45 protein-coding genes (1 of these 45 running past the window's edge) are annotated in these 57,671 nt (G+C 53.2%); 43 read left to right on the top strand and 2 right to left on the bottom strand.

Annotated elements, in window-relative coordinates:
* The 9 genes from LIZ87_RS13570 to LIZ87_RS13530 all read left to right on the top strand — a co-directional run.
* Nucleotides 1-605 carry the 3' portion of a DUF362 domain-containing protein gene (locus tag LIZ87_RS13570; protein ID WP_227147807.1) on the top strand. It extends 499 nt beyond the left edge of the window, so 605 of the gene's 1,104 nt are visible here — the last part of the coding sequence; the start codon falls outside the window, past its left edge; its stop codon occupies nt 603-605.
* 32 nt (nt 606-637) lie between these two features.
* Nucleotides 638-1,915: an O-acetylhomoserine aminocarboxypropyltransferase/cysteine synthase family protein gene (locus LIZ87_RS13565; protein ID WP_178317398.1), complete on the top strand. Its 1,278-nt coding sequence runs from the start codon at nt 638-640 to the stop codon at nt 1,913-1,915.
* 527 nt (nt 1,916-2,442) lie between these two features.
* A complete protein-coding gene (locus LIZ87_RS13560) occupies nt 2,443-3,843 on the top strand; it encodes a redoxin family protein (protein ID WP_227147804.1) in 1,401 nt (466 codons plus the stop codon).
* 84 nt (nt 3,844-3,927) lie between these two features.
* Entirely contained in the window at nt 3,928-5,472 is a 1,545-nt protein-coding gene (cls, locus tag LIZ87_RS13555) for a cardiolipin synthase (protein WP_227147801.1), read from the top strand.
* 51 nt (nt 5,473-5,523) lie between these two features.
* Nucleotides 5,524-6,396 carry a patatin-like phospholipase family protein gene (locus LIZ87_RS13550; RefSeq protein ID WP_319638586.1) on the top strand — a complete coding sequence of 291 codons (873 nt, stop codon included), beginning with the start codon at nt 5,524-5,526 and terminating at the stop codon, nt 6,394-6,396.
* 338 nt (nt 6,397-6,734) lie between these two features.
* On the top strand, nt 6,735-7,904 hold the full coding sequence (locus LIZ87_RS13545; protein ID WP_227147798.1) for an S-layer homology domain-containing protein: 1,170 nt from the start codon (nt 6,735-6,737) through the stop codon (nt 7,902-7,904).
* Nucleotides 7,905-8,104: 200 nt separating this feature from the next.
* Nucleotides 8,105-9,964 (top strand): efflux RND transporter periplasmic adaptor subunit, encoded by a 1,860-nt coding sequence (locus LIZ87_RS13540; protein WP_227147795.1) that lies wholly within the window; start codon nt 8,105-8,107, stop codon nt 9,962-9,964.
* A gap of 211 nt (nt 9,965-10,175) precedes the next feature.
* A complete protein-coding gene (locus LIZ87_RS13535) occupies nt 10,176-10,886 on the top strand; it encodes an ABC transporter ATP-binding protein (RefSeq protein WP_319638587.1) in 711 nt (236 codons plus the stop codon).
* On the top strand, nt 10,858-12,036 hold the full coding sequence (locus LIZ87_RS13530) for an ABC transporter permease (protein WP_227147793.1): 1,179 nt from the start codon (nt 10,858-10,860) through the stop codon (nt 12,034-12,036). Before LIZ87_RS13535 ends, LIZ87_RS13530 begins: the two co-directional genes overlap by 29 nt.
* Here the strand turns inward: LIZ87_RS13530 and LIZ87_RS13525 are convergent.
* A complete protein-coding gene (locus tag LIZ87_RS13525; protein WP_227147790.1) occupies nt 12,023-12,916 on the bottom strand; it encodes a LysR family transcriptional regulator in 894 nt (297 codons plus the stop codon). The two genes, LIZ87_RS13530 and LIZ87_RS13525, sit on opposite strands and share 14 nt — an antisense overlap.
* 375 nt (nt 12,917-13,291) lie before the next feature.
* Here LIZ87_RS13525 and LIZ87_RS13520 point away from each other — a divergent pair, with 375 nt between their 5' ends.
* From LIZ87_RS13520 to LIZ87_RS13510, 3 genes are all read left to right on the top strand, one after another.
* Nucleotides 13,292-14,248, top strand: a complete 957-nt coding sequence (locus LIZ87_RS13520; RefSeq protein ID WP_227147787.1) for an L-lactate dehydrogenase — start codon at nt 13,292-13,294, stop codon at nt 14,246-14,248.
* Nucleotides 14,245-15,630: an alanine/glycine:cation symporter family protein gene (locus tag LIZ87_RS13515; RefSeq protein ID WP_227147784.1), complete on the top strand. Its 1,386-nt coding sequence runs from the start codon at nt 14,245-14,247 to the stop codon at nt 15,628-15,630. Before LIZ87_RS13520 ends, LIZ87_RS13515 begins: the two co-directional genes overlap by 4 nt.
* Before the next feature lie 176 nt (nt 15,631-15,806).
* Nucleotides 15,807-16,442: a DUF4317 family protein gene (locus LIZ87_RS13510; protein ID WP_178313482.1), complete on the top strand. Its 636-nt coding sequence runs from the start codon at nt 15,807-15,809 to the stop codon at nt 16,440-16,442.
* Here LIZ87_RS13510 and LIZ87_RS13505 read toward each other — a convergent pair.
* Nucleotides 16,413-17,867: a DUF1576 domain-containing protein gene (locus LIZ87_RS13505; RefSeq protein WP_227147848.1), complete on the bottom strand. Its 1,455-nt coding sequence runs from the start codon at nt 17,865-17,867 to the stop codon at nt 16,413-16,415. The two genes, LIZ87_RS13510 and LIZ87_RS13505, sit on opposite strands and share 30 nt — an antisense overlap.
* Before the next feature lie 248 nt (nt 17,868-18,115).
* Here LIZ87_RS13505 and LIZ87_RS13500 point away from each other — a divergent pair, with 248 nt between their 5' ends.
* From LIZ87_RS13500 to LIZ87_RS13350, 31 genes are all read left to right on the top strand, one after another.
* Nucleotides 18,116-19,114 (top strand): dipeptidase, encoded by a 999-nt coding sequence (locus LIZ87_RS13500; RefSeq protein ID WP_227147781.1) that lies wholly within the window; start codon nt 18,116-18,118, stop codon nt 19,112-19,114.
* Between the two features lie 407 nt (nt 19,115-19,521).
* On the top strand, nt 19,522-20,208 hold the full coding sequence (locus LIZ87_RS13495) for a response regulator transcription factor (protein ID WP_227147778.1): 687 nt from the start codon (nt 19,522-19,524) through the stop codon (nt 20,206-20,208).
* A 52-nt stretch (nt 20,209-20,260) separates the two neighbouring features.
* Nucleotides 20,261-21,652 (top strand): sensor histidine kinase, encoded by a 1,392-nt coding sequence (locus LIZ87_RS13490; protein WP_227147776.1) that lies wholly within the window; start codon nt 20,261-20,263, stop codon nt 21,650-21,652.
* A 139-nt stretch (nt 21,653-21,791) separates the two neighbouring features.
* Entirely contained in the window at nt 21,792-22,850 is a 1,059-nt protein-coding gene (locus LIZ87_RS13485; RefSeq protein WP_178317334.1) for an ABC transporter substrate-binding protein, read from the top strand.
* Nucleotides 22,851-22,973: 123 nt separating this feature from the next.
* Entirely contained in the window at nt 22,974-23,885 is a 912-nt protein-coding gene (locus LIZ87_RS13480) for an ABC transporter permease (protein ID WP_178317335.1), read from the top strand.
* 5 nt (nt 23,886-23,890) lie between these two features.
* Nucleotides 23,891-24,688, top strand: coding sequence for an ABC transporter ATP-binding protein (locus LIZ87_RS13475; protein WP_227147773.1), 798 nt, complete (start codon nt 23,891-23,893; stop codon nt 24,686-24,688).
* Nucleotides 24,689-24,864: 176 nt separating this feature from the next.
* Complete coding sequence (locus LIZ87_RS13470; protein WP_178316907.1) at nt 24,865-26,487, top strand: C40 family peptidase; 1,623 nt, start codon at nt 24,865-24,867, stop codon at nt 26,485-26,487.
* A gap of 141 nt (nt 26,488-26,628) precedes the next feature.
* Entirely contained in the window at nt 26,629-27,396 is a 768-nt protein-coding gene (locus LIZ87_RS13465) for a ClpP family protease (RefSeq protein WP_227147770.1), read from the top strand.
* A gap of 106 nt (nt 27,397-27,502) precedes the next feature.
* Nucleotides 27,503-30,616 (top strand): FtsK/SpoIIIE family DNA translocase, encoded by a 3,114-nt coding sequence (locus LIZ87_RS13460; RefSeq protein ID WP_227147767.1) that lies wholly within the window; start codon nt 27,503-27,505, stop codon nt 30,614-30,616.
* A 65-nt stretch (nt 30,617-30,681) separates the two neighbouring features.
* Nucleotides 30,682-32,352, top strand: coding sequence for a formate--tetrahydrofolate ligase (locus LIZ87_RS13455; RefSeq protein ID WP_227147765.1), 1,671 nt, complete (start codon nt 30,682-30,684; stop codon nt 32,350-32,352).
* 140 nt (nt 32,353-32,492) lie between these two features.
* Complete coding sequence (locus LIZ87_RS13450) at nt 32,493-34,037, top strand: UDP-N-acetylmuramoyl-L-alanyl-D-glutamate--2,6-diaminopimelate ligase (RefSeq protein ID WP_227147847.1); 1,545 nt, start codon at nt 32,493-32,495, stop codon at nt 34,035-34,037.
* Nucleotide 34,038: 1 nt separating this feature from the next.
* On the top strand, nt 34,039-35,469 hold the full coding sequence (locus LIZ87_RS13445) for a UDP-N-acetylmuramoyl-tripeptide--D-alanyl-D-alanine ligase (RefSeq protein WP_227147762.1): 1,431 nt from the start codon (nt 34,039-34,041) through the stop codon (nt 35,467-35,469).
* A 528-nt stretch (nt 35,470-35,997) separates the two neighbouring features.
* Nucleotides 35,998-37,410 carry an APC family permease gene (locus LIZ87_RS13440; protein ID WP_227147759.1) on the top strand — a complete coding sequence of 471 codons (1,413 nt, stop codon included), beginning with the start codon at nt 35,998-36,000 and terminating at the stop codon, nt 37,408-37,410.
* Nucleotides 37,411-37,508: 98 nt separating this feature from the next.
* On the top strand, nt 37,509-38,843 hold the full coding sequence (locus LIZ87_RS13435) for a M18 family aminopeptidase (protein WP_178316459.1): 1,335 nt from the start codon (nt 37,509-37,511) through the stop codon (nt 38,841-38,843).
* Nucleotides 38,844-38,916: 73 nt separating this feature from the next.
* Nucleotides 38,917-40,239, top strand: coding sequence for an MATE family efflux transporter (locus LIZ87_RS13430; protein ID WP_227147846.1), 1,323 nt, complete (start codon nt 38,917-38,919; stop codon nt 40,237-40,239).
* A 122-nt stretch (nt 40,240-40,361) separates the two neighbouring features.
* Nucleotides 40,362-42,602 (top strand): replication restart helicase PriA, encoded by a 2,241-nt coding sequence (gene priA, locus LIZ87_RS13425; protein WP_227147756.1) that lies wholly within the window; start codon nt 40,362-40,364, stop codon nt 42,600-42,602.
* A 41-nt stretch (nt 42,603-42,643) separates the two neighbouring features.
* Nucleotides 42,644-43,132 carry a peptide deformylase gene (gene def / locus LIZ87_RS13420; protein ID WP_178314428.1) on the top strand — a complete coding sequence of 163 codons (489 nt, stop codon included), beginning with the start codon at nt 42,644-42,646 and terminating at the stop codon, nt 43,130-43,132.
* 66 nt (nt 43,133-43,198) lie between these two features.
* On the top strand, nt 43,199-44,143 hold the full coding sequence (gene fmt / locus LIZ87_RS13415) for a methionyl-tRNA formyltransferase (protein WP_227147753.1): 945 nt from the start codon (nt 43,199-43,201) through the stop codon (nt 44,141-44,143).
* Between the two features lie 195 nt (nt 44,144-44,338).
* A complete protein-coding gene (locus LIZ87_RS13410) occupies nt 44,339-45,037 on the top strand; it encodes a zinc metallopeptidase (protein WP_227147751.1) in 699 nt (232 codons plus the stop codon).
* Between the two features lie 48 nt (nt 45,038-45,085).
* Entirely contained in the window at nt 45,086-46,438 is a 1,353-nt protein-coding gene (gene rsmB / locus LIZ87_RS13405) for a 16S rRNA (cytosine(967)-C(5))-methyltransferase RsmB (RefSeq protein WP_178313197.1), read from the top strand.
* A 46-nt stretch (nt 46,439-46,484) separates the two neighbouring features.
* Nucleotides 46,485-47,546 (top strand): 23S rRNA (adenine(2503)-C(2))-methyltransferase RlmN, encoded by a 1,062-nt coding sequence (gene rlmN / locus LIZ87_RS13400; RefSeq protein ID WP_178313198.1) that lies wholly within the window; start codon nt 46,485-46,487, stop codon nt 47,544-47,546.
* Between the two features lies 1 nt (nt 47,547).
* Entirely contained in the window at nt 47,548-48,294 is a 747-nt protein-coding gene (locus tag LIZ87_RS13395) for a Stp1/IreP family PP2C-type Ser/Thr phosphatase (RefSeq protein ID WP_227147748.1), read from the top strand.
* Nucleotides 48,288-50,456, top strand: coding sequence for a Stk1 family PASTA domain-containing Ser/Thr kinase (gene pknB, locus LIZ87_RS13390; protein ID WP_227147746.1), 2,169 nt, complete (start codon nt 48,288-48,290; stop codon nt 50,454-50,456). The genes LIZ87_RS13395 and pknB overlap by 7 nt, the downstream gene beginning before the upstream one ends.
* 9 nt (nt 50,457-50,465) lie before the next feature.
* On the top strand, nt 50,466-51,344 hold the full coding sequence (gene rsgA / locus LIZ87_RS13385; protein WP_178315471.1) for a ribosome small subunit-dependent GTPase A: 879 nt from the start codon (nt 50,466-50,468) through the stop codon (nt 51,342-51,344).
* 1 nt (nt 51,345) lies between these two features.
* Nucleotides 51,346-52,011, top strand: a complete 666-nt coding sequence (gene rpe, locus LIZ87_RS13380; protein WP_227147743.1) for a ribulose-phosphate 3-epimerase — start codon at nt 51,346-51,348, stop codon at nt 52,009-52,011.
* A complete protein-coding gene (locus tag LIZ87_RS13375; RefSeq protein WP_178315945.1) occupies nt 52,008-52,658 on the top strand; it encodes a thiamine diphosphokinase in 651 nt (216 codons plus the stop codon). The genes rpe and LIZ87_RS13375 overlap by 4 nt, the downstream gene beginning before the upstream one ends.
* A gap of 276 nt (nt 52,659-52,934) precedes the next feature.
* Nucleotides 52,935-53,555, top strand: a complete 621-nt coding sequence (locus tag LIZ87_RS13370; RefSeq protein ID WP_227147740.1) for an ECF transporter S component — start codon at nt 52,935-52,937, stop codon at nt 53,553-53,555.
* Between the two features lie 204 nt (nt 53,556-53,759).
* On the top strand, nt 53,760-54,608 hold the full coding sequence (locus LIZ87_RS13365; protein WP_227147737.1) for a pyridoxamine kinase: 849 nt from the start codon (nt 53,760-53,762) through the stop codon (nt 54,606-54,608).
* Between the two features lie 306 nt (nt 54,609-54,914).
* Entirely contained in the window at nt 54,915-56,204 is a 1,290-nt protein-coding gene (gene serS, locus LIZ87_RS13360) for a serine--tRNA ligase (protein ID WP_227147734.1), read from the top strand.
* Nucleotides 56,205-56,383: 179 nt separating this feature from the next.
* A complete protein-coding gene (locus LIZ87_RS13355; protein ID WP_178316356.1) occupies nt 56,384-56,752 on the top strand; it encodes a VOC family protein in 369 nt (122 codons plus the stop codon).
* Between the two features lie 6 nt (nt 56,753-56,758).
* On the top strand, nt 56,759-57,631 hold the full coding sequence (locus tag LIZ87_RS13350; RefSeq protein WP_227147731.1) for a DMT family transporter: 873 nt from the start codon (nt 56,759-56,761) through the stop codon (nt 57,629-57,631).
* Nucleotides 57,632-57,671 lie beyond the last annotated feature (40 nt).

Raw genomic sequence — 57,671 nt, 5'->3', positions numbered from 1 at the left:
TAAAGAACATCGGTATGGGAGGCGGCTCCAGGGCAGGCAAGATGGAAATGCACAATTCCGGCAAGCCCTTTGTAGTCCGGGAGACCTGCGTTGGCTGCGGCTCCTGCCAGAGGAACTGCGCCCACAGCGCCATCACCATCACAGACCGCAAGGCCTCCATTGATACGAACAAATGTGTTGGCTGCGGCCGCTGTATCGGTGCCTGTCCTGTGGATGCGGTAAACACCCTGTATGATGAGGCAAATGATATCTTAAATAAGAAGATCGCAGAGTACACCCTGGCAATCCTGAAGGGACGCCCCAGCTTCCACGTAAGCCTTGTGGTGGACGTGTCCCCGAACTGTGACTGCCATGCGGAAAATGATGCGCCCATTGTGCCGAATGTGGGCATGTTCGCATCCTTTGACCCGGTTGCCCTGGATATGGCCTGTGTGGACGCAGTAAACCGCCAGCCGGTGATGGCGGGAAGCTTTCTCTCCGAGCAGGAGCACTGCCACCACGATCATTTCACGGATACGCACCCGGATACCAACTGGGAAAGCTGCATTGACCATGCAGTAAAGCTGGGGCTGGGCAATAAGGAATATCATCTGATCACCATCTGATTGAAAAACATTACAAGGAGGACATAAGCAACATGACAAAGAAACGTTCATTGGACACAATCTGTATCCAGGGAGGCTGGGAGCCGAAAAACGGCGAGCCGCGCCAGCTTCCGATCTATCAGAGCACAACCTTCAAATACACTACCAGCGAGCAGATGGGCCGTCTGTTTGATCTGGAGGAAAGCGGTTACTTCTACACAAGGCTTGCCAATCCGACGAATGACGCTGTGGCAGCGAAGATCTGTGAGCTGGAGGGCGGCGTAGGGGCTATGCTCACCTCCTCCGGTCAGGCAGCTACCTTTTATGCCATTCTCAATATCTGTCAGGCAGGAGACCACATTGTCAGTTCTTCCACCATTTACGGCGGAACCAGCAACCTGTTTACCGTGACCTTCCCGAAAATGGGGGTGGAGTGCACTCTGGTGAACCCGGATGCAGATGAGGAGGAGCTTGCAAAGGCCTTCCGTCCCAACACAAAGGCCGTGTTTGCTGAGTCCATTGCCAATCCGGCTCTGACTGTGCTGGATTTTGAAAAGTTTGCAAGGCTGGCCCACAGCCATGGTGTTCCCCTGATTGTAGACAATACCTTTGCGACACCGATCAACTGCCGTCCCATCGAGTGGGGCGCTGACATTGTCATCCACAGTACCACAAAGTACATAGACGGGCATGCCATGACAGTGGGCGGCGTGATCGTGGACAGCGGCAATTTTGACTGGGAGGCTCATCATGACAAGTTCAAGGGCCTTACAGAGCCGGATGAGTCCTACCATGGCATCATCTATACCCAGAAGTTTGGAAAGCTGGCCTATATCACAAAGGCGACCTCCCAGCTCATGAGAGACTTAGGCTCCATCCAGTCCCCGCAGAATGCTTTCCTGATCAACGTAGGTCTGGAGACCCTCCACCTGCGCGTTCCGAGGCATTGCGAAAATGCCCTGAGAGTGGCAGAATATTTAAAATCCAGAGAGGATGTGGCCTGGGTGAATTATCCGGGGCTTCCAGGGGATAAATATTATGAGCTGGCCCGGAAATACATGCCAAATGGTACCTGCGGCGTGATCTCCTTTGGCTTAAAGAGCGGGCGTAAGGGGGCAGCTGAGTTCATGGATAAGCTGAAGCTCTGTTCCATTGAGACCCATGTGGCAGATTCCAGGACAGCAGTCCTTCACCCGGCCAGCCATACCCACAGGCAGCTGACAGATGAGCAGCTGGTGGAGGCAGGAGTAGATCCCTCCATGATCCGTTTCAGCGTGGGCATCGAGGATGTGGAGGACATCATCGAGGATATCCGCCAGGCACTGGAGTAAGAGATCGTTTGGGGAACATGTGATAGAAAATGGGTGCAGAGGCAGGAGCAGCCGTCTCTTTGGAGGGCGATTGTTCCTGCCTGCCTTTTTTGAGCGGCAGTTTCTTGCGTTTCTGCATCTTGCACCGCGGCTGCCGGGAGAACGTCTGGCGCTCCGGTTTCGGACATAAGAAGCACTAAGACAGCTGATTTTTCCTAAGAGCCAGAGCAGCATCAATGCAACTCGCTGCGCTCAAACAATCATTGATGCTGCTCTGAACGGAAAAACCAGCTGCCCAAATGCTTCTAATGTCCTGCAAAGTCGCTTCAGCCGTCCTCCCGGCAGCCGCGGTGCAAGATGCAAAAACGCAAGGTCTGTTTTATTTGACATGTCCGGCGGAAGCTGTTATAGTTACAAATACTATGATTTTGTTAAATCTTCATGCGCCCGGCTGGCGAATGCGCCGCCACACCATGAAAATTTGGCAGGCGTATTTGAATACATGCCGCCTATTTGGCGGCAGAACTTTTAGAGTAAAGGAGAGTACGATGGGATTTTCACTGGATGTCAGCGTCCCTGTGCTGACAGTATTTGTTCAGGGGCTTTTAAGCTTCTTTTCGCCCTGCGTTCTTCCACTTATTCCTCTGTATGTCGGCTATTTATCAGGCGGTACGGGCAAGAAGGGGGAGGATGGGCGTATCCACTATGACCAGAGAAGGGTGATGCTCCACACGGTCTGCTTTGTGGCGGGCGTCAGCTTTGCTTTTTTCCTGCTGGGGCTGGGAGCCTCGGCACTGGGGACTTTCTTTCAGTCCAGGCAGCGCCTCTTTGCCAGCATTGGAGGGATCCTGGTGATGGGATTTGGCTTATATCAGCTGGGGATTTTTGGAAAATCTAATGTGCTGGGGCGGGAGCGAAGGCTGCCTTTCAAGCTTGACGCCCTTGCAATGTCGCCGCTTACAGCCCTTATCATGGGCTTTACCTTCAGCTTTGCCTGGACGCCCTGTGTGGGACCGGCTATGACAAGCGTTCTGCTCATGGCAGCCTCCTCGGCTACAAAGACCATGGCCTTTGGACTGATCGGTGTATATACGCTGGGCTTTGTGCTGCCGTTTCTGGCAGTGGGATTTTTTACCACATCGCTGCTGGAGTTTTTTAAGACCCATATGAATGTGGTGAATTATACGGTGAAGATCGGCGGGGTCCTTATGATCCTCATGGGTGTTTTGATGTTTACCGGGAAAATGAATGCATTCACCGGGTATCTTTCTAAAATTTCCCAGAATGAAGCCTTTATGGGGACGACAGAAGGAGCTGCAGAGGAATCCGGGACAGAAGAAAACAAGGTCGGTCAGGCAGGAGACGAAGCCGGTCAGGCAGAAGGCAAAGCCAGTCAGGGAGAAAATGAAGCTGTTCAGCCGGAAAGCAAAGATTCACAGGCAGAAGATGGAGCCGTCCAGGCAGAGACCGGAGAGGAGAAGTCTGTAAAGCCTCCCGCAATACCGGCTCCTGATTTTGAGCTTACGGATCAGTTCGGCAATACACATACTCTGGAGGACTACAGGGGGAAGACGATTTTCCTGAACTTCTGGGCCACCTGGTGTCCGCCATGCAGGGCGGAGATGCCTGATATCCAGAAGCTTTATGAAGAATACTCCACAGAGGGGGAAGAGGCCCTTATCATCCTGGGGGTAGCTACACCCGGAATCGGAAATGAGACAACGGAGGAAGGCGTAGCCCAGTTCATGGAAGAAAACGGCTATACCTATCCCGTTCTCATGGACGCCTCAGGGGAGCTTACCATGAAATACGGCATATCCGCCTACCCAACCACCTTCATGATCGACCGTGAAGGAAATGTATTCGGATATATCAGCGGACAGCTGAGCGAAGACATGATGCGCAGCATTATTAAACAGACAATGGATGGAAAGCTGAATCAATCTTAAGCTGCTGCCTTTGGCTCTGCAGCTGTATGAGAGCATGCAGTGCGCCAAATAGTTTTTAACCATGAAAGGAAGTACAACGATCAGATGAAGAAACTAAGAGGACTATTCCGGCTCATTTTCGGCAGGACGGCATTTGTCATCCTGTTCCTGGCGATCCAGATAGGAATACTTTTCAGCGCCTTCCGGTGGCTGGATATGCATACGATGTATGTGGTATTTATCCTTCTGAGTGCATTTGCCATCATCTATATATTTAATGAGCCGATTAATTCCAGTTTCAAGCTGGCCTGGATCGTGCCTGTTCTTGTGATACCTGTTTTTGGTGTCCTGCTCTACATTTTTGTCCAGCTGCAGCCTCAGACAAAGCTGCTGACAAAACGGCTTAAGAAGACCATAGGGGAGACCGCTCCCTATCTGGAGCAGGAGAAGCCGGTGAAAGAGAAACTGGCAGCTGGCAGTATGGCAGGCAGCCGCCTGGCAGACTACATGAGAAATTATGCAGGCTTCCCTGTTTACGGCAATACTTATGTGGAATATTTCCCTTTAGGAGAAGACAAATTTCAGGCTCTTCTGAGGGAGCTTGAAAAAGCAGAGCATTTTATATTCCTGGAATACTTTATCGTAGAACGCGGATACATGTGGGACAGTATTTTGAACGTGCTGGAGAAAAAGGCAAGGCAGGGAGTAGAGGTCAGGGTCATGTACGATGGTATGTGCTGCCTGATGCTCCTTCCCTATCATTACCCCAGAGAACTTGAAAAGCGGGGGATCCGCTGTAAAATGTTCTCCCCCATAAAGCCCACCTTATCCACCCACCAGAACAACAGAGACCACAGGAAGATCGTGGTGATCGACGGCCATACGGCGTTTACCGGAGGCGTTAACCTGGCGGATGAGTATATTAACAGGAAGGAGCGCTTCGGCCACTGGAAGGACACGGCCATTATGCTCAAGGGAGACGGCGTTAAGAGCTTTACCATGATGTTTTTGCAGATGTGGAATGTGACAGAGCGGAAGAAGGAGGACTATGCTGCCTATCTTCCGGCGGAAGCATACAGGTTTGCCCCTGGGGAGGAGCCATCCGGCTTTGTGCTTCCCTACGGAGACAGCCCGATGGACAGGGAGCAGGTGGGAAAGCAGGTGTATCTGGATATATTGGACAGGGCTGAAAATTACGTTCACATCATGACGCCCTATCTGATACTGGATGACGAGATGGAAAATGCCCTCTGCTATGCAGCCAAACGGGGAGTTGACGTCAGGATCATCATGCCCCATATACCAGATAAAAAGTACGCTTACCTGCTGGCGCGCACCTATTATCCGGAGCTTATCGCAGCAGGAGTGAAAATATACGAATATACACCGGGCTTTGTCCATGCAAAGGTGTTTGTAAGCGATGATGAGAAGGCGGTAGTGGGTACCATTAACCTGGATTTCAGAAGCCTGTACCTTCATTTTGAATGTGCGGCCTATATGTACAGAAACCGGGTGGTAAAGGATATTGAAAGAGATTACGAGGAGACTCTGGAGAAATGCAGCCTTATCACCATGGAAAGCTGCAGAAAATACAACTGGGCAGGGCGGGCAGCCGGAAGGATGCTGAGGCTGATCGCACCCCTTATGTAGCGGAGAAAACCGGCGGAGGAGATTTTTAGGAAGAAAGGAAGTCAGATAGAATTGGAGAAAAATGGCATGACAGAAGGCGCTTTGGTACTGGAGGGAGGCTCTTTGCGGTGCCTGTTCACCAGCGGCGTGCTGGATGTATTCATGGAGCAGGGGTTACGATTTTCCTATGTGAATGGCGTGTCTGCAGGTTCTATGTGCGGCATGAGCTATGTCAGCGGACAGATCGGACGGACACGTGATATCAATCTGAACTATGTCCATGACAAGCGGTATATCAGCCTGGGGAATATGTTCAGGAAGAGAGCGCTGTTTGACTTTGATTTTATTTTTGGGGAGCTGAGCGATGACCTGGTTCCCTTTGATAAGGAGGCCTTTGAGGCATCCGGGCAGCGTTTCCTGGCAACGGCCACCAGATGCCGGACAGGAAAGCCGGAGTACTTTGAAAAGGGCGTGTGCAGTGATATGATGGCGGCGGTATCTGCCTCCTGCAGCCTGCCCATTGTATCCCATATGATAACGGTGGAGGGGAAGAAGTATCTGGACGGAGGCCTTTCCATGCCTATTCCCTACAAAAAGGCCATGGAGGATGGATATGAGAAGGTAGTCCTTGTTCTCACAAGGCACCATGGCTACCGGAAGGGGCCCATGAAGGATGTGAAGAGGAAAATCTATGAGAAATATCTGGGACCTCTTCCTGAGCTTTTGGAGGCCGTGAAGGAGATTCCGGACCGTTACAACAGGATGCAGGAGGAGATCGATGAGCTGGAGGCAGCTGGAAAGCTCTTTGTCATCCGTCCTCCGGTTCCCGTTACCGTATCGCGGTTTGAGCGTGACCGTGGGAAGCTTATGGCCCTTTATGAGGAGGGCAGGCAGACGGCAGTGGATATGCTGCCGAAGCTGACAGCCTATCTGAACCACTCTTAAAGAGAATACATGGCTCCGCCTTTCAGGCGGGGCTATTTTTGCGGAAAAATCACAGCATGAACACAAAATGAACACATTCCGCTGATATAGTTATTCACAGTTAACCTACCAAGCCGCCTATCCGGCGGCGGCATTACCAATCATGAAAGTCAGCTGCTCCGCGCTTTGCACTCCCGCAGCTGCCGCCAGTATTCGGAATCCGGCCGATCGGCCTACTTCCTCATACCGGCTTGATTGCCAAATGTCTGTACGTCCTTGCGTGCTCGCACGCAGTCCGCACAGCTGCTCGGCAATACTTTCATAGTAATTCCTATAGACAGTGAGAGGAGCCCTAAGATATGAAAAGAGTAAATTCCGCCTGCCGTTACCTCTTCGGTTCCCTGGCAGCCGTGACGGCTGTATCGTCAGCTGCCCCGATGACCGTACTGGCAAATGTGTCTTCCGCAAATTTTGATATGAGGCAGCAGGTTGTGAAGCTGACCGGGATCATGGAGGTGACCAGCTTCCGCGAAGAGGTCACAAGAGGAGATTTTGCAAAAATGCTGGTAAATGCCTCCAGCTTCCGGGAAAATCTTCCCACCTCCAGCGTTTCCGTTTTTGCCGATGTGCCGGCCGCTCATCCAAATGCCGTCTATATCAGGATCGCGGCCTCTCAGGGCTGGATGACGGGATTTCTGGGCGGAGTGTTTAAGCCGGATGAGCCTGTGACCTACCGGGACGGGGTGAAGGCGGTCCTCACAATGCTGGGATATACGGACGGGGATTTCACCGGGGACCTGACTTCCTCACGGATATCCAAATTTAATTACCTTGAGCTGAATGAAAATATGACCTGCGGTATTGCAGATAATCTGAACCAGACAGACTGCATGAATCTGTTCTATAACCTGCTGAAGGCAAATCCAAAGGACAGCAATACCATTTACGGAGCTGTCCTTGACTGTGAACTCAACTCTGACGGCGAGATCAATCCTGTCAGCATTCTGGAGGATGAGAGAAAAGGACCGATCCTGGTGCACAAGAGCTTCAGCGTGATCGATTCCGTGCCCTTTAGCTCGGATGATGCCAATGTATTCTTAAACGGCGTGGCCAGCACTCTGGAGGCTGTAAAGCTCTCTCAGAAGGCTTCCGGCTTTGCCGTGATCTACTACAACGTAAAGTCAAAGACTATCTGGGCCTATACCACCACTGGCTGGGATACGGATGATCATTCGGGCACCAGTACATATGTTCTCCTGAAGGGTGAGATCAAAAATATCTATTATAAATCCTCTGATGTGATAACGCCCACCTCTGTCCGCCTGGAGATCGACACCACCAATTCAGACGATGATTTTTATGAAAATGCAGAGCTGGACGATGAGGGCTATCTGACCATCGGGCTGGATTCCTCGGAGCTGCAGTATCTGTTCTCCATCTACGGCACCTTGGAGGTGGGAGACGAGGTGGTGCTTGTGTGCAATTACAGCAGCGGCACCTATACGGCGATTGATGCCATTGAATATTAGAAGAAATCGTAACTGTGAGGGCACTGAACAGTTAAAGCTTTTATGAAGCGAGGGGACGAGCGTAATAAAAAATAGTTGAGCGCCGGAGCGCGAAACTATTTGCTGCGCAAACGAAGCGAAGCGGAGTTCGCGGTTCCCGTATGTTTTTTATGAAGCGAGGGACGAGCGTAATAAAAAATCATTGCAGGCAGAGGTGACGTATGGAAGAGCAGAAAAAGATTTCCGGGGGAATATTCGCGCTTAGAAAGAATAGAAAGGAAGAGGCGGCAAAGGACAGCGGCGGTACCTTAGAGGCACCGGGCAACGGGGCAAAGAAAAAGAAAAGGAAAAGCTCCCCTCTCTGGAAGCGCATTACAGCAGTCCTCCTGGTGATCGCCATTGCACTTGTGGCAATCCTTACCTACCGGAACAAAAAGGCAAAGGAGGCGGCTGCCAGGGCTGCCACCATCAACACGGCCACTGTAACCAGAAGGGATATTTCCTCGGAGCTAAGCTCCACCGGGACTCTGGCGGCCAAGGATACCTACAGCATCTCCTCACTGGTGGAGGGCGATGTGATCGCTGCTGATTTTGAGGAGGGGGATGAGGTGGAAAAGGGCCAGGTCCTCTATGAGATCGACAGGAGCAGCATGGAATCCTCCTTAACAAGCGCTGTCAATTCCCTGTCCAGGGCCCAGACCACCTATGATGACGCGGCAGAGGACTATAATCAGGCCTTAAGCGACTACAGCGGCAATGTCTATAGGGCCACGGAGACAGGCTATATCAATGAATTAAAGATCAGCGCCGGAGACCGGGTCAGCAACGGGACCAATATCGCAAGCCTTTATAGTGATGATGTGATGAAAATACGGATCCCCTTCCTGTCCGGCGAGGCGGCGGCCATCGGAGCGGGCATGGGAGTTGTCCTGACTCTGACGGATACGGCAGAGCAGATAGCTGGCATAGTGACAGCGGTGGCTGCTCAGGAGGTGACTTTGACCGGAGGCCGTATTGTGCGCTATGTAACCATTGAGGTGGCCAATCCGGGCGGTCTTACCACCTCCACTGCAGCTACGGCCCAGATCGGGGAGTTTGTGGGCAGTGAAGACGGCGTTTTTGCGGCAACCATTGATAAGACCATGAGCGCTGAGCTGGCAGTGGGTGTGGAGGTGGCAAGCCTCCTGGTGCACGAAGGCGATTACGTCACAAAGGGAACGCCGGTGTTTGCAATGACCACGGACACGGCGGAGGACCTGATCAAGAATTACAAGGATTCCATGGACAATGCCCAGGAGAGGCTGGAATCCGCCCAGAACAGCCTGGATACCACCCAGGATAATTACGACAACTACACCATCACGGCTCCCATCTCAGGCCAGGTGATCACAAAGAATTATAAGGTGGGAGATACCATTGAGCGGAACAGCAACAGCAGCACCACCGTTGCTACCATCTATGACCTCTCGGAGCTGACCTTTGAAATGTCCATTGATGAGCTGGATATTCTGTCGGTCCAGGTGGGGCAGAAGGTGAAGGTGACGGCCGATGCCCTGGAGGGCCAGACCTTTACGGGCAAGGTGACGAAGATCAGCCTGGAGAGCAGCTATTCCAACGGCGTAACCACCTATCCCGTCACAGTAACCATGGATGAGGTGGGTGATCTGCTTCCCGGCATGAATGTGGACGGCGTGATCACTCTGGAGGAGGCTGCAGATGCCCTGGCAGTTCCATCCGATGCCCTGATGAGAGGCAGCCAGGTCTATGTGAAGGATGATACGGTGACAGAGCAGAAGGGCGCAGTGCCTGCAGGCTTCAGAGCTGTGGAGGTTGAGACCGGCGTAGTCAGCGATTCCTATGTGGAGATCAGGAGCGGCCTGTCGGAGGGCGATGAGGTCTATGTAGCAGCCTCCTCTGTGAACACAGGTATGAACATGATGGGCGGCATGATGCCAGGAGGTATGGGTCAGACTTCCGGAGGAGGAATGCCAGGCGGAGGTCCCGGCGGCGGAGGCGGCCAGGGCGGAGGAAACCGTGGAGGCAGCCAAGGCGGAGGAAACCGCGGAGGCGGTCAAAGATAGGCGGCTGACCGCGGCCAAGCCCCCAAAATATTCGTTCGGAGAAAAAAGCCGGAAGATTGATTACGATTTGTGCCGTCTGATGGGCGGCGGAACGGAGATTTCTATGAGATGGCTGCATTGGAAAGCAAACAACGTTTCGGAGACTGTGGCAGAGACAGCCGCAGAGGCGGATTCCCGTCCTCCCGTTGCCGTAGAGGCGAAGCAGGGCCGGGTGCTGATCGAGCTAAAGCACATTTACAAGATCTACCGCCTGGGAGGTGAAGAGGTCAGGGCCAACGATGATGTGAGCCTGACCATCTGCCGCGGGGAGTTCGTAGCCATTGTGGGAAAATCGGGAAGCGGAAAGTCCACCCTTATGAACATTATCGGAGCTCTGGATGTACCCACAGAAGGAGAATATTACCTGGGGGGCGAGGATGTCAGCGATATGCCGGATAAGCAGCTGGCAGCAGTGAGAAACCGCATGATCGGCTTCATTTTCCAGCAGTATAACCTCCTGCCCAAGCTGAATATCCTGGAAAATGTGGAGCTTCCCCTCCTTTATGCCGGGACCGGCAGCGCAGAACGCCGGGAACGGGCTATGGCCTCCTTAGAAAAGGTGGGTTTGAAGGATAAATGGAGAAATTTTCCAAATCAGCTCTCCGGCGGCCAGCAGCAGAGAGTGTCCATCGCCAGGGCATTGGCAGGCTCCCCCTCCCTGATCCTGGCAGATGAGCCAACGGGAGCCCTGGATTCCAGAACCAGCCGTGATGTGCTGAATTTCCTAAAGCAGCTGAACGAGGAGGGCAACACCATTGTCATGATTACCCACGACAATTCCATTGCTGTGGAGGCAAAGCGTGTGGTGCGTATCGCAGACGGGAAAATAAATTTTGACGGAGATGTAAAAGACTATGCTGCAATCATTCAAGCTCGCCCTTAAAAGCATTTGGGGCAACAAGATGCGCTCCTTTCTGACCATGCTGGGTATTATCATAGGCGTTGCGGCTGTGATCATCCTGGTGAGCATTGTGAACGGATATATGGGAAGCATGGTGGAAAATTTTACCAGTATGGGCGTAAACCGGATCACGGTAAATGTCACCAACCTGGCCTCCCGTTCCCTGGATGTGGATGATATGTACGCATTTTATGAGGAGAACAGCGCTCTCTTTGCCCAGATGAGCCCTACGGTCAATGTCTCCACCTCTGTCAAGAATGGGACGGATGAGATGGATTCCACCACGGTGGCGGGCTACGGTGAGGAGTATCTGGAGCTTATGAGCTATGAGCTGGAGGCAGGAAGGAATCTCTCCTATGCGGATATCATGTCCAGGCAAAAGGTCTGCATCATCGGCGCCTACGTAGCCCAGGAGCTTTACGGCAGCACTGCCTCTGCCTTAAACCAGACCATCAAGATCGGCGGCTATTCCTTCAAGGTGGTGGGGATCGTAGAAGCCCAGGATGAGAGTGATTTTGACGATGGAGGCACAGACGATTTTGTGTGGCTGCCCTACAGTGTGGCGGTGAAAATGTCCAGAAATGCCGTGATCAGCAGCTATACCTTTGCCTCCAGGGATACGGACCTGACAGAGGACTGCACCCAGGCCATCAAGGATTTTCTCTATGAGACCTTCAAGAGCGATGACTACTACCGGGTGACGGCCATGAGCTCCCTTTTGGATTCCTTAAACGAACAGATCGCTATGATGAGCGCCATGCTGGGTGGAATCGCAGGGATCTCCCTTCTGGTGGCGGGCGTGGGCGTCATGAACATCATGCTGGTGTCTGTCACGGAGCGAACCAGAGAGATCGGTATCCGAAAGTCCCTGGGAGCAAATAAGGGCGTTATCATGCAGCAGTTTGTCATAGAGGCGGCCGTGACCAGCTCGTTGGGCGGGATCATCGGCATCATCATAGGCGGGGCGGCCACCGCAGCGGTGGGAGCCGCCATGGGGATCACAGCCACGCCGACACCCGTTGCAGTGATCGTGTCCTTCAGCGTTTCAGTGGGGATCGGCCTGATCTTCGGCTATATGCCGGCTAACCGGGCGGCGAATCTGAATCCCATCGATGCCCTCAGGAGCGATTGAATACCTTCCCGGCACAATAGTCCAGTACGGAATCCATTTGCCGGGATACCCATTTATCCCTGTGATACAGAAGCTGCTTCCAGATCCCGATCTCAAAGTCCTTTATCTGCAGGCGTACCATGGTCCCGGCCTTTACCTTGCTTTCCGTCACATAGTCGGGCAGGAAGGAGACCCCGGTTCCCTGCTCTACCAGAGAGGCGATCAGGTCTGCGCTTCCGATTTCCAGGACGGGCTTGATCTCCAGGGACAGCTCCGCCAGCCGTTCATCCATAAGCCGCCGGTAGCTCATTCCTTTTTCCGTCAGGATAAAGGGATGGCAGGCCAGTTTCTGTATGGAAAGCTCTCCGGTCTGTCCTAAAGGGGAAGCTGCCCCAGCCACAAAGTGGACCCCCACCTTTTCCTCGCGGACGATCACGTAATCCGTATTATAAAAATGATGATCTAAGGTCAGTATGGCATCGGCCTCATTGTGATTCAGCAGCCGGAACATTTCCTCTGTTCCGGCTGCAATGATCTTTAAGGTAATGCCGGGATACTGTTTCCTGAAGTCTGCAAAATTTTCCCCCAACAATACCGGGCACAGGGAATCAGCCATTGCAAGGCGGATATGTCCCTGTATGTTTTTTTCCTTCTGCATGGAATCCTTAAGCTCTGTGGTGAGCTTGCTGATCTGATGGGCATAGCCCAGAAGCTCCCTGCCATCCTCTGTCAGGGCAATGGTGTGATTGATCCTCTCAAAGAGCTGGGAATCCAGCTCACCCTCCAGCTGCTTGATCTGGAAGGACACCGTTGACTGGGAATACCCCAGCTTTTCAGCCGCCCTGGTGAAGCTGTTCAGCTCTGCTACCTGTATAAAGGTCATCAGATTTCTGATATCCATTCTATTTCCTCCATCGAAAAATTAGATTAAAAACATTATAACCATCAATTAGACAGATTGTACATTCTATTATATACTGGATATTATAAAAATCAAAGAAATATCTTGAGTTTCCACATGCTGCGCCGCGGCTGCCGGGAGGACGGCTATCGCTCCGGTTTCGGACATAAGAAGCTCTAAGACACTTGATTTTTCCTAAGAACCAGAGCAGCATCAATGCAACTCGCTGCGCTCAAACAATCATTGATGCTGCTCTGAACGGAAAAACCAATTGCCTAAGTGCTTCTAATGTCCTGCAAAGTCGCTCCAGCCGTCCTCCCGGCAGCCGCGGTGCAGCATGTGGAAATTCAAGATAGGAATATGCGAGGCAAGTATATGGCGATTGGAAAAACAAAGGTGGCTGTGATCGGATGCGGTCTTGTGGGTTCTACGCTCAGCTATTATCTGGCAAGCAACCGCATCTGCAATAAGCTGCTCCTCATTGATCTGAATGAAAAAAAGGCCTGGGCCGAGGCAACGGACCTCAGGCATTCCCTGGGCTACAGCAACAGCAAGGTGCAGATCGAGAGCGGCAGCTATGGGGACTGCGGTGACGCAGATGTGGTGATTCTGGCAGTGGCAGCGCCCTACAGGGACGGCATGACGCGGCTGGATATGTATGAAAAGGCCTGCAGTATTATGGATTCCATCATCCCGCCTGTGATGGAGAGCGGCTTTGAGGGTATTTTTCTGGTGATCACAAACCCGGTGGATCTGATCACACAGTATGTGCAGAAGCTTTCCGGCCTTCCGGACCGCAAGGTGATCGGCACCGGGACCTCCCTGGATTCCGCCCGTTTGAGAATGTATCTGGCCGACCTTATGGACGTGGATCCCAGAAGTGTGGACGCCCTGTGCATGGGAGAGCACGGAGACTCCCAGATGATCCCATGGAGCCAGGTGACAGTGGGAGGAAAATCCTTTCACCATATTTTAAAGGATGATCCAAACCGGCTGGGAGGTCTGTCTCTCGATGACGTGTTAAAAGAGATCACGGGCATTGCCTACGAGGTGGTGCGGTCAAAGGGCGCCACCTGCTACGGCATTGCGTCTGTTTCGGGACAGATCGTCCGGGCGATCCTGTTTGATGAAAATAAGGTGATCCCTGTTTCCTGTATGCTTCACGGCGAATATGGTTTTGAGGGAATCTATGCAGGCATTCCTGCGGTGTTAAACAGCCAGGGAGTGAAGGAGCTTGTGACCTACCACCTGACAGAGGAGGAGACAGCCAGGCTCAACCGCTCTCTTGGGATCCTGGAAGGCTGCAGGAGAAAGGGGAGTGAAAAAGAATGATAGGAGTGATCCAGACGGTATACCAGTTTTTGTGGGGAGATCTGATCACAGTGCCATTGCCCGGAGGAAGCTCTGCCGGGCTTTCTCTGCTGGTATTGATCCTGATCCCCTCAGGTATTTATTTTACCCTGCGCACCCGCTTCCTGCCCTTTCGGCTGTTCCCGGAAATGCTCCGTGTGGTGACGGAAAGACAGGAGTCGGCCAGAAGGGATTCCATATCCGGCATCCAGGCCCTGATCGTGTCCACGGCTACCAGGGTAGGCATGGGAAATTTGGTTGGCGTTGTGGCAGCGATCTCTGCGGGAGGGGCAGGAGCTGTTTTCTGGATGTGGGCCATTGCCCTTTTGGGCTCCTCCACAGCCTTTGCAGAGGCGACTCTGGCCCAGCTTTATAAGGAGAGGGATCCTCTTTACGGCGGCTGGCGGGGAGGTCCGGCGTACTATATCCATCACTTTTTTGTGAAGAAGGGAGACAACCGCAGGTATTCTGTGGTCGCGGTTTTGTTTGCCTTATCAGGGCTGCTGTGCTGGTGCGGCATCAGCCAGGTGATCGGAAATTCCGTGTCCTCTGCCTTTCAGAACGCCTTTCATATACCGCCTATTTATACGACAATCGTCCTGGTCCTGGTGGCAGCGGTGATCGTGCTTCGGAAAAATGCTACTGTGAAGGTGCTGGATGTGATCGTGCCGTTTATGGCGGGGATTTATTTTCTGCTCACGATCTTTATTATTGTGAAAAATGCGGGGCAGCTGCCGGGAGTGTTCGCCAGGATATTTTCAGAGGCCTTTGGACTGCGGCAGGCTGTGGCAGGCGGCTTCGGGGCAGTGCTGATGAACGGTGCGAAAAGAGGTTTGTTTTCTAATGAGGCTGGCTCCGGCTCGGCTCCCTGCGCGGCAGCGGCAGCGGATGTGAGCCATCCGGCGAAGGCAGGGCTTTTGCAGGCAGTGGGCGTGTTTATTGACACGATCGTGATATGCAGCTGCTCTGCTATGATCATGCTTTTGGCACCGGAGGACATGCTTTCGGGGCTTGAGGGCATGGATCTGCTGCAGACGGCGATGGAGTTTCATTTTGGGAGCTTTGGAACGGTATTTGTTGCTGTGATCCTGTGGCTGTTCAGTTTTTCTACGTTTATTGGAATTTTATTTTATGCACGCTCTAATGTGGCGTATTTGTTTGGTGATAACTGGGTTTCGCAGACGGTTTATAAGATCCTTGATCTGGTGATGCTTTTTATCGGAGGATTGGCGGCTTATACGTTTGTGTGGGATCTGGGGGATATTGGCGTGGGGCTGATGACGATCTTTAATATGATCGCGCTGATTCCGATGTCGGGTGAGGCTGTGGCGGCGCTTAGGGAGTATGAAGAGAATATGAAGTAATTTTTTTGCAGGCGGTGTGTTCCGGAAGGCGGGGCGTGCCGCCTGCTTGCGCAAGCTCCCGCCCCGGCCGCAGCCCGGTATGAGGGAGCTTAAGCGGGTTGATGTGGACAGCAGAGTGAATTGTATGATAGAATGCCGTTAAAATAGTGAAAATGACAGAAAGGCAATGACAGAATATGATAAACAGAGAGGATATGCTGGAGCTGACCAGGCGGATGACACTGACTCGGAATTCGATCGCCAGGATCGCTGGGTGTTATGTTGATAGGGATGGAGATTTTGAGGGGAGCTTTAATACGAATTTCTTGAAGCTGTCTGTGCAGGAGAGAACGAAGAAGCTGAAGCTGGCAAAGGTGATCCCTTTTTCGGATACGAATGTGAATCTGAAAGGGTATGAATTTCCAGCGGATAAGCGGAAGGCCGGAAGCATGTGGCAGCTGCTTATGGCTATGAATGAGTGCGGCCTGAAGAACGATGCTCTGATGGATACGTTTTATGATGTTATGATGGAAACATGCGGGCTGGATTCGGAGTATGCGATCCTGGTCTTCCATGGACGCTATGATGTTCCGGCGAAGGCCTCTGACAATGAAAGGCTGTGGGAGTCGGAGGAGGTTTATGAATATATGATCTGTGCGCTCTGCCCTCTGTTGGGAGAGTATGAGCCTGGGGATCCGGTGTGCGGGTTTTTGTTTCCTGCATTTACGGACAGGAGCAGCGACCTGACCCATGTTGCGGTGTTCCAGGCGGATGCGGACAGGCCGCGCCGGGAAATATTGGAGCTATTGGGAGTGATTTCTGCTGTTGGATGAGATCGTCTCCACCAGGGAGATCATGTCCTGCATGTTGATGGTCAGGCGCTTGATCTCGGTTCTTGTGACTGGGCAGTAGTGCTCCAGGATGGGCAGGAGGATTATGGCGGTGATGCCTGTGGTGAAGCCGCCGTTGTAGAGCACAAAGCCGCCGTGGAGGGCGCTGGTGGCTGTACACATGGAGGCGCACATGAAACCGGCGGCCAGCCCGGCGCGGACACCGTAGCGTCCTACGATAGGGCACAGGCCTGTGGCAAAGGCTACGCCGTTGATATAGCCCTGGGTGGAGATGGACCAGGTCAGCTCACGGCCGTTGGCATGGCAGAAGAAGATAGTGACAAAGTAGAGGAGCTGATAGCCTACAAGGATGGGCCAGATGTTCTTTGGATGCTGGCCCATGGCAGTGAAGGTGAGAGCGGCCAGGATCACTCCCATGGTAGGTCCTGTAAAGCCGGCTCCCTCCGTAAAGTAGATGATCAGGTGAAGGTAGGACAGAAACAGGAGGCCGCAGCAGCCTGTGTTGACGAGGCAGAGGGGCATTCCGTATTTTTCTGCGAAATTGCTGGCATAGCCGGTGTCCTTTAACAGGCGGTGGTAGCCGTCAAAGGTTTTGCCGTTAAGGAGATAGCCTGTAAGGATGCAGGCGAGAAAGATGGCAAGGAAGAACAAGGTGGCGTACAGGCGGTAGGAATGGCCGAACTGGACATAGATATGGTTGTCAAGGGCCAGGCCGCCGGGGGATTCTATGCCCATGGTCTTGTACATGAAGTTGTAGACGAAAAAGCCGAAGAGCCCGAAGGCCAGACCGCCGTTGTACAGGTTATAGCCCTTGTGCCAGGCCTTTGCTCCCGGCAAAATGGCTGGGATCACATAGCCCAGCATGAGGCTGAAGAGGAAGGCCAGGGCCACGCCGGAACGCGTCAGGTTTGCCTGTCCGAAGATAAAGTGGCTGCGCTGGGTGTAGCGGAAGAGAAATTCACTGATAAAGGGGGCAAAGGAGGTAGCAAACATACAGACATGGAGGTTGCTCTTAAAATCAAGCCTTTTGTGGTGCAGATAGATGAAAGGAGCAAGGAGGCAGGGCCACATATTGAAGAAATTCAGGCCATAGAAGCAGTGGGCCACTACCAGAAAGTAACCGGCCATGGTATTTGCATGGGATTCTCCTTTTAGACAGACCATGAAAAGGAAGCAGGTCATGCCGCAGGCTCCCGCGTTGAGCAGGGCGCTGGCCAGGCCGCCCACAGCGAAGTAGTCTGTTACCAGCGGACAGGGAGAGATCATGATCAGATACCAGTTGTAAAAGACATAACCCCATTCTCCGGTATAGTGGGCTGCCACAAAGGCGGAAAATAAAAAGAAAACGGAAAAGCAGAGAGCTATCCCGTTGATGATCTGACTGTTGCTGTAGCGCTGTGTTTTCATATGTACCAATCCCCAATCCCCTGTGTTAAAAAAACGATAAAAACTATAAACAAGTATACCATCCGTTATCTGTGCTTTCAAGAAAATTCCAATTATTGTTAAAACATTGTCGTTCCAAAATGTCCTTTTATTGACAGAATCCGTGAATCATTATAGACTGGAGAAGGACATCATAGATTTCATTTTTATGGAATAGAGTGTTACTACAGAGGATGCGCCGGAAAAGGCGCGGAAAGACGAGGATAGCAATGAAGGTTGCTGATATGCACTGCGATACGATTTCGGAATTATATAAGAACCGCATAAAAGGTATGGAAGGGACCATACTGGAGAATGGCTTGATGGTGGATCTGAAAAAGATGGCTGCCGGAGATTATCTGCTTCAGAATTTTGCGCTGTATGTGAATCTGGAGAGGGACGGAGACAGGCCTTTTGAGTATTGCATGGAGCTTCTGGATACCTTTTACCAGGAACTGGAGGCTCATAAGGATATGATCGGCATTGTTACCTCCTATCATGATATTGAGGAGAACAGGAAGGCCGGGAGGATGTCGGCTCTTCTTACCATTGAGGAGGGCGGCGTCTGCCAGGGCAGGCTGGAGTTTTTGAGAAATTTTTACCGCCTGGGCGCCAGAATGATGACGCTTACATGGAATTTTAAAAATGAGCTGGCATTTCCCAATAAGAGGGTGGAGCTTCCGGGAGGGCTGGCGGCCTATGAGGCAGACGAGGTAAACGGCCTTACGGAAACAGGCATCCGGTTTGTGGAGGAGATGGAGAGGCTGGGAATGATCATCGACATTTCCCATCTGAATGACGCAGGCATATGGGATGTGTTCCGCTACACGAAAAAGCCCTTTGTGGCAAGCCACTCCAATGCAAGGGCGCTGGCTCCTCATCCCAGGAACCTGACAGACGAGATGATAAAGAGCCTGTCAGAGCGGGGAGGCGTCATGGGGATCAATTACTATGCGCCCTTCCTTTCCTATATAGAGCCTGGTACCATGGAAACCAGCTCCATTGACCGCATGATCGGGCATATGAAGCATATCAAAAATGTGGGTGGCATCCAGTGTATCGGCCTGGGCTCTGATTTTGACGGTGTGGACTGCCCTCTGGAGATGGAAAATGCCTCTGAGCTTCCAAAGCTGTCCGATGCCATGGAAAAGGCCGGCTTCACCCAGTCTGAGATCGAGGCTGTATTTTACCGGAATGTGCTGCGGGTATATAAGGAAGTGCTGCAGTAAACGGACATGCCGCCTGACGGCGGCATCACCAATCATGAAAGTCAGCTGCTCCGCGCTTTGCGCTCCCGCAGCTGCCGCCAGTATTCGGAATCCGGCCTATCGGCCTACTTCCTCATATCGGCTTGGTTGCCAAATGTCTGTACGTCCTTGTGTGCTCGCACACAGTCCGCACAGCTGCTTGGCAATACGTTCACAGTAAACCTACATGCGTCCAGCGGGCGGACGCGCCACCGCACCGCGAAAGTCTGGTGGACGCATTTGGCATACCTGAATACATGCCGCCTGTCCGGCGGCAGGACTTTTATAGTAAATTTTACCTGGATTTTACATAGAGCTGGAGCAGATTTTACTTGAATTTGATATGCTCTATATAGAAAAGGCAAAGAGCCGGAAAGGCGGAAGCAGGCATGGACAGAATATATGTCATTGAGGATGATGAGAATATCAGGAATCTGCTCACGATTGCCCTGGAGGGCTTCGGATATGAGGCAGAGGGCTTTGAGACGGCGGAGGAGGGATTAGCCAGGATGAAGGAGGAGCTCCCCTCCCTGGCGATCTTTGACTGGATGCTTCCGGGCATGGACGGTGTGGAGGCCATCCGGCTGATCCGGCAGACAGAGGGCATGGGTGAGCTTCCCATCATGCTCCTGACTGCAAAGGAAAAGGAGCTTGACAAGGTGGTGGGCCTGGACTGCGGTGCGGATGATTACATGGTAAAGCCCTTTGGTGTGCTGGAGCTGTCGGCCCGCATCCGCAGCCTGCTGCGAAGGGCAAGGAGGAAGAACGGAGGAGATTCCTTAAGCTATCAGGGGATTTCGGTGAATAAGAAGACAAGAGAGGTTACGAGCAGCGGCAGGAAGGTAGAGCTGACCTTAAAGGAATTTGAGCTTCTTGCCTATCTCCTGGAAAACCAGGCCAGAGTCGTTACCAGGGACGAGCTTTTAAACCAGATATGGGGCTATGAATATGACGGTGAAACGCGCACCCTGGATATGCATATCCGCACCCTCAGGCAGAAGCTGGGCGAAGAGGGCGGATCCTGTATCAAGACCATCCGCGGTGTTGGATACCGCATGATAAAGTCAGAGGCGTAGGGAGTGGGCTTTTGGCGGGTATGGGCTGTGGATCATAACAGAAGGAGGTTCCATGCGCAAAGCAATACTTCAAAAATTTATTCTTGTGCTGCTGGCGGCGCTGTGTATCAACAGCGTCATCTTTTATTTTGCCAGCAGCCGTATCATATTAAAGAATACCAGGGAGGATATGAGCTATACCCTCCGTGTGCTGGACAGCATCCTGGATTATGAGGGGGATATTCCGGGACAGATGGGAAAGCTGAAGGGATTTTTGGACTCAGGTAGCAGCCGTCTTACCCTGATCAATGAAAATGGCAGCGTGGCGGCGGATTCGGACGCAGAGGCAGCGCTTCTTGACAACCATCTGGGACGGAAGGAGGTTCAGGAGGCTTTAAACCAGGGATCAGGCTATACCATGCGCCATTCGGAGACCTTGGGGAAGACCATGCTGTATGTAGCCTGCCGTTCCGGGCATGCTCCGATGGTCCTGCGTCTGGCTGTGCCTTATTCCGGCATGAGGGATTTCCTGCCCATGCTGTTTCCGGCAGAGGCGGTGAGCTTCCTGATCGCCATGGCCTGCTCCCTGGTGGTGACACGTCGGTTTGTGTCCTCTGTCACAAAGCCCTTGCGGGATATCTCAAAGGAAATGCTGAAGGTGAAGGGGGACTACGGCGAACTCAAGGTGGAGCGGAGCAGGTATCCTGAGATCGACATCATAGCGGAGACTACCATGAAAATGTCCCAGAATGTGAAGGAGTATCTGAACAGGATCGAAAAGGAAAAGCAGATACGCCAGGAATTTTTCAGCAATGCCTCCCATGAATTGAAAACACCCATCACCTCCATCCATGGCTATGCGGAGCTTCTGGAAAGCGGCATGGTGCAGGATGAAGCCATGAAACAGGATTTTGTAAAGAGGATAAAAAAAGAGGCGGAGAATATGACCGGCCTTATCAACGATATCCTCATGATCTCCAGGCTGGAGGCGAAGGATGCCGAGGTCGTCCTGTCCGATGTGCGTATCAGTGTGCTTCTGGAGGAGATCCTGGACAGCTTAAAGCCCCTGGCGGCTTCCAGCCAGGTATTTGTCCATTCAGACTGCCAGCCCCTGTGCATCAAGGCCAACCTGCAGCAGATGAAGGAGCTCCTTTCCAATCTGATCAGCAATGCAATCAAGTACAACCGTCCGGGAGGCCAGGTGTGGATCAACGTGAGGGAGACGGACAAAGCCATGACGATCAAGGTGAAGGATAACGGCGTCGGGATCCCGGAGGACAGCTTAGAGCATATTTTTGAACGCTTTTACCGGGTGGATAAAGGGCGGAGCAGAAAGCAGGGGGGCACAGGCCTGGGCCTTTCCATTGTAAAGCACATTGTCCAGTTTTATCACGGCAGTATTGACGTCACCTCAGAGCTGGATAAGGGAACGGAATTTTTTGTAAAAATTCCTATCAGACAGTAGATTGTACGAAAAAAAATACACTTTATCGCTTTAAAATCATGTGAATTTAAAGCTTCAAAATTGACGGAGGCATTTTTTTGTAGTATGATAATAAAAGTCCCGGATGGGATGAAATTACTGTTTGAAAGAGGGAAATATTATGAGAAAAACATCGAAGATCATGTCTCTTGTACTGGCAGGCGCAATGGCCCTGTCAATGACTGCATGCTCCAGCAAGCCGGCAGAGACCTCCGCAGCAGCAACAGAAGCAGCAACCACAGCGGCTGAAGCAGCAGAGGAGACCACAACAGAGGCAGCAGCTGAAGCAACAGGAGACGCTTCCTATACGGTAGGTATCTGCCAGCTGGTACAGCACGATGCACTGGATGCAGCGACCCAGGGCTTTAAGGATGCGCTGACAGAAGCCTTAGGCGATGCAGTTACCTTTGATGAGCAGAATGCACAGGGTGATTCCAACACCTGCTCTACCATTATCAACAGCTTTGTATCCAGCAACGTTGACCTGATCCTTGCAAATGCAACACCTGCCCTTCAGGCAGCACAGGCAGGCACAAACGAGATCCCTGTTCTGGGCACCTCCGTTACAGAGTACGGCGTGGCTCTTGGCATCAGTGATTTTGACGGAACCGTAGGCGGCAACATTTCCGGTACATCCGATCTGGCTCCACTGGACGAGCAGGCAGCTATGTTAAAGGAGCTGTTCCCGGATGCCCAGAAGGTAGGCCTTCTTTACTGCTCCGCAGAGGCAAACTCCCAGTACCAGGTTGACACGGTAAAGGCAGCCCTGGAGGAGCTGGGCTACACCTGTGAATACTATTCCTTCTCTGATTCCAACGACTTAGCTACCATTGCTACCAACGCTGCTTCCAACAGCGATGTGATCTATGTTCCGACTGACAACACTGTTGCAGCAAACACCGAGATCGTAAACAACATCTGCCAGCCGGCAGGCGTACCTGTTATCGCAGGCGAGGAGGGCATCTGCTCCGGCTGCGGCGTAGCTACCCTGTCCATCAGCTACTATGACCTGGGCGTTGCCACCGGCAAGATGGCTGCAAAGATCCTGACAGGCGAGGCTAACATCTCAGAAATGCCGATCGAGTATGCTCCACAGTTCACAAAGAAGTACAATGCCGCAATCTGCGAGGCTCTGGGCGTAACTGTTCCTGAGGGCTACGAGGCAATTGCTGCTGAATAATAACGGACCCGCATACATGATATGAGATTTTGAGAGCAGCGAGAGGGGAAACTTCCTTTCTCGCTGCACTTTTACAAAAAAAGGAAAACCCGCAGGCAGCGGGCAGCAGGCTGAGGTGAAACAATGAATATTATGAATTTGGTGAATGCTCTTCCAGGCGCAACAGCCCAGGGCTTAGTCTGGGGGATCATGGCGATCGGTGTCTATATTACCTTCCGCATCCTGGATATTGCAGATCTGACAGTGGATGGCTCACTCTGTACAGGAGGTGCAGTCTGCATTATGCTGATGCTCTCAGGCCAGAATGTGTGGGTGGCAATGTTTTGTGCCCTCCTTGCAGGTATGGCAGCAGGGCTGGCAACGGGCCTTTTGCATACATTTATGGGAATACCGGCGATCCTTGCCGGGATCCTGACACAGCTTGGGCTGTACTCGATTAATATGAAAACAATGGGAAAGGCAAACCAGGCCATCAATGTGGACAAGTATGACCTGCTGGTTTCTCTGCGTTTTATCAAGAACGTGCCTTTCTTTAAAAATACAATCCTCGTGGTAGCACTGATCATCCTGGCACTGATCCTGGTGCTGTACTGGTTCTTTGGCACTGAGCTGGGCTGCTCCCTCCGGGCGACCGGCTGCAATGATAAGATGGCAAGGGCCCAGGGCATCAATACAGACCTTAACCGTGTACTGGGACTTATGATCTCCAATGGGCTGGTAGCTCTTGCGGGTGCCCTGCTGTCACAGTATCAGGGCTTTGCTGATATCAATATGGGCCGCGGTGCCATTGTCATCGGCCTGGCCGCAGTGATCATCGGCGAGGCGGTCTTTGGGCGCATTTTCCGCAATTTTGGCTTCCGCCTGCTGGGCGTTGTCCTTGGCTCCATTATCTATTACCTGGTGCTCCAGGTGGTGATCTGGAGAGGGATCGATACGGATCTGCTGAAGCTTCTGTCCGCCTCCGTAGTGGCAGTCTTCCTCGCAATACCTACCTGGAAGAGCAGATATTTTTCTAAGGCAGTGAAAAGGAGGTAAGTGAGATGCTGGAGATCAAACAGATTGAAAAGACCTTCAATGCAGGAACGGTCAATGAAAAAAAGGCCTTAAAGGGCTTAAGCCTCCACTTAAAGGAGGGGGATTTCGTCACAGTCATCGGAGGAAACGGTGCAGGCAAATCCACCATGCTGAATGCCATCGCAGGCGTATGGCCTGTAGATGAGGGACAGATCCTGATCGATGGCAAGGATGTGACAAAGCTGCCGGAGTATAAGCGTGCGGCATTTCTGGGCCGCGTGTTTCAGGATCCTATGAACGGTACTGCCGCAACCATGGGCATTGAGGAGAACCTGGCGCTGGCCCTGCGCCGCGGCAGCCACCGTACCTTAAAGCCTGGGATCATGAAAAATGAGCGCAAGCTGTACCGCGATCTTCTTGTTAGGCTGGGGCTGGGGCTGGAGGAGCGCCTGACCTCAAAGGTGGGACTTCTCTCCGGAGGACAGAGGCAGGCGCTGACCCTTCTCATGGCGACCTTAAAAAAGCCAAAGCTGCTCCTGTTAGATGAGCACACAGCAGCCCTGGATCCGCAGACAGCCAGGAAGGTGCTGGAGCTGACAAATGAGATGGTGACGGAGCAGGGCCTTACAGCCCTTATGGTGACCCACAATATGAACGATGCCATCCATATCGGCAACCGCTTGATCATGATGAATGACGGACAGATCATCTATGATGTGTCAGGGGAGGAGAAGAAGCACCTGACCGTGGATGATCTGTTAAAGAAATTCGCAGAGGCCAGCGGCGGACAGTTCGCCAATGACCGTATGATGCTGTCGAAATAAAGTCTATATATGGTAGAGTTGCTGCCGGCCGCTTAGGGGGCCGGCAAAATTTAAGAAATTTTTCACATTTTCGACCATTGATATATGATATACTTTGTCCGTATGGGCCATACTGCGGCTTGCCTCAGCAGAGTGACAGGCTGCCGCCCAAATAAGATTCTGGAGACGATGGAAACATGCTTGAACATAAGGATTATATATCCAGCCTGAACAAGGCGAGGAGAAAGAGAAACCAGAAGCTGGATCCGCGGTATCTGCTCCTTCTTTTGGCTGGGCTTATTCTGGCAGGAATTGTGATCGTAGGAGTGAAAACATATAAAAAGCCTGTATCCGGACGGGCGGCAGAGCCCACGGTGGAGAGCACCGGTTCTTCGGCGGAGCCAGAGCCTGTGGACATTACCCCTTCTCCTGAGGAGGAGGCTGCTCTGGAGGAAGCCAGGGCAAAGGAGGCTGTTGTGAACTCCTACCAAAACCTGGGCATCGTCCAGGTGTCCGGGTACTTAAATATCCGTGAAACACCGGGAACAGACGGCAAGATCATCGGAAAGCTTTCCGGGGATGGCGCCTGTGAGATCCTTGACACAGAGGGAGAGTGGTCCCATATCACCTCCGGCGGTGTGGAGGGATATATCAATAACCAATATCTGCTGACCGGGGAGGAGGCAAAGCAGAAGGCCAGAGATCTTGTGACCCTCCGCGCCACAGTGACGGCAGACAGTCTGAATATCCGCAGCGCGCCCGTCATTGATCCGGCTAATATTGTGGGACAGGCCCTGAAAAATGAGCGCTATGTGGTGCTGAGCCAGATGGAGGATAATTGGATACAGATCGAGGGAGGCTATATTTCAGGAGATTATGCAGAGGTGGCCTATTCTCTGGATGAGGGAAGAAAGCTGGATATGAAGGCCATGGCGATCAATCAGTATGATAATCTGGTGATCTCCAAAGTAAATAATTATCTGAATGTACGCGCAGAGCCAAAATCAGACGGCAAGATCATCGGAAAGATGACAAGTAAGGCTGCAGGAGAGATCCTGGAAACGCTGGACGGCTGGTACAAGATACAGTCCGGTCCTATCGTGGGATATATCTCCTCCGATCCCCAGTATACGGCAACGGGCCAGGAGGCAAAGGACATTGCCATGGAGACCGCTACCTTAAAGGCCATTATCAAGACAGATGTACTCAATGTCCGCACGGAGCCCAATACGGATTCAAAGATATGGACCCAGATCGTAAAGGACGAGCGCTACCAGGTGGTGAGCCAGCTGGACGGCTGGGTTGAGATCGATCTGGACTCGGTAGACGAAGAGGACGGAAGCACAGTAGATAAGGCCTATATTTCCACAAGGGATAATAACGTAGAGGTACGGTATGCATTGAATGAGGCCATCAAGTTCTCGCCTGCAGAGATCGCTGCCAGCAATGCGGCTTCACGCCGTTCAAAGGTGGTAAACTACGCTCTCCAGTTTGTAGGCAATCCTTACGTATGGGGAGGAACCAGCCTGACAAAGGGCGTTGACTGCTCCGGCTTTACCATGAAGGTCATGCAGCAGTTCGGCGTATCCCTGCCTCATTATTCAGGCGCCCAGGCCAAAATGGGCAAAAAGGTGACATCCGCCAACATGAAACCGGGAGATCTGATCTTCTACGCAGGCAGCGGCGGCACCATCAACCACGTTGCCATGTACATCGGCAACGGCCAGGTAGTCCATGCAGCCAGCCGCAAGAGCGGTATCAAAATATCCACCTGGAATTACCGTACGCCGGTGGCGATCCGGAATGTGCTGGGGGATTAGTGCAGAGAAGAAGAAAATAGCGATGCAGAAGGTCACGGCAGAGATGTCGTGACCTTTATGTATATTTTTGCAGTTCCGGCCAAAACTGATAGGGTAGCTTATTTTTGCGGATCTGAGAACAGTGAAGAGGAGGCCAGGACAATGGGACAGAATAAAAATAAAAAGAAAAACGGGCAGCCGATGAGTGGAGGCGGAAAGGCCCAGGAGGATAAGGAGAGCCAGAGGCTGGAAAAAGAGATCGAGGAGAAGGAGGACAATAAGCTGGAGGAGTATGGCCAGATGACCCTGGAGGAGAATGGACGCCACCGCAAGATCCATCTTCTCACCATCATCGGTGAGGTGGAAGGCCATGAAAATTCCTCCGGCGCCAGTAAGACCACAAAATATGACCATGTACTGCCGACTTTGGCAAAGATCGAGGATGACGACAGCGTGGAGGGCCTTCTTGTACTCCTTAATACCTCAGGGGGAGATGTGGACGCGGGCCTTGCCATTGCAGAGATGATCGCATCCTTAAGCCTGCCTACGGTATCCCTGGTGCTGGGGGGAAGCCATTCCATCGGAGTACCGCTGGCGGTGTCCACCGATGTTTCCTTTATTGTGCCCTCCGGCACCATGATGATCCATCCTGTGCGGATGACGGGCATGATCATAGGAACCTCCCAGACCTATGAGTATTTTGAGATGATACAGGACCGGATACTGACCTTTGTGTCCACCCATGCGGACATTGCCTATGACCAGCTCCGCGACCTGATGCACAACACAAAGATGCTCACCAGGGATCTGGGAACAGTGCTGGTGGGAAAGGAGGCCGTGGATGCAGGACTGATCAACTATGTGGGCGGCATCAAGGAGGCGCTGGCAAAGCTCTATGCCATGATCGATGAGAGAAAGAAAATAAAATAGTCATATCGTTGCAATTCCGGGAAAGATTTTGTATAATATGTATAATTACGCTTATCTGCCGGGAGGCGAGAAAGTGCATCAGGGAATGTGACGGGAGGCTGTATGCGTGGCTGATACAAATAGAAAACAGCAGACGGAGACAAGAAAACCGGGAAGGCCGAAGGGCAGTACCAACAGTACACAGGGCAAAAAGGGCGGAAAAAGTACCCAGAGCGCTGGGAACTCCCAGGCCAAGGGCCGCAGCTCTGCCCGGAAAACGGCATATGAGGAAGAGGATACAGGATTCATGAGAGCAGAGGTTGTCATTATCTGCTCTTTTGCTGTTGCCATTCTGCTGTTTTTGAGTAATTTCAGGCTGTGCGGCGTGGTGGGAGAGTTCCTGCGGGGAGTCCAGCTGGGGATGTTTGGGATCCTGGGCTATGTGCTTCCGGTGCTTTTGTTTGTGGGCACCTGCTTCCATCTGTCCAATCAGGGCAATATCCATGCGGCGGTGAAGCTGGCGGCAGTGATCGCTGCCTTTCTCACCCTGTGCAGTCTGTTCCAGCTGCTCTTTGGCACAGTGCCGGAGGGAGCGGCATTGACGGAATATTATAAGCAGTCCTCCATAAACGGTGCAGGAGGAGGATTGGCCGGAGGAGCAGTGACCTCCCTTTTGATCATCGGTGTGGGACGGGCAGGTGCCTATCTGGTGCTGATTGTGCTGTTTATCATCTGCATGGTGTGCATTACCGAGCGCTCCTTTGTGTCTGTGGTAAAGCGGGGCGGAGGGAAGGCTTACCAGTATGCAAGAGAGGATATGGACCGCCGCAGGGAGAACCATGCTCAGAGGACGGAGGAGCGCAGGCGCATCCGTGAGGAACAGCGGGTGCGCGGTGTGAACTTAGATGCCACAAAGCTGGAGGAGCCCGATGACTGGGACGAGGAAGAATTTGACCGGGAATATGGTGCTGAATTGGAGGAAATGCCTTCTCCTGTACCGGCGGCTGCTTCAAGGGCAGAGGAGGACAGCCCGTCTGCTCTTGCCCGTGAGATCGAAAAGCACAGCCGTCCTGAGCCCAGGACAGAGCAGGTGCCTGTGATCACAGGCCTTAAGGTGGAGGATGAAACAGGCGTCCATGAGGAGCCTGCCTGGGAGACCATCCGTGTGCGAAAAGACTCCAGGACATTGGAGGAGATGGATATTGCCAGCCATCCGGTGAACTTCATGGATGACCTCCGGGATGTGCCCGTCCAGGGCATCCGCGGGGAGAAGGAGGATGTGCCCTGGGATACAGATGGTCCGGAGAAAGCGGCTTTTGGACGGGAGCTTCCGGGACAGACAGAACAGGCGGCTTTTGGACAGGAGCTTTCGGAGCAAAGGATTTCCGGCCTTTCCACGGAACCAGAGGAGGAGAGCTGGCAGCCCCGGAAGCCTGAAAAAGAGGAAGATGGGGTCCCGTGGATACAGAAGATTCCGGTTCGAGCCCAGGAAAAAGAGGATATCCCGTCATCCTACGTGCCCCAGTTCCCGAAGGAGGATATCTCCGTTTCCGGCGGACAGGATACATACAGTGAGGACAAGTCAGAGCAGGGCATCAACTATGACAGCATATTTGTGGCAGAGGAGCCAAAGCGCGTTGTCACCTCATCGGGCAAGGTGATCGAGACAGAGACCGAACTTTTACAGAAAAAGATCGAGAAAAAGCGGGAGGAGGCTGCCATTGCGGATGCCAATGCTGCTGTGGCTGAGGAAATCCAGAAAAAAGAGGAGGAGGTAAAGAAGGAATACATTTTCCCGCCTACCACTCTTTTGAAAAAGGGAGCCCGCTCCTCAGGCAATATTTCCGAAAACGAGTACCGGGCAACGGCGGCAAAGCTCCAGCAGACCCTGCGCAATTTCGGCGTTGGGGTGACGGTCACCAATATCAGCTGCGGCCCTGCCGTGACAAGGTATGAGCTCCTTCCGGAGCAGGGAGTGAAGGTGAGCCGTATTGTGGGGCTGACAGACGATATCAAGCTGAGCCTTGCAGCTACGGACATCCGTATTGAAGCACCTATCCCAGGAAAGTCCGCAGTGGGCATCGAGGTCCCCAACAAGGAAAATAAGATGGTTTACCTGCGTGACCTTTTGGAGGCAGACGCCTTTATACAGCACAAGTCAAGACTTGCCTTTGCAGTGGGCAAGGACATCGGCGGCCAGGTAGTGGTGACGGACATTGGGAAGATGCCCCACCTTCTGATCGCAGGCGCTACGGGCTCCGGTAAATCCGTGTGCATCAATACGCTGATCATGAGCATTATCTATAAGTCAAAGCCGGAGGACGTGCGTCTGATCATGGTGGACCCGAAGGTAGTGGAGCTGAGTGTTTACAACGGCATTCCTCATCTTCTGATCCCTGTTGTCACAGACCCGAAGAAGGCTTCCGGTGCCCTGAACTGGGCTGTGGCAGAGATGGACGACCGTTACAAGAAATTCGCAGAATGCAATGTCAGGGATTTAAAGGGCTACAATGACAGAGTGGCGAAGCTGGCGGACATTGAGGATGAAAAGAAGCCGGTAAAGCTTCCGCAGATCATTATCATCATCGACGAGCTGGCAGACCTTATGATGGTGGCTCCCGGCGAGGTGGAGGATTCCATCTGCCGCCTGGCACAGCTGGCCCGTGCAGCAGGCATCCACCTTGTGATCGCTACCCAGAGGCCGTCTGTCAATGTTATCACAGGGCTGATCAAGGCCAATGTGCCTTCCAGGATCGCCTTTGCCGTGTCCTCAGGCGTGGATTCCAGGACCATCATTGATATGAACGGCGCGGAAAAGCTGCTGGGAAAGGGCGACATGCTCTTTTATCCGGCTGGCTTCCCAAAGCCCCAGCGCGTCCAGGGTGCCTTTGTGTCGGATGAGGAAGTGGGCCGTGTGGTAGAGTTTTTGACAGAGCAGGGCATGACAGCGGACTACAGTACAGAGGTGGCAAACCAGATATCTTCACCATCCGCAGCAGCGGGCGGCGGCTCATCAGGCAGGGATGAGTACTTTGTGCGGGCAGGCCAGTTCATCATTGAAAAGGACAAGGCATCCATTGGTATGCTCCAGAGAATGTTCAAGATCGGCTTTAACCGTGCTGCCAGGATCATGGACCAGCTGGCGGAGGCCGGAGTGGTAGGCGAGGAAGAAGGCACAAAGCCCAGAAAGGTTCTCATGAGTGCTGAGCAGTTTGAGGAAATGCTGGAGCAGGGGGGCTGATGATAGGCCCGCTTCGAATAGAAAGCCCAGAGGATATGTAAGAAAAATACCAGGAGGACAAACAAATGAAATCAGACATTGAAATCGCCCAGGAGGCGGTAATGAAACCGATCAAAGAGGTGGCAGCGGCTTACGGGATCGCGGAGGATGATTTAGAGCTTTATGGAAAATATAAGGCAAAGCTCACAGATGAGCTGTGGGAGAAGATCAAGGACAGGCCGGACGGCAAGCTGGTGCTTGTGACAGCGATCAATCCCACTCCGGCAGGCGAAGGAAAGACCACGACTACCGTTGGTCTGGGAGAGGCCTTTGGAAGAATGGGCAAGAACGCCATCATTGCCCTTCGCGAGCCATCACTGGGCCCCTGCTTTGGCATCAAAGGCGGCGCAGCAGGCGGCGGCTATGCCCAGGTTGTGCCGATGGAGGACCTGAACCTGCATTTCACAGGTGATTTCCACGCGATTACTTCAGCGAACAACCTGCTGGCAGCCCTTCTTGACAACCATATCCAGCAGGGCAACGCCCTGGGGATCGATCCCAGGCAGGTGCTCTGGAAGCGCTGTGAGGACATGAATGACAGAGCTTTGAGAAATATTGTCATCGGCCTGGGAGCAAAGGCTGACGGCATGGTAAGAGAAGACCATTTTGTCATCACCGTTGCATCAGAGATCATGGCGATCCTCTGTCTTGCAGACAATATGGAGGATTTAAAGGCGCGTTTGGGAAGGATCATTGTGGCTTACAATTTTGCAGGAGAGCCTGTGACAGCAGATGACCTTCACGCTACCGGTTCCATGGCAGCCCTCTTAAAGGATGCCTTAAAGCCAAATCTCATCCAGACCCTGGAGCACACAGGAGCCCTGGTACACGGCGGCCCCTTCGCTAATATTGCCCATGGCTGCAACAGCGTGAGAGCAACCCGCACGGCCTTAAAGCTCTGTGACATTGTGGTGACAGAGGCTGGCTTTGGCGCTGATCTGGGTGCAGAGAAGTTCTTGGACATCAAATGCCGTATGGCAGGACTGAAGCCGGATGCAGTGGTGCTGGTGGCTACCGTAAGGGCCTTAAAGTACAATGGCGGCGTTCCGAAGGACAGATTGGCAGAGGAGAATCTGGATGCCTTAAAGAGAGGCATTGTGAATCTGGAAAAGCATATTGAAAACATCCAGAAATATCATGTACCGGTTGTGGTAACTCTGAATTCCTTCATAACAGATACCGAGGCAGAATATGCTTATATTAAGCGCTTCTGCGAGGAGAGAGGCTGTGATTTTGCCCTGTCAGAGGTATGGGCAAAGGGCGGAGAGGGCGGCTTGGCCCTGGCAGAAAGAGTCCTGAACACACTGGAGAACAAGCCGGGAGATTTCCGTGTGCTTTATCCGGATGAGATGGGCTTAAAGGATAAGATCAAGACCGTTGCCACGGAGATCTACGGGGCAGATGATGTATCCTACTCTCCGGCTGCATCAAAGGCCTTAAAGAGGATCGAGGAGATGGGCTTTGGAGACCTTCCTGTCTGTATGGCAAAGACACAGTACTCCCTGTCTGACGACCAGACAAAGCTGGGGCGTCCTGCTGGCTTTACCATCAATGTAAGGGATGCCTATGTGTCTGCCGGTGCAGGCTTTGTGGTAGCCCTCACAGGCTCCATTATGACAATGCCGGGACTTCCAAAGAAGCCGGCGGCAGAGAATATTGACGTGGACAAAAACGGCCGTATCACAGGGCTGTTCTGATGACTGCGTTCCAGGAGTGCTGCCCAGGGGATGCTTCCTCTGGGCAGCACTCCTTGCGGAAGACTTCCGAAGCTGGCCAGCCTATGGCTGGCGCAGGAAAGATCAGGAGAGTGCATAGAGATGGAAGGGAGGCAGGCGCTATGATATTAAAGGACTGGGTAAAGGAACTGGATTATGAGCTTCTTAGGGGAAGCCTGGAGGTACAGGTGGAGGAGGTCATCTACGATTCGAGAAAGGCTGCGCCGGGTGCAGTATTTGTGTGCATGGCGGGAACCAGAGTGGATTCCCACCGCTTTGTACCCGATGTGTTGAAGGCCGGAGTGCGGGTGATCCTGGCAGAACGGGATATCCGTGAGGAACTGAAGGCTTCCGGCCTGGATGAGGAGGAGCTGTCTTCTGTTACCGTACTTAAGACAGCAGACGGAAGGCATGGCCTGGCCCTGCTGTCAGCTGCCAGATTCGGGTATCCTGCGAAGAAGATGACCATGATCGGAGTCACAGGAACAAAGGGAAAGACTACCACCACCCATATGATAAAGGCCATTCTGGAGGCAGCAGGCAAAAAGGTAGGCATGATCGGGACCACAGGCACGGTGATCGGAGACAAGGTCACGCCTACGGTGAACACCACACCGGAGTCCTATTCCCTTCATCAGGCCTTTGATCAGATGGTAAAGGCCGGCTGCGGTTATGCCATCATGGAGGTGTCCTCCCAGGGCATCAAGATGCACCGTGTGGACGGAATCTGCTTTGATTACGGCATTTTCACCAACATTTCCCCGGACCACATTGGACCGGATGAACATGCGGATTTCGAGGAATACCTATATTATAAATCGCGTCTTCTGTCCATGTGCAGGGTCGGCCTGGTAAACAGAAATGACAGCCATTTTGAGAAAATTGTGGATGGAGCTTCCTGTGAGCTTTACACCTACAGCCTCCGGGACGGGGAGGCAGCCAGGAAGGATCAGAGCGCAGGCCAGGCCCTCCCGGCGGATTTTCTGGCCTCCAATGTCCGTTATGTCTCAGAGCCGGATTTTGTGGGAACGGAGTTTGACCTTCACGGCAGATACGAGATGGATGTGCGCTTAGGCATTCCAGGGCGCTTTAACGTGGAAAATGCCTTGGCGGCAGTAAGCCTCTGCAGCTTCCTGGCCCTTCCAAAGGAGCAGGTAAGCCATGGCCTGGAGCATATCAGGGTAAACGGGCGTATGGAGATCGTCCACACCTCTGCCAGGTGCACGGTCATTGTGGACTATGCCCATAATGCGGTGAGTATGGAAAGCCTTTTGTCCACCTTAAGGCAGTACCATCCGAAGCGCCTTGTTTGCGTGTTCGGCTGCGGCGGAAACCGCTCAAAGGACAGGCGCTATACCATGGGCGATATCGGCGGGAGGATGGCGGACTTCTGCATCCTTACAGCGGACAATTCCAGGTATGAGAAGGTGGAGGATATCCTGGCCGACATCAGAGGAAGCATCGAGAAGACAGGCGGAGCCTTCATCGAGATCCCGGACCGCAGGGAAGCCATTGAATACAGCATCGTTCACGCAGAACCGGGAGACATGGTGGCAGTGATCGGAAAGGGACATGAGGATTACCAGGAGATCAATGGTGTGCGCCATCATTTTCTGGACAGGGAAGTGATCGAAGAAGTAGTAGCAGCATTGGGGGATAAGGCTTAAGATGAGAAATATAACCGTATCAGATATCGTAAAAGCCACAGGAGGGCGTCTCCTTCTGGGAGACGGCAGCCAGGAAATAGAACACATCAGCCTGGATTCCAGGACAATGAGGGGCAACGATCTGTTCGTTCCCATCATTGGGGAAAGAGTGGATGCCCACCGCTTCCTGTGCCAGGCAATGCAGGCAGGGGCGGCAGCTGTATTTACCAGCCGTCATAAGAGCAGGCAGGAGGCGGAGGCCGCCATAGAGGAGCAGGCCGGTAAAAGCGGGGAGGCGGCAGAGGCAGCCAGGAAGGCTGCCTGGATCCAGGTGGAGGATACGAAAGCTGCCCTCCAGGCCTTTGGAAGCTTTTTGAGAAGCCGGATCACCATCCCCTTAGTCGGTGTGACAGGCAGTGTGGGAAAGACTACCACCAGGGAGATGGTGGCAGCGGCCTTAAGCGCAGGCTTTACGGTGTATAAAACGCCGGGAAACAGCAACAGCCAGGTGGGCGTTCCAATCACCCTGTCGGAGATCCCGGAGGAGGCCGGAATCGGCGTGATCGAGCTGGGCATGAGCGAGCCGGGGGAGATGACAAGGATCGCCGGGATCGCCAGGGTGGACTGTGCAGTGATGACAAATATCGGGGTCAGCCACATTGAGCAGCTGGGCTCCCAGGAAAATATCTTAAAGGAAAAGCTCCATATCCAGGATGGCATGAGAGAGGACGGCTGCCTGTTCTTAAACGGAGATGACCCTCTTTTAAGCAAAGTAACGCCGGAAGGCGGAAGAAGAGCCTGCTTTTACGGAATGGGAGAAAACTGTGATTTCAGGGGAGAAAACCTCCATTTGGAAAACGGTTATCCCGTGTTTACGGCTGTCCATGGAGGGGAAAGCGCCCAGGTGCGTCTGAAGGTCATGGGAAGCCATATGGTGAGCAATGCTCTTGCGGCCCTGGCAGTTGCCGCAAACTACGGCATCCCCATGGAGAAGGCGGCGAAGGCCTTGGAGTCCTTTGAGGGCTATAAGGGCCGCCAGCAGATTTTTGAACACAAGGGTATACGTGTCATTGATGACAGCTACAATGCCAGCCCCGTATCCATGAAGGCAGGCCTGGAAGTGCTGCGTGCTGCCGGGGAAGGCCGCAGGAAGGTCGCTGTCCTGGGAGATATGAAGGAGCTGGGCCCGGAGGCACCCAGGTTCCACCGGGAGATAGGAGCCTACATTGCCGGCCATCCCATTGACTGTGTGGTTCTCTTAGGAGAGCTTTCCTGTGAGATAGGGAAGGGAATAAAGGAGAAAGCTGCAGGCTGCGGGATTACATACTGCGGAAGCTTAGATGAGGTAAAGGAGTGGCTGGATGAGAATATAAAGGAAGGGGACTGTATTCTGTTTAAGGGCTCCAACAGCATGGGGCTTTCTAAGGCAGTGGCTTATCTGAAGGAAAAATAGGGATCGGACATAACCGTTCAGAGGGCAGCCGGGATGGCGTCTGGCGCTCCGGTTTCGGACATAAGAAGCACTAAGACACCTGATTTTTCCGAAAAGCCAGAGCAGCATCAACGCAACTCGCTGCGCTCAAACAATCATTGATGCTGCTCTGAACGGAAAAACCAGCTGACTAAGTGCTTCTAATGTCCTGCAAAGTCGCTCCAGCTGCCCTCCCGGCAGGCCTCTGAACGGTTATGGTTATGATCGGGCCACCCATGAATAGGGTTCTTCTGTTCTGGAAAGACTAGTATGGCAAAGCTGCCTGTCCTTTGCAGGCAGCAGCTTTTCAGTTACTGTTCACAGCCGATATCCCGCGAGGTGTTTTTTGTGAGTGAAGCGCAGCGGAAGTCACAGAAAACCCGAGGGTTGCGGCGCCAAACCGCGTTTTTTGCGGTTTGTGTGCATTGCGGAGCGTGTTATTGTTCACAGAACGGCTGCTTTTTAGCCGGGGTGTGAACAGTAACGTTTTTCAGACAAGGAGAACGGACAATGGAGAATCAGAAGGACAGCAGGAATATTTTATGGCATACACTGGCCCTCATGGCCTTTTCAACGGTGTGGAGCTTTGGCAATGTGATCAACGGGTTTTCCGAGTACGGAGGCTTAAAGGCCATTGTGTCCTGGATCCTGATATTTGCAGTGTATTTTGTGCCCTACGCCCTCATGGTGGGGGAGCTGGGCTCCACCTTTCAGGAGGCCGGAGGCGGAGTGAGCTCCTGGATCCATGAGACCATCGGCCCCCGCATGGCCTACTACGCGGGCTGGACCTACTGGGTGGTGCACATGCCCTACATTTCCCAGAAGCCGAATTCCACAGTGATCGCGGCCAGCTGGGCCTTGTTTCAGGACAAGAGGGCCAGCAGCATGGATACCAGGGTCATGCAGCTTATGTGTCTGGTGATCTTCTTTTTTGCCATGTATCTGGCAGGCAGGGGGATCCGGGTCTTAAAGCAGCTCTCCGCCCTGGCAGGCTCTGCCATGTTTCTCATGTCCATGCTGTTCATCCTCATGATGTTAGCGGCCCCTGCGCTGACCGGAGAGGAGCTTCTGGACATTTCCTGGAGGCCGGCCGCCTTTATGCCGCAGTTTGATCCGGGCTTTTTCACGGGGCTTTCCATTCTGGTCTTTGCGGTGGGAGGCTGTGAAAAGATATCCCCCTATGTAAACAAAATGCAGGATCCCGCCAGGGATTTCTCAAAGGGGATGATCGCCCTGGCTGTGATGGTCGCCCTGACTGCCATTTTAGGGACCATTGCCCTGGGGATGATGTTTGACTCCGATGCGATACCGGAGGATCTGATGACAAACGGGGCCTACTATGCCTTCCAGCGGCTGGGGGAGTATTACCATGCAGGCAATCTGTTTGTGATCGCCTATGCGCTGACGAATCTGGTGGGGCAGTTTTCCGTCATGGTGCTTTCCGTGGACGCGCCACTCAGGATGCTCCTTGACAGCGCAGACAGGCGGTATATCCCCCAGGCGATGTGTGAGAAGAATCGGTACGGCGTATACGCAAAGGGCCACAGGCTGGTGCTGGTGATCGTGAGCATCCTGATCCTGGTCCCGGCCTTTGGAATCAAAAATGTGGACGTGCTGGTAAGGTGGCTCATAAAGGTGAACTCTGTCTGCATGCCCCTACGCTATCTGTGGGTGTTTGCAGCCTACATCGGGCTCAAAAAGGCAGGGGAGGCCTTTCACGGAGAATACTGCTTTGTCAGGGGAAGGCTGGCGGGGATCCTCATAGGGGGCTGGTGTTTTGCCCTGACGGCCTTTGCCTGCCTGACAGGGATCTATTCCGAGGACAGGTTTCAGCTGATACTGAATATTGTGACGCCTTTTGTGCTGGTGGGACTGGGCTTCCTTCTGCCCTGGATGGCCTCACGGGAAGCAGACGGTGCGTAATATCCTGAAAGCCGCCTTGCCATTTGGAACCCGGAAGGGACCAGTATATGAAAATGCAGGAGAGATCATTGATATAAATACAAGGAGATACGAAAAATATGGAATGGAAAAAAGAGGACTGCCGTAAAACGGCAGAGGAATTGATCGATTTTCTGGAAAAAAGCCCCACCTGCTTTCATGCAGTGGAAAATATGGCTGAAATGCTGAAGGCAGAAGGCTTTAAAGAGCTGAAGGAGGAGGAGTCCTGGGAGTTAAAGGAGAGGGGACGCTACTATGTGACGAGAAACGCCTCCTCCCTCATCGCTTTTCAGATACCGGGAAAGGATTTTTCCGGCTTTCACATTATGGCGAGCCACAGCGATTCCCCCACTTTTAAGATCAAGGAAAACCCGGAGATGCACGCAGGCCAGTATGTGAAGCTGAATGTGGAAAAGTACGGCGGCATGCTCTGCGCCCCCTGGTTTGACCGTCCTCTTTCCGTGGCAGGCCGCCTGGTGGTGGAGGAGAAGGGCCGTCTTGTGACAAAGCTGGTGAAGGTGGACCGCGATCTGGTGCTGATCCCCAATCTGGCGATCCACATGAACCGCGAGGTCAATGACGGCTATAAATACAATGCCCAGGTCGACATGCTGCCTCTCTATGGAGGCGCTGATGCAGAGGGGACCTTTATGAAGACTGTGGCGGAGAGCGCTGGTGTATGTGAGAAAGCGATCCTGGGCCATGATTTGTTTTTGTATAACAGGGTAAAGGGAAGCATCTGGGGAGCCTCCGGGGAATTTGTATCCTGCGGCAGGCTGGACGATCTGCAGTGCGCATTTTCCTCCCTGAAGGGCTTCTTAAAGGGAGAATGCGGGGACAGCGTTCCGGTCCATGCTGTGTTTGACAATGAGGAGGTGGGAAGCAGCACAAAGCAGGGTGCGGATTCCACCTTCCTGGAGGATGTGCTGCGGCGGATCAACCGTGGGGCAGGCAGGACAGAGGAGGACTACTACAGAGCCCTGGCATCCAGCTTTATGATCTCCGGCGACAATGCCCATGCAGTCCATCCCAACCGTGCAGATATGGCGGATCCGGTGAACCGTCCGTATATCAATAAGGGGATCGTCATCAAATACCACGGAGGCCAGAAATACACCACAGACGCTGTGTCGGCTGCCGTGTTTAAGTCGTTCTGCCGCAGGGCGGGGGCTCCCTGGCAGATCTACACCAACCGCTCTGATATTGCAGGCGGCTCTACCCTGGGGAATCTTTCCAGCCGCCATGTGGCGGTCAACGCCGTGGACATCGGCCTGCCCCAGCTGGCCATGCATTCACCCTATGAGACAGCAGGGATCTATGATACCTGTTACCTGATCGCAGTGGCAAAAGAGTTTTTCAGCTCTGCCGTGAAGGCTGTGGGCGGGGGAAGCTATGAGATCGGGGGCAGAGGATAGAGCGGCCGGAGACTCCGGCCCTGAACATGGTACGGGGGTTACCTCATCAATGAAAGGAAAGAAGGATACATACATGTTTTCCAGAAAACAGCTGATAAAACTTCTGGCGCCGCTGATCATAGAGCAGATCATGACGGTGCTGGTAGGAATGGTGGATGTGGTGATGGTAGCCGCTGTCGGGGAGGCTGCCGTGTCAGGCGTTTCCCTGGTGGATTCCATCAGCATCCTGATCATTCAGATCATGGGCGCCATGGCAACGGGAGGCGCTGTGGTCTGTTCCCAATATCTAGGAAAGGAAGATTCAAAGGAGGCTGGGAGGGCAGCCGGCCAGCTGGTGCTTGTGACCTTGCTCATGGCTCTGACTGTTACCGTGGTCGCCCTGGTGGGAAACCGCCATCTGTTGAGGGGGATATTTGGAGCAGTGGAGCAGTCTGTTATGGATAATGCCCAGACCTATTTTTGGATCACGGCCCTGTCCTACCCCTTTCTGGGCCTCTACAATGCATGCGCGGCCCTGTTCCGCTCCATGGGCAACTCAAAAGTATCCATGTTTACCTCCTTTGTCATGAATGGGATCAATATCATTGGAAATGCCATCTGCGTCTTCGGCCTCAAAATGGGCGTGGCGGGCGTGGCCCTGCCCACCCTCATAAGCCGTGTGATCGCGGCCGCCATGATGATGGTGCTGATCCAGAACAGGCACAATACCATCAGGCTTAACAGCTTAAAGGTTCTGATACCGGATATCCGTCTGATAAAGAGCATTCTCTCCATCGGTATTCCGGGAGGCCTGGAGAGCGGGATGTTCCAGTTTGGAAAAATATTTCTCCAGAGCCTGGTATCCTCTTTGGGGACAGCCTCCATTGCCAGCTATGCCGTTGCCTGCAATCTGGTGACAGTTCTGTATCTGCCGGGCAATGCCCTGGGACTGGGACTGATCACCATTGTAGGCCAGTGCGTGGGCGCGGGACGGATCGGGGAGGCAAAGCAGTATTCAAAGGCCCTGATCGCGGTGAACTATGGTATCCTGGCAGTGGTCAGCACAGCCATGTTTGTGGGATCGAGCCAGCTTGTGGCGATCTACAACCTGTCTCCCCAGGCAGCCGTCATGGCAAAGGAGATGATCATGGCCCACAGTGCCGCTATGATCATATGGCCGCTGGCATTTACCATTCCCCACTCTCTGAGGGCATCCCTGGATGCCAGGTTTACCATGACGATCTCCGTGTTCTCCATGTGGGTCTTCCGCATCGGCTTTGCCTACCTGTTCGTGTACATATTCCAGACAGGGGTGATCGGCGTCTGGTACGGTATGTTCATTGACTGGATCTTCCGGGCAGCAGTCTTTGTATGGCGGTTCTGGGGATTTGAAAAGAGGGCGGCCTCTGTGGGGTGATTGTTACTGTTCACAGAACGGCTGTTTTTTAGCCGGGCTGTGAACAGTAACGGGTGATCTTGGTGCCGGTTCCGGCTCCAGCTTAGCCGCAGCATCACAGAAAGGACAGGTAAGAGAACCATATGTATGCCAATATCATCATTGACATTTCCCATGAGAGCGTGGACCGCGTGTTCCAGTACCGGGTCCCGCGGGAGCTGGAAGGGGAGATCGAGGCGGGAAAGCAGGTCTATATCCCCTTTGGGGCCGGAAGCCGCCAGAGAAAGGGCTATGTGGTGGAGCTGACCGACGAGGTCCAGTATGAGGAGTCAAAGATCAAGGATGTGGCCGGGATCGTAAAGGGCAGCGTTACCGCCCAGTCCCAGCTGATCTGGCTGGCCTGGTGGATGAAGGAGCGATACGGTTCCACCATGAACCAGGCCTTAAAGACGGTCCTTCCGGTCAAGCAGAAAATAAAGGAGTCTCCCAAGCGGCGCATCCGCTGTCTTCTCTCACCGGAAGCCCTGGAGGAAGCTGTAAAGGAGGCAGAACGGAAAAAATACAAAGCCCGCCTGCGGCTCCTTACGGCTTTCAGAGGACAGGGATCGATCCACTACGAGGAAGCCATGAGCCGCCTGGGACTTACTGCCTCCTCCATCAAGCCTCTGGAGGAAGCAGGGGCCATTTCTGTGGAGGTGGCAGAGCGCTACCGCAATCCATTGGCAGGGATGCAGCCTCTGGGAGAGGGCATCGGAACAGGAGCTGCCATCCAGCTGACAGCAGCCCAGAGGATGGCTGCGGATACCATGACGGGAGAGTACAGCCGGGGCATACGGGGGACCTACCTCATCCACGGTATTACAGGCAGCGGAAAGACAGAGGTCTACATGGAGTTCATCTCCCATGTGGTAGGGGCAGGGAAGCAGGTGATCGTCCTGATACCGGAGATCTCCCTTACCTGGCAGACAGTAATGCGGTTTTACCGGCGTTTTGGGAACCGTGTCTCCGTGCTGAACTCCAGAATGTCGGCGGGAGAGCGCTATGACCAGTATGAGAGGGCAAGGACGGGGGATATCGACATGATCATCGGTCCCCGCTCTGCCCTGTTTGCACCTTTTGAGCGTCTGGGCCTTATCATCATTGATGAGGAGCATGAAAATTCCTACAAAAGCGAGCTCTCCCCGCGCTACGATGCCAGGGAGGCGGCCGCCATGCGGGCGAAAATAAGCGGCGCCAGCCTGGTGCTGGGCTCCGCTACCCCTTCCCTGGAGAGCTATACAAAGGCGTTAAAGGGAGAGTACAGGCTGCTTACCTTAAAGGAGCGCGCCAAAGCCCAGGCCAGCCTTCCGAAGGCAGAGGTGGTGGATCTGAGGGAGGAGCTGAAGTCAGGAAACCGTTCCATTTTCAGCCGCCGCCTGAAGGAACTTATAGAGGACAGGCTTTCAAAGGGGGAGCAGACCATGCTCTTTATCAACCGAAGGGGTTATGCCAGCTTTGTATCCTGCCGCTCCTGCGGGGAGGCGCTCAAATGCCCCCACTGCGATGTCACCCTGACTCTGCACAGGGACGGGCAGATGAGATGCCATTACTGCGGACATACGGCGCCCCAGCCAAAGCGGTGCCCCTCCTGCGGATCACCCTATATTGCCCCCTTTGGGACAGGGACACAGAAGATCGAGGAGCTGGCAGTGAAAATGTTCCCCCAGGCCAGAGTCCTTCGCATGGATATGGACACTACATCAAAAAAAGGCGGGCACCAGGAGATCCTTTCCTCCTTTGGACGGGGAGAGGCGGATATCCTGATCGGAACCCAGATGATCGTAAAGGGCCACGACTTTCCAAAGGTAACTCTGGTGAGTGCCCTGGCGGCAGATCTCTCCCTCTATGCCTCCGACTACCGCTGCAGCGAGGAAACCTTTGCCCTCCTGACCCAGGCTGCAGGCAGGGCAGGAAGAGGAGACCGCTTAGGCACCATGGTGATCCAGACCTACCAGCCGGACCATTACAGCATCCTTACTGCGGCAAAGCAGGACTACGAAGCATTCTACAGCCAGGAAATGGCCTTCCGGAGGATGCTGGGCTATCCGCCTGCCATGGGACTTCTCACCATACAGCTCCAGAGCCCCAGGGAGGACGCCCTGGCGGGGGCAGCGGACATGCTCTTTGCAAGCCTTGAGAGCCTTAAGGAAAAGGGGGAAGAGGCCCCGGCCTTTATCGGACCTGTAAATGCTCCCATTTACAAAGTTAATGATATTTACAGAAAAATTTTATATATAAAGCATGAAAATTATGATATACTGATACAGATTAGGAAAATGGCAGAACAGCGCTTAAAGGAGCTTGCAGGATGTGAGCATGTGGCCTCCTACTACGATCTGACGTGATCGGTAAGGCGCTGAGTATGGAAAAGGAGATAGAGAAAACAATGGCAGTTCGTCAGATAAGAGTAATGGGTGATGAGATTTTAACAAAGAAATGCAAGCCTGTAAAGGAGATGACAGAGAGGAACTTAGAGCTGATCGAGGACATGTTTGAGACCATGTACCAGGCAAACGGCGTAGGCCTTGCTGCTCCTCAGGTGGGCATTTTAAAGAGGATCGTCACCATTGACGTGGAAGACGGCAACCAGTATGTACTGATCAACCCTGAGATCGTTTTGGAGGAGGGAGAGCAGACCGGATACGAGGGCTGTCTGAGCGTGCCTGGCAAATCCGGCATTGTCACCCGTCCCAACCATGTGAAGGTCAAGGCCTTCAATGAAAAGATGGAGCCCTACGAACTGGAGGGAGAGGGACTTCTTGCCAGAGCCATCTGCCATGAGTGCGCCCACCTGGATGGCCAGCTGTATGTGGAGCTGGTAGAGGGTGAGCTGGTGGATGTAGGCGAAGAGGAGGAGCTGGAGGAAGAGGAGTAGGCTCTTACATGCCGCCTGTCCGGCGGCGGGACTTTTATAGTAAGACAGAAGAAAGGAACAGCAGCTATGCGTATTGTATTTATGGGAACGCCGGATTTTTCCGTTCCGGCATTAAAAGCACTGGTAGAGGCAGGCCATGAGGTGGCGGCTGTCTTCACCCAGCCGGATAAGCCAAAGGGCAGGGGAAAAGAGGTCCAGATGACGCCTGTGAAGCTTCAGGCCCTGGAATACGGTATTCCCGTATATCAGCCCGCAAAGGTAAGGGAGCCGGAGACCATTGAGCTGATCAGAGAGCTTTCACCGGAAGCCATCGTAGTGATCGCCTTCGGCCAGATACTTCCAAAGGCGATTCTGGAGATCCCCAAATACGGGTGTGTCAACATCCACGCCTCCCTTCTTCCAAAATACAGGGGAGCAGCCCCCATCCAGTGGTGCGTCATTGACGGGGAAAAGGAGACCGGGGTCACGACCATGATGATGGATGTTGGCCTTGATACCGGAGATATGCTGGAAAAGACAGTCATCCCCATTGGAGAAAAGGAGACAGGCGGCAGCCTCCACGACAAGCTGAGCATGGCAGGGGGAAGTCTGATCCTGTCCACCCTAAAGAAGCTGGAGGAGGGCACCATAGTCAGGACACCCCAGACAGAGGAGGGCACCTGCTACGCCAAAATGCTGACAAAATCCCTGGGAAATATTGATTGGACCATGCCTGCAGCCTCCATTGAGCGGCTGATCAGAGGGTTAAATCCCTGGCCCAGTGCATATACCTCCTGGAAAGAGAAGACAATAAAGATATGGGCGGCGGATGTGCTGAAGGAGGACGCCTTTGGCGGGGAGAGAGACTGCCAGCCGGGAGAGATCGTCTGCTGCGATAAGAATACGCTGGCAGTGGCCACAGGAGACGGCATCCTGTCCATCCGTGAGCTTCAGCTCCAGGGCAAGAAGCGCATGGATACCCCGGCCTTTCTGCGGGGATATCCGATGGCAGCCGGGGAGCGTTTCCGGTAAAAGTCCGCGTCCACCAGAGCTTCGCGGTGCGGAGGCGCGTCCGCCTGCTGGGCGCATGTAGGTTTACTATGAAAGTCCCGCCGCCGTGAGGCGGCATGTATTCAGGTATGCCAAATGCGTCCACCAGACTTTCGCGGTGCGGAGGCGCGTCCGCCTGCTGGGCGCAAGTAGGTATTAGAAAGTGAGTGATGAACGATGTTTTACCCAATGTACTATTTTGACCCGACCTATTTTCTCATCCTGATAGGCGTATTGATCTCCATGGCTGCTTCGGCAAAGCTGAACGCCACCTATCAGAGGTATTCGGCTGTGAGAAGCCGCTGCGGCATGACGGGAGAGGAGGCCGCGAGACGGCTTTTGATGTCCCAGGGTATCTACGATGTCCAGGTACGCCGTGTTTCCGGCAGGCTGACGGACCACTATGACCCCAGGACAAAGACAGTGAACCTGTCTGACACCGTCTACGGCTCCACCTCCATTGCAGCCATCGGCGTGGCAGCCCACGAATGCGGCCATGCCATGCAGGATGCAGGGGATTATGCGCCCCTTCGCATCCGGGCGGCTCTGGTGCCTGTGGCAAATTTCGGCGCCCAGCTCTCATGGCCCCTTATCATCATCGGTATTCTGTTAGGCGGCGGCTCCCTTGTAAGCCTGGGGATCCTGTTATTCTCCCTGGCTGTGCTGTTCCAGATCGTTACCCTGCCGGTTGAGTATAATGCATCAAGCAGGGCAGTGAAGCTTCTGGACTCCACAGGCATCCTGGTAGGACAGGAGGTAGGGCAGACAAGGAGCGTTTTAAATGCAGCAGCCCTGACCTATGTGGCGGCGGCAGCGGCCTCTCTCCTTCAGCTTCTCCGTCTGGTGCTTTTATTCGGCAACCGCAGGCGTGATTAGCGAACGGACCAGCCCGAAAATGGGCATTGGAAGGAAGGACAGCAGTTCATGGCAAAGATGACAGACAGAGGCTTAGAAAACAGGGAGATCATACTTGACATCTTGACGGAGGTGCTCGAAAAGGGCAGCTTCGTCCATCTTGTGTTAAGCCAGGCCTTATATAAATACCAATATCTGGATAAATCCGACAGGGCCTTCATCACCCGCGTGACAGAGGGAACCCTGGAATATCTGATACAGCTGGACTATGTGATCGACCAGTTCTCAAAAACAAAGACAGGGAAGATGAAGCCCTTTATCCGCAATCTCCTGCGGATGAGCGTTTACCAGCTTTTATACATGGACCGTGTGCCGGATTCCGCTGTGTGCAACGAGGCAGTGAAGCTGGCGGTAAAGCGGAAGTTCCAGGGCTTAAAGGGCTTTGTGAACGGTGTTTTAAGGACCATATCCAGGGAGAAGGGAAAGCTGGTATTCGATTCTCCTTCCCTTCGGTACAGCATTCCACAATGGATGTATGATATGTGGAGCCGTGAGTACGGGGAGGAGGGGGCCGGCAGGATCGCAGCCTCCTTTTTAAGGGAGAGCCCCACCTGGGTCCGCTGCAATGTGAGCCGCGCATCCATGGAGGAGATCAGGACATCCCTGGAGGGACAGGGCGTGGTTGTGACACCCCTGAAGGGAATGGAGACCATGATATCCATCTCCGGCTATGACTATCTGGACAGCCTGGAGGCCTTCCGGGAGGGGTGGATACAGGCTCAGGATGTAAGCTCCGCCTTTGTAGGGGAGCTTGCGGCCCCAAAGCAGGGGGACTACATCATCGATGTGTGCGCAGCCCCCGGAGGAAAGAGTCTCCATCTGGCAGACAAGCTTTCCGGCACAGGCTTTGTGGAGGCAAGGGATCTGACACCTCAGAAGGTAGCGCTGATCGAGGAAAATATCGTCCGCTGCCAGGCGTCCAACATGGGCGCCGTCCAGTGGGATGCCCTGGTGTATGACCCGTCCGCTGAGGCAAAGGCTGATATCGTGATCGCCGACCTTCCCTGTTCCGGTCTGGGCATCCTGGGCAAAAAGCCGGATATCAAGTACAATATGACAGAGGAAAAGCTCAGAGAGCTGGCGGCCCTGCAGCGGGAGATCCTCTCTGTGGTTTGGCAGTATGTAAAGCCCGGAGGCCTGCTGGTGTACAGCACCTGTACCATAGACCGCCTGGAAAATGAGGAGAATGCCGCCTGGCTTGCCTCCAAATTCCCCCTTGAACCGGTGGACCTTGAAGGACGGCTGCAGGGCGGTCCGGAAATATTGGCCGGATCAGAGCAGGCTCTGCCGGGCTGCATCCAGTTCCTTCCGGGCATCCTTCCCTTTGACGGCTTTTTTATCAGCCTGTTCCGGAGACAGTAAGGACTGGGTTAAGATATTGATAGATTGCAGGAGTACAAACGTATTTATGTTGGATATAACAGACCATAAAGGCAAAAAAGACATCAAATCCCTGACCTTTGAGGAGCTGGAAGCAGAGCTTTCCGCCCTGGGGGAAAAGCCCTTCCGGGCAAAGCAGGTGTACGACTGGCTCCACGTCAAGCTGGTCACCGATTTCGGCCAGATGAGCAGCCTGTCAAAGGAGCTGCGGAAAAAGCTTGAGGATACCTGCAGCCTGACTGCCTTAAAGACAGTGGGAGAGCGCATTTCGAAGATCGACGGCACAAGAAAATATTTGTTCGGCTTAGAAGACGGCAACGTGATCGAGAGTGTGTGGATGCAGTACCACCACGGCAATTCTGTGTGCATTTCTTCCCAGGTGGGCTGTCGCATGGGCTGCCGGTTCTGCGCTTCCACTCTGGACGGCTTGGAGCGGAATCTGCGGCCCTCAGAGATGCTGGATCAGATATACCGGATACAGACCATTACAGGGGAGCGGGTGTCCAATGTGGTCATCATGGGCTCCGGAGAGCCCATGGACAATTATGATAATGTGATCCGCTTTATCCGCCTTCTCTCCCATGAGAGGGGATTACATATCAGCCAGAGAAATATCACGCTCTCCACCTGCGGCATTGTTCCCGGTATCAGGCGCCTTGCAGAGGAGGGGCTCCAGATCACCTTGGCACTGTCCCTCCATGCGCCAAACGATGAGGTGAGAAAGACGCTGATGCCCATTGCAAACAGCTACAAGCTTGCAGATGTGCTGAAGGCCTGCCATGAATATTTCCAGAAAACAGGGCGGAGGCTGACCTTTGAATACAGCCTTGTGAGGGGAGTCAATGACAATCTCAAGGAGGCAGAGGCCCTGGCCTCTCTGATAGCAGATCAGAAGGGCCACGTGAACCTGATCCCGGTCAATCCCATCAAGGAGCGGGATTACGTCCAGTCAGGACAGAAGGCCATCCAGGATTTTAAGAACCTTCTGGAGAAAAGAGGCATCAACGCAACCGTGAGAAGGGAAATGGGCCGTGACATCGGCGGAGCCTGCGGCCAGCTTCGGAAAAGCTATATGGAAGGAGAGGGATGACATGGAAGCATACGCGCTTACTGACACCGGAAGGGTCAGAAACATGAATCAGGATTATATCTATTCCTCGCCGGAAAAGGTCGGCTCCCTGCCAAACCTCTTTCTGGTGGCAGACGGCATGGGAGGCCATAAGGCAGGAGATTACGCGTCCAGATATGCGGTAGAGAACCTGGTGGTCTACTTAAACCGCTCCTGCCAGGGCGGTCCTGTGATACAGTTAAAGGATGGCATCCGCCAGGTCAATGAGGGACTTTTTGAGGAGTCACGCAGCAGGGAGGAGCTAAGAGGCATGGGCTGCACCCTGGTAGCGGCCGTGGTGGAGGACAATACCCTCTATGTGGCCAATATCGGTGACAGCCGTCTTTATCTCATACAGGGCGGCAGCATCCGCCAGGTCACGAAGGACCACTCCTATGTGGAGGAGATGGTGGCCATGGGCCAGATGCGCCGCGGCAGCGCAGATTACAACAGCCATAAAAATATCATCACAAGGGCTCTGGGCATTGGAAGAAATGTGGAGCCGGATTTCTTTGAAGCAGAGCTGGAAAATGGGGATTATTTCCTGCTGTGCTCAGACGGGCTCAGCAATATGGTGGACGATGAGACCATCTGCCGCATCATCACAGGCGGGGGCAGCCTAAAGGAGAAGGCAGTCAGGCTGATCGATGAGGCCAATGGCCGCGGAGGCGCCGACAACATTGCAGTTGTCCTTGTAAAGCCTTTAGGAAAGGGGGATGAGCCATGTTAAACCCCGGAATGTATCTTCAGAACCGCTATGAGATCTTAGAGCGCATTGGCTCAGGCGGCATGTCTGTGGTCTACAAGGCCCAGTGCCATACCTTAAACCGCCTTGTTGCCATCAAGGTATTAAAGGAAGAATTTGTATTTGACGAGACCTTTGTGGGCAAATTTAAGATGGAGGCCCAGTCAGCGGCAAGGCTTTCCCACCCCAATATTGTCAGCGTATACGATGTTGTGGAGGAGGGCATGCTCCACTACATTGTCATGGAGCTCATAGAGGGCATTACCTTAAAGAGCTATATTGAGAAAAAGGGATTTTTAGAAAATAAGGAGGCTATCGGCATTGCCATCCAGGTGGCTTCGGGCATTGCGGCTGCCCATGAGCAGCATATCATCCACAGAGATATCAAGCCTCAAAATATGATCATCTCCAGGGACGGCAAGGTAAAGGTGGCAGATTTCGGCATTGCAAGAGCCGTGTCCACCCAGACGATCAATGCCACGGCAGTGGGCTCTGTCCACTACATTTCACCGGAGCAGGCCAGAGGAGGCTACTGCGATGAGCGCAGCGATATCTATTCCTTTGGCATTACCCTGTATGAGATGGCAACGGGCCGCGTCCCCTTTGAGGGAGACAACACGGTGGCAGTGGCCCTGGCTCATCTGGAGGAGCCGGTGATACCGCCAAAGGAATACAACCCCGACATCTGTGACGGCCTCCAGCAGATCATCATCAAATGTACCCAGAAGCGCCCGGAAAGGCGCTATGAAAAGATGACAGATGTGATCGCAGACCTGCGCAGGGTGCTCGTGAATCCGCAGACCGATATCTATGCCAGTGAGAGCAGCGGGGAGGATGAGCTTTCCAAGACCCGCCCCATTTCCAGGGAGGAGCTTGTCAGCATCCAGGAGGGGAGAAAGAGCTTTAAGGAAGAGGAGATATCCCCTGCCAGGGATGAGGCAGAGCCAAAGCCGGAAAAGCCCAGGCGGCAAAGCAGGCCCAGGAAGAGCAGCAGAGAGAAGAGTGAAGAAAAGGAACAGGAGGATGTTGCCACCCAGTTTGAGAAGATCCTTACGGCGGCAGGCATTGTGGCAGCGATTCTGATCGTGGCAGTGGTGCTGTTTGTATTTTCACGCCTTACAGGGCTTTTCAGCGCGGGAAGCCTGGCGGGCAGGGAGTCTGTGGCAGTCACCTCAGAGGCGCCTCCCCAGGAGATGGAGGTCACGCTCTCTGACAACCAGACCTATATGCCGGATGTGCTGGGACTGCCTCAGGATATGGCAGAGGCCAAGCTGAAGGAAAATACGCTGGTGATGAGCGTGACAGCCAGTGAGTTCTCCGATAACTATGCGGAGGGCCAGATCATGCGGCAGGATATCAATTCCGGAGATGCGGTGGAAAAGTGGAGCACCGTGGGAGTCACTGTCAGCAAGGGAAGCGACAAGGTGGATCTAAGCGCCCTGGGGCTTTTGCAGCTCACAGGAGACCAGGCCAAAGCTCTGCTGGAGGAAAAGGGCCTGACCGTACAGCGCCGTGATGAGAACAATGCCGCTGTGCCCAAGGGAAATGTGATACGCTTTACTCCGGACAACGCAAAGGTGGGGGAGAGCGTGACATTGTTTGTGAGCAGCGGCCCCCAGAATGTGCCGGGCCAGGTGCCGTCCCTCTTAGGCGTGGACCAGACCACGGCAGACGCATTGCTGGCAGGAGCAGGACTGACAGTGGGACACGTATCCTATGATACCAGCGATACGGTGGCGGAGGGCCTGATCATCGGACAGTCTGCGGAGCCGGGGACCATCCTTGCTCCCCAGACAGCGGTGGATTATGTGATAAGCGGAAAATCGCCGGAGAGCGGACAGGCAGATGACGGCAGGTATTATATCGGTTCCATCGACACCACCTGCTCTTTGAGCAACTACATCGGACCCGCATCCAAGACCAGCAGTGTCCGGGTGCTGATCAGGCTGAAACAGACCGTGGACGGCGTTGACCTGTATACCAATCTGGTCAGTGCAAGGCTGGTGGTAGGAGCCCAGGACGTGCCTGTGGTGATCCCCAGGATCAAGGGGGCCTACGGCGTTGACAGCGGCACCGTGGAGGTGGTGGATGCAGATACCTTGACCGTTATCAGCTCCTACCCGGTGACCTTTTTCCCGGCAGGATAAGAGGAATATATGACAGGAAAGATAATGAAGGGGATTGCCGGTTTTTACTATGTGAATGACGGCACCGGCAATCTGTATGAGTGCAAGGCAAAGGGCGTATTCCGCAACAAAAAGATCAAGCCCCTGGTGGGGGACAATGTGGAATTTTCCATTCTGGATGAGGCGGAGATGGAGGGAAACATCGATGCCATCCTTCCAAGAAAGAACGCCCTCATAAGGCCTGCGGTGGCAAATGTGGATCAGGCCATGGTGGTATTTGCCGTCTCCCATCCGGAGCCGAATTTTCATCTCTTAGACCGTTTCCTGGTGATGATGGAGCTTCAAAAGGTTCCCGTCATCATCTGCTTTAACAAGGCAGAGCTGGGGGAGGCGGAGAAGATCGGGGAGTACCGCTCCATCTATGAGAGGGCAGGCTACCAGGTATTGTTCATCAGCACCTATGAGGACAAGGAGCAGAGGGCAGTGCGGGAGCTCCTAAAAGGGAAGACAACGGTCCTGGCCGGACCCTCAGGAGTGGGCAAATCCTCCCTGACCAACTGCATCCAGCCTGAGGCTTTCATGGAGACAGGCGATATCAGCAGAAAGATCGAGCGGGGAAAGCATACCACCCGCCATTCAGAGCTGTTTTATATTGAAAAGGATACCTATATGATGGACACGCCGGGCTTCAGTTCTATTTTCACACCGGAAATAGAGGCCGGAGAGCTGAAGGATTGCTTTCCGGAATTTGCTCCCTTTGAGGAGGACTGCCGCTTCTTAGGCTGTGTCCATGTGGGGGAGCGGGTGTGCGGCGTGAAGGACGCCCTGGAAAAGGGGCTTATAAGCAGCAGCCGCTACGCCAATTATCTTACGATGTACAAGGAATTAAAGGACAGGAGGAAATATTGACATGTACTACAAGGTAGCGCCGTCTCTGTTGGCGGCTGATTTTACAAGGCTGGGAAGCCAGGTCCAGGAGGTAAGGGAGGCAGGCGCAGAGTATATCCATCTGGATGTGATGGACGGTGCCTTTGTGCCCAGCATTTCCTTTGGAATGCCTGTATTAAAGAGCTTGAGAAAGGCTTCCGATATTGTATTTGACGTTCACATGATGGTGGAGGAGCCGGGGCGCTATGTGGAGGATATCAAAAAATCCGGCGCTGACATTATCACTGTCCATGCAGAGGCCTGCACCCATCTGGACCGTGTGGTAAACCAGATCAAGGAGACTGGCTGCCGGGCAGGCGTGGCCTTAAATCCCGCCACTCCTGTGTCTGTGCTGGACTGTATCCTGGACCAGCTGGATATGGTACTCATCATGACCGTAAACCCTGGCTTTGGAGGACAGAAGTTCATCCCATACACCTTAAATAAGGTGCGCGCCCTGCGCCAGACCGTGAAGGAGAGAGGCCTTAAGACGGATATCCAGGTAGACGGCGGCGTCAGCATTGCCAATGTAAGGGAGATCCTGGAGGCCGGAGCCAATATATTTGTGGCAGGCTCTGCGGTGTTCGGCACAGATCCGGCTGCACGGACAAGAGAATTTGTAGAGCTCTTTAAGGAATACGAGAAATGAAGCGGTGTCTGATCCTTACCGGCGGAAGGCTGGATCTGTCCTTTGCCAGGGACTTTCTTAAGGGGGAGTCCTTTGCAAGGGTGATCGCTGTGGACGGAGGGCTGAAGGCGGCAAAGGAGCTTTCCCTTATGCCGGATATCATTGTGGGAGATTTTGACACGGTGGAGCCGGAGATCCTGGCCTTTTTCCGGAAAAAAGAGCATATCATATGGGATGTCCACAACCCGGAAAAGGATGATACGGACACGGAGCTGGCTATTAAGAGGGCTCTTGCCATGGGCTGCGATGAGACCGTGCTCTTAGGTGCGACAGGGGGAAGGCTGGATCACATGCTGGGTAACCTCCATCTTTTGTATCCCTGCCTGCAAAAGGGCATGGAGGCCTGTATTGTGGACCCGCAGAACAAGCTGTACCTCATAGACGGGGAGCGGCATTTCAGGAGAGATGAGCTGTGGGGAAACTATATTTCCTTCCTGCCTCTCACAGAGGAGGTAAGAGGCATCACCCTCACCGGCTTTAAGTATCCTCTGACGGATAAGGATATTGAGATCGGGACCAGCCTGTGCATCAGCAACGAGCTGGCAGAGGAGGAGGGGACCATCACCTTTTTGGAGGGAGTCCTGATGGTGGTGGAGTCCCACGACTGAGCTTTTTCAGGAAAAACGTAACTACTCAGCCTGCGGCTGTGTAGTTACGGAATCCGGCTCATTTTAAGTTCACCTACGGTGAAGGAGCCGGATTCTTCTCGCCCGTAACTCGTTCTTACGGTCTTTGCAGTAAATGCAAAGACCTACACTGAGTAGTTACGGAAAAACGCACAACTGGACTGGTTAAAATACAACGAACTGGATATTTATAACACTCCACTCCGGTGCTACTATATGGGTCGTAAACGATATTGAAAAAGGAGTGGAATGATCATTATGAAAACGAATCATGCAGCAGCTGCGGCAAACAGGGCCTCTGCCAGCAGCCAGATCTACAAAATTGCTTTGACAGGCCTCTTTGCAGCATTGTCCTATGTGGTATTTACCTTTCTTCAGGTAAAGATCACCCTTCCGGGCGGAGACGCTACCTCCATTCATCTGGGAAACGCAGTCTGTGTTCTGGGAGCACTTGTATTAGGCGGATTTTACGGCGGCCTGGGCGGGGCCATTGGTATGACCATCGGCGACCTCTTTGATCCGGTATACGTGGCATATGCGCCGAAGACCTTCATTCTGAAGCTCTGTATCGGTCTGATCGCCGGCTTTGTAGCCCACAAGATCGGAAAAATCAATGAGAGCAATGACAAGAACCACGTATTCCGTTTTGCCCTGGCTGCTGCCATCTGCGGGCTGTTATTCAATGTGATATTTGACCCGCTGGTAGGATATTACTACAAGCTCCTGATCATGGGCAAGCCTGCGGCAGAGCTGGTACTGGCATGGAATGTGGCTTCCACCTCCATCAATGCCGTTACCTCCACCATTGCCTCTGTCATCATCTATATGCCCCTGCGCAGTGCCTTAAAGAGGTCCGGTCTATTTGAGCAGTTAAAGTAAACCGACATGCGCCCGGCTGGCGGACGTGCCACCGCACCACGAAAGCCTGGCGGGCGCATTTGGCATCGACCAGATTCGGATTTTATGACCGGAAAACTGAAGCACCACGAAAGCCTGGCGGGCGCATTTGGCATCCCTGAATACATGCCGCCTTGCGGCGGCGGTACTTTTGCAGTAAACGGGCAGGAATAAAGGAATGATAACATGCAGAAAAAGATTGCAATGATCAATGATTTATCGGGATATGGCCGCTGTTCTCTGACAGTGGCCCTTCCTGTGCTTTCGGCCATGAAGCTCCAGTGCTGTCCTGTGCCGACCTCCATTCTGTCGAATCACACAGGGTTTCCCGTATATTTTTTCGATGATTATACGGAGAAGATGAAGCCTTATGTAGAAAAGTGGAAGGAGCTGGGACTGACCTTTGACGGCATTGCCACAGGCTTTCTGGGATCCGAGGAGCAGATCGAGCTGGTAATGGAGATGATAAAAGATCTCAGCACAGAGGGGACAAAGGTCATTATAGACCCGATTATGGGCGACAATGGTTCCCCCTATGCGACCTATACGCCGCAAATGTGCAGGCGCATGGGAGAGCTGGTCTCCATGGGCGATATTGTCACGCCAAATCTGACAGAGGCCTGTATCCTCACAGGAAGGCCTTACAAGAAAGAGGGCTGGAGCCGTAAGGAGCTTGCTGGGCTGGCAGAGGAGATCCGGGCCCTGGGGCCGGACTCTGTGGTGATCACAGGGATCAGCCAGGGACAGTATCTTGTAAATGCAGTGGCCGCCGGGGGGAAGGAGCTCGTACTCTTAAAGCGCAAACGCGTAGGCAGGGAGAGGCCGGGTACAGGTGATGTATTCTCCTCTGTGGTGGCAGGAGCCTACGTCAGAGGCTGGGATCTGACCTCTGCTGTGGGCCTGGCAGCTGATTTTGTGAAGGAATGCATCCGCATATCAGAGAAGATGGACATCCCGGTTGCAAACGGCGTGTGCTTTGAGGAAATATTGGACCAACTGATCAGGGCGGTGCGCCGCTGTGAAGAGGCGTTCTGATCCGGCAAAAGCCGTAACAGTTCAGGCGGCTGGCGGGAGGGCGTCTGGCGCTCCGGTTTCGGACATAAGAAGCACTAAGACACCTGATTTTTCCGAAAAGCCAGTTGACTAAGTGCTTCTAATGTCCTGCAAAGTCGCTCCGGCCGCCCTCCTAGCAGCCGCCTGAACTGTTACCAAAAGCCGGGAAAAACACCAGGAAAAATACAAAAAGGGCTTTCTTTTCCAGGAAAAATGGTATATACTCTTTAACAGCTACGTATGCCTGTCTATTTCAGGCATTATTTTAAGGAAATCCAGGAGGAGACCATGTTAGACTTAAGGTTTGTGAGAGAAAATCCAGATATTGTAAAACAGAATATCAAGAATAAATTCCAGGACAGCAAGCTGCCCCTGGTGGACGAGGTGATCGCCCTTGACGCAGAGAGCCGCGCTACCCAGAAGGAGGCAGATGACCTGCGTGCCAGCCGCAACAAGCTTTCCAAGGAGATCGGAAAGCTGATGGGCCAGGGCAAGAAGGAGGAGGCAGAGGCTGTCAAGCAGCAGGTAAATGCCAATTCTGCCAGACTGGCTGAGTTAGAGGCAAAGGAAGGGGAGCTGTCTGAGAGGATCTTAAAGATCATGATGACGATCCCTAATATCATTGATCCCAGCGTGCCTATCGGCAAGGATGACAGCGAGAATGTGGAGATCGAGAAGTTCGGTGAGCCGGTGGTTCCTGATTTTGAGATCCCTTATCATACCGATATCATGAAGACCTTTGACGGCATTGATCTGGATGCTGCAGGAAAGGTAGCAGGCAACGGCTTTTACTACCTGATGGGCGATATTGCAAGGCTTCACTCCTCTGTGATCTCCTATGCAAGAGATTTCATGATCGACCGTGGCTTTACCTACTGCGTGCCGCCGTTTATGATCCGCAGCAACGTGGTGACAGGCGTTATGAGCTTTGCTGAGATGGATGCCATGATGTACAAGATCGAGGGCGAGGACTTATACCTGATCGGCACCAGCGAGCACTCCATGATCGGCAAATTTATCGATACCATTACCCCGGAGGAACAGCTTCCGAAGACGCTGACCAGCTATTCCCCATGCTTCCGCAAGGAGAAGGGTGCTCACGGCATTGAGGAGAGAGGCGTATACCGCATCCACCAGTTTGAGAAGCAGGAGATGATCGTAGTCTGCAAGCCGGAGGAGAGCCCAATGTGGTACGATAAGCTGTGGCAGAATACCGTTGACCTGTTCCGTTCCTTAGATATCCCGGTACGTACATTAGAGTGCTGCTCCGGGGACCTGGCTGACCTGAAGGTGAAGTCCTGCGACGTGGAGGCATGGTCTCCCAGACAGAAGAAGTACTTTGAGGTGGGAAGCTGCTCTAACTTAGGAGATGCCCAGGCACGCCGCTTAAAGATCCGCGTCCAGGGAGAGGACGGCAGCAAGTACCTTGCCCACACACTGAACAACACCGTAGTCGCTCCGCCGCGTATGCTGATCGCTTTCCTGGAGAATAACCTTCAGGCCGACGGCAGCGTAAGGATTCCGGAGGTTCTGCGTCCTTACATGGGCGGAATGGAAGTTATGATTCCAAAGAAGTAATAGAGACAACATACGAAGAAGACAGAAAGGACCGGCCTGCAGACGAATGCGCAGGCCGGTTTCTATAAATATCCAGTAAAATGCGCAGGTGACGGGTTTTACCGGATTTACAAAGCATATCAGAAACCCGGCAGCGGCCGGGCTTCTGGTTCTATCAGATAAGAGAAAGGAAGAATGCAATGATCATATTTAACCATTTTAATTTTAATGTGCTGGATTTAGAAAAGAGCCTGGATTTCTATAAAAAGGCATTGAATCTGCAGGTAGTGAGAGAGAAGGTGGCCTCTGACGGCTCCTTTAAGCTGGTATATTTAGGTGACGGCGAGACCGGCTTTTCACTGGAGCTTACCTGGCTGCGGGACAGGAAGGAGCCCTATAATCTGGGAGAATGCGAGTTCCATCTGGCCTTCCATGTAGACGACTATGAGGGGCTTCACAAGCACCATGAAGAGATGGGCTGCATCTGCTATGAGAACCCATCCATGGGCATTTACTTTATCACAGATCCTGACGGCTATTGGATCGAGATCGTTCCGGCGAAGAGGTAATACAGAATGACGCAGAAACAAAAGGGGATCTTGTATATGATCCTTTCCGCACTGTCCTTTGCAATTATGCAGGTAGTAGTGCGTCTGACAAAGGAGATCCCCACAATGGAACAGATATTTGTGCGTAATCTGTTTGTACTTATTGCCGCATTTGTCATCATACGCCGCAATAAGGGCTCCTTGTTCGGGGAGAGAAAGTACCAGGCTGGATTGTTTGGCCGCTCCCTCTTTGGCTTTCTGAGCCTTATCACCCTGTTTTACGCATCCAGCCATGCTGCCCAGGGGGATGTCACCATCATCAATAAGCTGTCACCTGTTTGCGTGACACTGCTGGCTGTATTTTGGCTGAAGGAGAAAATGTCACCTGTACAGATTCCGGCGCTTATCCTGTCGATCCTGGGAGCCTGCATTGTATTTCAGCCCAGCTTTCAGTCCAACCCGCTGCCCCTTATTATGGCATTTTTATCTGCTGTCTCCTCAGGGATCGCGTATACGTTTCTCGGCTATTTCAAGGATAAGGTGGACGGGATGACCGTCATCATGCATTTCTCCACCTTCAGTGCAGTGTGCTCCCTGCCATTTATGCTGGGCAGCTTTGTGATGCCTGACCTGCGCCAGCTTTTGCTTCTGCTGCTCATCGGCGTCTTCGGCTCCTTGGGCCAGGCCTTTATCACCTACGCCTATCGCTTTGCTCCGGCTTCTGAGATCAGCATCTACAACTACACCGGGATATTGTTCAGCCTCCTGTTGGGTTTTGTGATTCTGGGAGAACCAGTAAAAATGTCCTCCATAGCAGGAGGAGCCCTGGTGGCTGCGGCTTCGATTTTGGTGTATGTTTATAATAACAGAGGGCGGAGAGAAAAAGTAAATGGTATATAACTCGTCGACTTTCCTTCAACTCGATAATTCGAGATAATTG

The sequence above is a fragment of the Lacrimispora sp. 210928-DFI.3.58 genome, assembly GCF_020554865.1.
GTDB lineage: Bacteria > Bacillota > Clostridia > Lachnospirales > Lachnospiraceae > Enterocloster.
The sequence above is the reverse complement of the archived record's forward strand: the minus strand, read 5'-3'. Positions and strand labels throughout refer to the sequence as shown.

Excerpts from the sequence above, each read along its gene's own strand:
- LIZ87_RS13565 (WP_178317398.1), top strand. The coding sequence starts at position 638 with ATGACAAAGAAACGTTCATTGGACACAATCTGTATCCAGGGAGGCTGG.
- LIZ87_RS13560 (WP_227147804.1), top strand. The coding sequence starts at position 2,443 with ATGGGATTTTCACTGGATGTCAGCGTCCCTGTGCTGACAGTATTTGTT.
- cls (WP_227147801.1), top strand. The coding sequence starts at position 3,928 with ATGAAGAAACTAAGAGGACTATTCCGGCTCATTTTCGGCAGGACGGCA.
- LIZ87_RS13545 (WP_227147798.1), top strand. The coding sequence starts at position 6,735 with ATGAAAAGAGTAAATTCCGCCTGCCGTTACCTCTTCGGTTCCCTGGCA.
- LIZ87_RS13540 (WP_227147795.1), top strand. The coding sequence starts at position 8,105 with ATGGAAGAGCAGAAAAAGATTTCCGGGGGAATATTCGCGCTTAGAAAG.
- LIZ87_RS13530 (WP_227147793.1), top strand. The coding sequence starts at position 10,858 with ATGCTGCAATCATTCAAGCTCGCCCTTAAAAGCATTTGGGGCAACAAG.
- LIZ87_RS13525 (WP_227147790.1), bottom strand. The coding sequence starts at position 12,916 with ATGGATATCAGAAATCTGATGACCTTTATACAGGTAGCAGAGCTGAAC.
- LIZ87_RS13520 (WP_227147787.1), top strand. The coding sequence starts at position 13,292 with ATGGCGATTGGAAAAACAAAGGTGGCTGTGATCGGATGCGGTCTTGTG.
- LIZ87_RS13515 (WP_227147784.1), top strand. The coding sequence starts at position 14,245 with ATGATAGGAGTGATCCAGACGGTATACCAGTTTTTGTGGGGAGATCTG.
- LIZ87_RS13510 (WP_178313482.1), top strand. The coding sequence starts at position 15,807 with ATGATAAACAGAGAGGATATGCTGGAGCTGACCAGGCGGATGACACTG.
- LIZ87_RS13505 (WP_227147848.1), bottom strand. The coding sequence starts at position 17,867 with ATGAAAACACAGCGCTACAGCAACAGTCAGATCATCAACGGGATAGCT.
- LIZ87_RS13500 (WP_227147781.1), top strand. The coding sequence starts at position 18,116 with ATGAAGGTTGCTGATATGCACTGCGATACGATTTCGGAATTATATAAG.
- LIZ87_RS13495 (WP_227147778.1), top strand. The coding sequence starts at position 19,522 with ATGGACAGAATATATGTCATTGAGGATGATGAGAATATCAGGAATCTG.
- LIZ87_RS13490 (WP_227147776.1), top strand. The coding sequence starts at position 20,261 with ATGCGCAAAGCAATACTTCAAAAATTTATTCTTGTGCTGCTGGCGGCG.
- LIZ87_RS13485 (WP_178317334.1), top strand. The coding sequence starts at position 21,792 with ATGAGAAAAACATCGAAGATCATGTCTCTTGTACTGGCAGGCGCAATG.
- LIZ87_RS13480 (WP_178317335.1), top strand. The coding sequence starts at position 22,974 with ATGAATATTATGAATTTGGTGAATGCTCTTCCAGGCGCAACAGCCCAG.
- LIZ87_RS13475 (WP_227147773.1), top strand. The coding sequence starts at position 23,891 with ATGCTGGAGATCAAACAGATTGAAAAGACCTTCAATGCAGGAACGGTC.
- LIZ87_RS13470 (WP_178316907.1), top strand. The coding sequence starts at position 24,865 with ATGCTTGAACATAAGGATTATATATCCAGCCTGAACAAGGCGAGGAGA.
- LIZ87_RS13465 (WP_227147770.1), top strand. The coding sequence starts at position 26,629 with ATGGGACAGAATAAAAATAAAAAGAAAAACGGGCAGCCGATGAGTGGA.
- LIZ87_RS13455 (WP_227147765.1), top strand. The coding sequence starts at position 30,682 with ATGAAATCAGACATTGAAATCGCCCAGGAGGCGGTAATGAAACCGATC.
- LIZ87_RS13450 (WP_227147847.1), top strand. The coding sequence starts at position 32,493 with ATGATATTAAAGGACTGGGTAAAGGAACTGGATTATGAGCTTCTTAGG.
- LIZ87_RS13445 (WP_227147762.1), top strand. The coding sequence starts at position 34,039 with ATGAGAAATATAACCGTATCAGATATCGTAAAAGCCACAGGAGGGCGT.
- LIZ87_RS13440 (WP_227147759.1), top strand. The coding sequence starts at position 35,998 with ATGGAGAATCAGAAGGACAGCAGGAATATTTTATGGCATACACTGGCC.
- LIZ87_RS13435 (WP_178316459.1), top strand. The coding sequence starts at position 37,509 with ATGGAATGGAAAAAAGAGGACTGCCGTAAAACGGCAGAGGAATTGATC.
- LIZ87_RS13430 (WP_227147846.1), top strand. The coding sequence starts at position 38,917 with ATGTTTTCCAGAAAACAGCTGATAAAACTTCTGGCGCCGCTGATCATA.
- priA (WP_227147756.1), top strand. The coding sequence starts at position 40,362 with ATGTATGCCAATATCATCATTGACATTTCCCATGAGAGCGTGGACCGC.
- def (WP_178314428.1), top strand. The coding sequence starts at position 42,644 with ATGGCAGTTCGTCAGATAAGAGTAATGGGTGATGAGATTTTAACAAAG.
- fmt (WP_227147753.1), top strand. The coding sequence starts at position 43,199 with ATGCGTATTGTATTTATGGGAACGCCGGATTTTTCCGTTCCGGCATTA.
- LIZ87_RS13410 (WP_227147751.1), top strand. The coding sequence starts at position 44,339 with ATGTTTTACCCAATGTACTATTTTGACCCGACCTATTTTCTCATCCTG.
- rsmB (WP_178313197.1), top strand. The coding sequence starts at position 45,086 with ATGGCAAAGATGACAGACAGAGGCTTAGAAAACAGGGAGATCATACTT.
- rlmN (WP_178313198.1), top strand. The coding sequence starts at position 46,485 with ATGTTGGATATAACAGACCATAAAGGCAAAAAAGACATCAAATCCCTG.
- LIZ87_RS13395 (WP_227147748.1), top strand. The coding sequence starts at position 47,548 with ATGGAAGCATACGCGCTTACTGACACCGGAAGGGTCAGAAACATGAAT.
- pknB (WP_227147746.1), top strand. The coding sequence starts at position 48,288 with ATGTTAAACCCCGGAATGTATCTTCAGAACCGCTATGAGATCTTAGAG.
- rsgA (WP_178315471.1), top strand. The coding sequence starts at position 50,466 with ATGACAGGAAAGATAATGAAGGGGATTGCCGGTTTTTACTATGTGAAT.
- rpe (WP_227147743.1), top strand. The coding sequence starts at position 51,346 with ATGTACTACAAGGTAGCGCCGTCTCTGTTGGCGGCTGATTTTACAAGG.
- LIZ87_RS13375 (WP_178315945.1), top strand. The coding sequence starts at position 52,008 with ATGAAGCGGTGTCTGATCCTTACCGGCGGAAGGCTGGATCTGTCCTTT.
- LIZ87_RS13370 (WP_227147740.1), top strand. The coding sequence starts at position 52,935 with ATGAAAACGAATCATGCAGCAGCTGCGGCAAACAGGGCCTCTGCCAGC.
- LIZ87_RS13365 (WP_227147737.1), top strand. The coding sequence starts at position 53,760 with ATGCAGAAAAAGATTGCAATGATCAATGATTTATCGGGATATGGCCGC.
- serS (WP_227147734.1), top strand. The coding sequence starts at position 54,915 with ATGTTAGACTTAAGGTTTGTGAGAGAAAATCCAGATATTGTAAAACAG.
- LIZ87_RS13355 (WP_178316356.1), top strand. The coding sequence starts at position 56,384 with ATGATCATATTTAACCATTTTAATTTTAATGTGCTGGATTTAGAAAAG.
- LIZ87_RS13350 (WP_227147731.1), top strand. The coding sequence starts at position 56,759 with ATGACGCAGAAACAAAAGGGGATCTTGTATATGATCCTTTCCGCACTG.